This is a genomic window from Pseudomonas parakoreensis (assembly GCF_021602155.1).
Lineage (GTDB): Bacteria > Pseudomonadota > Gammaproteobacteria > Pseudomonadales > Pseudomonadaceae > Aquipseudomonas > Aquipseudomonas parakoreensis.
Genome location: NZ_BQHY01000001.1, coordinates 517,102 through 574,013 on the forward strand (window position 1 = coordinate 517,102; position 56,912 = coordinate 574,013).

Consider the following 56,912-nt stretch of genomic DNA (forward strand, 5'->3'; position numbering starts at 1 on the left):
CGAAGACTTCCGCGAAGGCACCCGCGACCACGATGTCAGCCAGAACATCGACGCCTTGCTTCGCCACATCCAGGGTCCGGCACCGTTCACCCTGCTCGATTTCGGCTGCGGCCCCGGACGTGATTTGCAGACGTTCACCCGCATGGGCCACGTCGCGGTCGGCCTTGATGGCTCAGAGGAATTTGCGCGCATGGCCCGCGAAGACAGCGGTTGCGAGGTCTGGCAGCAGGACTTTCTGAAACTCGATCTGCCGACCGAGCGCTTCGACGGCATCTTCGCCAATGCGGTGCTGTTTCATGTGCCGTTGCAGGAGTTGCCGCGGGTGCTCAAGCAGCTGCATGGCACACTGAAACCGGGCGGGGTGTTGTTCAGTTCCAATCCGCGCGGGGATAACCGTGAGGGCTGGAATGGGCCACGCTACGGCTCATATCACGACCTGGACGCGTGGCGCGGGTTGTTGACGGCGGCGGGGTTTGTCGAGCTTGAACATTACTACCGGCCGGCGGGATTGCCGCGCGAGCAGCAGCCTTGGCTGGCGAGTGTCTGGCGGCGGGTTGGCTAAAGATCAAAAGATCGCAGCCTGCAGCAGCGCCGACATGGGATTTCCTGTAGGCGCTGCCGCAGGCTGCGATCTTTTGCTTTTGCCTTATGCGGTCTCTTTCTTCGGCTCGCGAATCTTGTACCAGGCCACATACAGCGCCGGCAGAAACAGCAGGGTCAGCAACGTCGCAACCACGATCCCGCCAATCATCGCGTAGGCCATCGGCCCCCAGAACACTTCCCGGGCAATCGGAATCATGCCCATGCTCGCCGCCGCAGCCGTCAGCAGGATCGGCCGACGCCGGTGCTCGGTCGCTTCCACCACCGCATCCCACGGCGTATAGCCCTTCTGCTCGAACTCATCGATCTGCGTCACCAGAATCACCGAGTTGCGGATGATGATACCGATCAGTGCAAGGATCCCCAGGATCGCCACGAAGCCCATCGGCGTACCGGTCGGCACCAGCGCCAGCACCACGCCGATCAGACCCAGCGGCGCGACACTTGCCACCAGAAACATCTTCTGCACGCTGTGCAACTGGATCATCAGGAAGGTCGCCATCAAAAACAGCATCAACGGCAGGACCTTGGCGATCGGTCCCTGGGCCTTGCCGCTTTCCTCGACCGTACCGCCCGTGGCGACTTTGTAGCCGACCGGGAGTTTTTCAGCGAACGCATCAATCGACGGCTTGAGCAGTTTCACCAGGTCGGTCGGCTGGATCTCGTCGCGCACCGAGGCCTTGATGGTGATGGTCGGCAGACGGTCACGACGCCACACCAGCGGTTGCTCCAGCTCATACCGCACGGTGGCGAAGGCCAGTAGCGGAATCGACGTGCCGTTGGGTGTGACGATCTGCAGGTTCTGCAGGGTTTCCGGGGTGCCGCGTTCGGAATCCACCGCGCGGCCGACGACATTGATCAGGTAGATATCGTCATCGACCTGGGTCAGTGGCGAGCCGCTGACGATGCTGTTCATCAGCTTTGCCACGTCTTCCGAGGACAGCCCGAGCTGACGCGCCTTGTCTTGGGCGATGTCGATGCGCAGCACTTTGCCCGGCTCGTTCCAGTCGTAAATGATCTCGCCGATGTGCTCGTTCTTGTCCAGTTCGGTCGCCAGATCGATAGCGTGCTTGCGCACCTGATCGATGTCCTTGCCGCTGACCCGGTACTGGATCGGGCGCCCCACCGGCGGGCCCATTTCCAGCGCCTGCACGTAACTGCCGATGCCGACGAAATCCTTGTGCAAGCGTTCACGCAGGCGTTGGCTGAGGGCTTCGCGGGCCTCGAAGTCTTTGCTGACGATCACCAGTTGCGCGTAGTACGGGTTCTGCAATTGCTGGTCGAGCGGCAAGTAGAAACGGATCGCGCCCTGACCGATGTAAGTGCTCCAGCGCACGATGTCCGGGTCGCCCTTGAGCGTGGCTTCGAGCTTGTCCACGGCCTTGCGGGTTTCGTCGATCGAGGCATTTTGCGGCAGGTTCAGATCGACGAGGATTTCCGGGCGATCGGAGGACGGGAAGAACTGGTTCTGTACAAAGCGCATGCAGAACACCGCCAGCACGAAGCACAACACGGTGATGCCGATCGCCCACCAGCGGTTGCGCATCGACCACAGCAATCCGCGGTTGAATGCCCGACCAATGCGTCCCGGCTCGCCCTCGTGAGGTTTCACATTGGTGCTGAGGATGTGCACGCCGATCACCGGTGCGAACAGCACCGCGACGATCCACGACACCAGCATGGCCACCGCGATCACCGCAAATAGGGTGAAGGTGTACTCACCGGCGGAGCTGGCGTTGAGGCCGATCGGCACGAAGCCGGCAACGGTCACCAGCGTACCGGTGAGCATCGGGAACGCTGTCGAGGTGTAGGCAAACGTAGCCGCCTGCTCCTTGGTCTCGCCCATTTCCAGACGCGTGACCATCATCTCCACGGTGATCATCGCGTCGTCCACCAGCAGGCCGAGGGCGATGATCAGCGCACCGAGGGAAATCCGCTGCATGGTGATGCCGCTGTATTCCATGAACACAAACACCATCGCCAGCACCAGCGGAATCGAGCACGCCACCACCAGCCCGGCGCGCACGCCAAGACTGATGAAGCTGACCACCAGGACGATGATCACTGCTTCGAACAGCGCGCTGGTGAAGCCACCAACCGCCTCTTCCACCACCACGGCCTGATCGGACACCGTATGGACGCCGACGCCAACCGGCAGATCAGCGGTGATCTGGTCGATCCGCTGGTGCAACGCCTTGCCGAATTCCTGAACGTTGCCGCCCTTCTGCATGGCAATCGCCAGACCGATTGCCGGCTTGCCGTCGAAACGGAATTCCGGCGTGGCCGGGTCAACATAACCGCGACTGATGTCGGCGATATCGGCCAGACGATAGAAGCGCTCATTGAGTTTGAGATTGACCTCGGCCAGATCCTTCTCCGACGCGAACTGCCCTGAAGTACGCACCGAGATACGCTCAGGCCCGGCCTCGATCACACCCGCCGGAGTCACGGCGTTCTGCGATTGCAGGCTCTGCACCACCTGACGCTGATCGATGCCCAGTGCCGCGAGCTTGCGGGTGGAGAAGTTCAGGTAAATCACTTCGTCCTGCTGGCCGATCATCTCGATCTTGCCCAGACCCGGCACGTTGCGGATCTCGGCGCGGGCCTGTTCCACGTAGTCGCGCAACTGGCGCATGGTCAGGCCGTCGGCGGTAAACGCGTAGACCGAGCCGTAGACGTCACCGAACTCATCGTTGAATCCGGGTCCCTGAATCCCTTGGGGAAACTGTCCGCGAATGTCATCGATCTTCTTGCGCACCTGGTACCAGATTTCCGGAATGTCCTTGGCGCTGGTGGTGTCGCGCAGGTACACGTAGACCGTCGATTCACCGGGGCGCGTGTAGCTTTTCACGTAGTCGAGAGAATCGAGCTCCTCGAGTTTTTTCTCGATGCGGTCGGTGACCTGCTTGAGGGTTTCCTCCTGGGTCGCGCCCGGCCATTTGGTCTGGATGACCATGGTCTTGATGGTGAACGAAGGGTCTTCTTCACGCCCCAGATTGAAGTAAGAGAACACCCCCATCAGCAACGCGACGAACATCAGGTACCAGACGAACGACTGATGCTTGAGGGCCCATTCGGAGAGATTGAAAGAGCCTTTCATTGACTGTCCTCGTCGAGTTTCACGGCTTGTCCGGGTTTGAGACTGTTGACGCCTGCGCTGACCACGCGCTCGCCGGATTTGACGCCGTCGGTCAGTACCACGGTGCCGTCGGTACGGCTGATCACGCTGACGTCACGGGGCGCGACGGTTTTGCTGGAAGTGTCGACCACCCAGATGCGGGCCTTGCCATCGGCTTCCTGCAGGGCGGTGGCGGGCAACTCGATACGTGGCTTGATCGCCGAACTGAGGGTCACGCTGATCGCCGTACCGAGGCGGAACCCCTCCGGGGTGCTGGCCAGGGTCAGCCGTGCGCGGCGGGTGCGCGTGGCGCTTTGAGCCTGTGGTTCGATCTCGCGAATGGTCGCGGTGGTATTGATGCTCGGGTCGAGTTGCCCGGCCACCAGAAACACTACGTCGGCGGGGATCTGATCAACCAGTGTGTCCGGCAGGTCGATCACCGCTTCCTTGATGTCCGGTTGCGCCAGAGTCACCACTTGCTGGCCGGCAGTCACCACCTGGCCGGCTTCGGCATTCCATGCGGTGACCACGGCTTTGTGGTCGGCGCGCAGTTCGGTGTAGCCGAGCTGATCCTTGCTCTGATCGACCGCCGCCCGTGCCTGATCGAGCGAGGCCTGGGTGGTTTTCAGATCGGTGATGGCGATGTCCAGTTGTGCCTGCGCGCCCACCCCACGATCAAACAGCGCCTGCTGACGCCGGGCGTTGGCCTGGGCGTTGATCAGTTGCGCCTGCACCTTGGCCAGATCGCCTTGGGCCGAACGCAACTGGTTCTGTTGATCGGAGGGGTCGAGCGTGGCGAGCAACGTACCCTTTTGCACCTCGGTACCGACATCAACGTTACGGCTGGCAATACGTCCACCGACGCGGAAACCGGTGTTGCTCTCGTAACGCGCCTGAATGCTGCCGGCGAAACGCCCGAGGGTTTCCTCGTTCAGCGCCTGTACCTTGATCGACAGCACGGGTCGTACCGGCTCCGGAGGCGGCTCGCTTTTCGAGCAGGCGGCCAGCAACACACTGATGGATAACAGCCCCAGACGCTTCATGGCTGTGCTCCCGGTTGCAGATCCTTGTAGGTGTTTTCGGCGATCTCGACTTTCATGCCCGGATGCAACAACTGCCCACCCGCGACAATGACTTTTTCCCCGCCTTGGAGACCGTCGCTGATGATCACCTTGCCGATCAGGTAGCGGCTGACAGTGACGTTGTGCAACTGCGCCTCGCCCTTGTCGTCAACCATCCATACGGCCGGCTCGCTGATGTTTTTGGTCAGCGCCGACCATGGCAATTCCACCGCCGACTTGCCGCTGCCCTTGGCCGTGGCGCTGACCACCGAGCCGAGCTGCATGCCCTGCGGCAGGCTGTCGAGGGTGACTTTGACTTGCACCGTGCCGGACTGCGCCGACACCGCCGGGGTGATTTCGCGCACCGTGCCGGTGGTCTTGATCGCGGGATTATCGAGCAGGCTGACGACAATCGAGCGATCGTCAGGGCGTTCGGCCAGCAGCGATTCGTAGACGTTGAACACCGCGTCGCGATCGCCATCGCGGGCCAGTTTGAAAATCGGCGCGGTGGCCTGGACCACTTGGCCGACCTCGGCCTGGCGCTCGGTGATAATCCCCGGGGCATCGGCGATCAGCGCGGTGTAGCTCAATTGATCCTTGGCATTGGCCAGTTGCGCCTGTGCCGCGCTCAAGGCGCTCTGGCTGCTGCGCAAGGCGGCTTGGGCGGAGTCGAATTCGCTCTGGCTGGTGTAACCCTTGGGCAACAGTTTCTGCTGACGCACGAACGCTGCGGCGCTCTGCTTGACCCGTGCCTGCTCGGCGATGACCTGGGCCTGAGCGGAATCGACGTTGGTCTGCAAATCCTTGGGATCGAGTTTGGCCAGCACTTGCCTGGCGCTGACCCGGTCGCCGACATCGACCATGCGCTGGATGATCTTGCCACCGACCCGGAACGACAGTTCGGTCTGCACCCGGGCCTGCACATCGCCGGTCAGGGTCACGGCAGCCGCGTAATCGGCGGGTTTGACCTCTTGCACAAAGACCCGTGGCAGGTACTCCGCCGGGGCTTCTTTCTTGCCGCAAGCGGTCAACAACGTGAGCAGGCTCAGCACGACAACTGTTTTCAATCCGGGACTCGCCATGCAGACTCCTTCCTGTGTACGAACGTGCAAGTGACGATACGACTGTGAGCTTAGAACAGGGTTCAACGTTCGCTCACGGGAATAACGCATTTTCCACATTGATTTCTGTGGCGAGGGAGCTTGCTCCCGCTCGACTGCGCAGCAGGCGCAAACCTTTCGAATCGGGGGTTGGGGCCGCTTTGCAGCCCAGCGGGAGCAAGCTCCCTCGCCACAGGGGTACAGGCACGGCACACTATCGGCTCCGGCAAAGGAAACGCCCATGCTCAAGACCCTCGCGGTGGCCAATTACCGCTCGATCAACAAACTGGTGATTCCGCTGGGCCGGCTGAACCTGATCACCGGCCCCAACGGCAGCGGCAAGTCCAATCTCTACCGCGCCTTGCGCCTGCTGGCGGAGACCGCTCAGGGTGGCGTGGTCAATGCACTGGCCCGCGAGGGCGGGCTGGACTCGACATTCTGGGCCGGGCCGGAAACCATCAGCCGGCGCATGCGCAACGGCGAAGTGGCGATCGAGCCGACCGTGCGTCAGGGCGTCAAACGGCTGCGCCTGGGGTTTGCCGGAGAGGATTTCAGCTACTCCATCAGCCTCGGCCTGCCCGACTCCAACGGCCACTTCATGTTGCCGGGAGACACTCAGCCCAGCCCCTCGCGTTTCAGCCTCGATCCGCAGATCAAGCGCGAATGCATCTGGGCCGGCCCGCTCTATCGACCGGCCAGCCTGCTGGTGGATCGCAACGGTGCGATGATCCGCGCCCGCGAAGCCCGCAGCTGGGACGTGCTGGCGCAACACACGCCGAATTTCGACAGCCTGTTCGACCAGATCGGCAGCCTGCGCAGTTCGCCGGAAGTGTTCCAGATGCGCGAGTTCATCCGCCGCTGGCGCTTCTACGATCACTTTCGCAGCGACGCCGACGCCCCGGTGCGCCAGCCGCAACTGGGCACGCGCACGCCGGTGCTGCACCACGACGGTCGCGATCTGGCAGCCGCGTTGCAGACCATCAATGAAATCGGCGACCCCGAGGCCTTGCAGGTGGCGATCAGCGATGCGTTTCCCGGCGCACGGCTGAACATCGCACCGCTGGCCGGCGGACGCTTTGCCATCGAGTTTTTCCAGGAGGGGTTGCTGCGACCCTTGTCGGCGGCGGAGCTGTCGGACGGGACGTTGCGTTATCTGTTGCTGATTGCCGCATTGCTGACGCCAAGACCACCGTCATTGATGGTGCTCAACGAACCGGAAACCAGTCTGCACCCGGATCTTTTGCCGGCGCTGGCGCGCTTGATCATTCGCGCGTCGGAACAGTGTCAGGTGTGGGTGGTGTCCCATGCACGGCGGTTGATTTCAGCGTTGCAGGAGGATCCGGAATGCAACTGCATCGTGCTCGAAAAAACGCTGGGGCAGACCGGAATTGTCGGGCAGCGGGTGCTGGATGAGCCGGCGTGGAACTGGCCGGATTGAAAGCGAAAAGATCGCAGCCTGCGGCAGCTCCTACAGGTTTCGCGTCGCGCCGTGATAGGGCGACAGGCGCTGTCCATGTAGGAGCTGCCGCAGGCTGCGATCTTTTGCGCCTTAATTAATCAACCCTGCCACTTGCCACCCTCGACAATCACACTCTCAGGCCGGGTGTCATCGCTCAGCTCTTTGCGCACGTATTGGTCGTATAGCTTGAGCAGGTACTTCTCTTCACCCAGCTTCGCCAGTTCGCTGTTCACCCAGTCACGCAGCTCGACATTACCCTTCTTCACCGCCGGGGCAATCGGTGCTTCGGCGCCGAGTTTTTCCTCCAGCACACGGTAGCCCGGGTTCTGTTTGGCCCAGCTGAACAGCACCAGATTGTCCTGCGCGTAGGCATCGCCACGGCCATTGGCCAGGGCTTGCAACGACTCGGAGTTTTTCTCGAACTTCAGCAGTTTCCAGTCCGGGTGGTTCCTGGTCAGCCAGATATCGGCGGTAGTCCCGGTGGTGACGATGGTGGTGCGGCTGGCCAGGTCATCCAGTTTTTTCACCGCACTGCTTTGCGGCACTAATGCCTGCACCGCCACCTTGAGGTTCGGGTTGGTGAATTCCACCGCCTCCTTGCGCTCCGGGGTCACGGTCATGTTGGCGAGGATCAGGTCGACCTTGTCGCTCTGCAGGAACGGAATGCGGCTCGCCGGCTCCACGGCAACAAACTCGACTTTGTTCTCGTCACCGAGCAGATCCTTGGCGAAACGCCGGCCGATGTCGGTGTCGAAACCGACGTAGCGCCCGGCCTCATCGACGAAACCGAACGGTGGCTTGTCGGTGAACACGCCGACGATCAGTTTGTCGCGAGCCTTGATCTTATCCAGGTAACCGGCTGGCGCGGTGCTTTCACTGGCGACTTTAGGCTTGGCCGGTTCTTCGGTTTTGCTGCAACCGGCAAGCAAGGCAAGGCTGAGCAGGGGCAGTAAAAAAGCGGCAGTTTTCATAACAGTTCCAGTTCCTTTGTCGGATTCGTTTTTGGCAGTGTTGCAACGAAGGAGAACTTCTCCAGGAACTGCTGCGCGCGTGCGGTTTGCGGGTTCGTAAAGAAAATCTCGGGCGGGTTCTGTTCAAGGATGCGCCCGGCATCCATGAACACGATGCGGTCGGCCACCGCGCGGGCGAAGGCCATTTCGTGGGTGACGATCAGCAGGGTCATGCCCTCGCGGGCCAGGCCCTGAATCACTTGCAACACTTCCTTGACCATCTCCGGATCAAGGGCGGCGGTGACTTCATCGAAGAGCATGACCCGTGGGTTCATGCACAACGAACGGACGATGGCGATGCGTTGCTGCTGGCCGCCGGAGAGCTGGCGCGGGAAGGCATCGCGCTTGTCCGCCAGGCCCACGCGTTCGAGCAGCGCTTCGGCTTGCTGCTGCGCTTCACGGCGCTGACGCTTTTGCACCTTGAGCGGGCCAAGCAATAAATTGTCGAGCACGCTCATGTGCGGAAACAGGTGATAACTCTGGAACACCATGCCGATCTGTTGGCGCACTTCGCGCCAGTCGGTGGCCTTGTCCAACAGTTCACGACCGACAAATTTCAAGCTGCCGCTGTGCGCTTCTTCCAGACCGTTGAGGCAACGCAGCAACGTACTTTTGCCACAACCGCTGGGGCCGAGAATGACGATCACTTCGCCGCTGCGCACGCGCAGGTCGATGCCCTTGAGCACCTGTTGCTCGCCATAGAATTTGTTGAAACCCTGAAACTCGATCAATGCGCTCATGCTTGCGTCCAGCGTCGCTCCAGCACGCGCGAGGCGGCCGACAGCGGGTAGCAGATAAAAAAGAAAAACAGGAACAGCGCGCCGTAGATCAACACCGATTCGTAGGTGCGCTCGATGATCTGCTGGCCGACCTTGATCACATCGACCACGCCAATCAGCACCGCCAGCGAACTGGTCTTGATGATCCGTGTGTAAACGTTGATGGTCGGCGGCGTCATGCGTTTCAGCGCCTGCGGCAGCAACACGTAGCCGTACAGTTGCGCCGCATTCAGACCAATCGACAGTCCCGCTTCACGCTGCCCGCGCGGCAATGAATGCAATGCACCGCGCGCCACTTCGCCGACTTCGCTGGCACCCCACAGCGACAGCACCAGCACCGCACACCAGAAGCTCGGCAGGCTCAGGCCGAAGAAAATCGGCAGGCCGAAAAACAGCAGGTACAACCAGACCAGCACCGGAATCGCCCGGAACAGTTCCAGATAAACCCGCAGAATCGCGTTCAGCCACGTCACGTTGAGCGTGCGCAGTACGCCGTAGAGCACGCCGCCAACCGTGCTGATGGCGATGCTCAGGAATGAGATCGACAGGGTTTGCCCGGCGCCTTTTGCCAGTTGTGGCAACGACACCCAGAGCAGTTCAAGACCCGAACTGGCCATGCTGAAGCCTCCTTTCCAGGCGGCTGAGCAACAGCGACAGCGGCAAGAACAACAGCACGCAGATCAGCGTCAGCACGGCGAGCATTTCGTAGGTCTTGTAGTAGAGCGCGATGTAGCTCTTGGTGGTGTAGAGGATTTCCGGCACCGCCACCGCCGAGACCACGGTGGTTTCCTTGAGCAGGAAAATGAAATTGGCGAACAGCGACGGCAGGCTGAGAATCCCCGCCTGCGGCAGGATCACGTAGCGCAGCAACTGACCGTGGGACAGGCCGATGGAGCGCCCCGATTCCAGTTGCGCCTGCGGCACCGCATCGATGCCGGCGCGCAATACCTCGGTGAGGTAGGCACCGCCAAGGAAAGTCATGGTAATGATCGCTGCGGTGAATCCGGAAACCTTGATCCCCAGCGCCGGCAAGGCGAAGTAGACGAAGAACAGTTGAATCAGCAGCGGCGTGTTGCGCGCCAGCTCCACATACAGGCCGACGGCGCGCTGCAGGTAAGGCGTACGGAACACCAGAATCGTCGCGTTGAGCAGGGCCACCAGCAGCGACGTGCCGATGGCAATGAACCCGACCTGCAGCGTCACGCCCACAGCCTTGAGAAAAGCCGGCAGGGTACTGAGGATAAAGGCGTAGTCGAAAGTCATGAAGCATCCTGGACGTCGCTCGGTAAGCGACGGTCATGCAGTCCATGGACAGCGGTTAACTGTCCGGCAGGTGCTGACTTTATAGGTATAAAAACAAGAATTTAAATACCGTTAAAGCATATTGATATCACCCAAAAAACTACCCTTCGGGTTTGCCGGGAAGGAATAAGAAGGCTATTTTCCCTTGCGCTGTAGGAAGGATCTTTTTTGCCTGAAAGCCCTCCAAGGACGAACAGCTTTTGGCCAGACTCCCCCGGCCAAACCATTACAAGGAAGACAACATGGACGTAAAAGTGCCGCAGCGACTGGATCCGCAGGACATCGTGAAATTGCTCGTGGCGTTGCGCCGGGCGTTGAAGGCTCAGGCGGCCTGAGTTACCACACATCAAGATCAAAAGATCGCAGCCTGCGGCAGCTCCTACAAAAGATCGCTTTCCCCTGTAGGAGCTGCCGCAGGCTGCGATCTTTTGATTCTGGCTTTAGATCCTGTGGCGATCCCATAAATCGAGCACACACAAAAACGCCGATGACCCTCACTGGCCATCGGCGTTTTTTTCATACCTTGAAGGGGTGGTTCAAGCGGCGGATCAGAACGCCGGCAGTACCGCGCCGTTGTACTTCTTCTCGATGAACGCTTTGACTTCAGGGCTGGTCAGGGCAGCGGCCAGTTTCTTGATGGCGTCGCTGTTCTTGTTGTCCTCACGGGCCACCAGGAAGTTCACGTAAGGCGAATCAGCGCCTTCGATCACCAATGCATCCTTGGTCGGGTTCAGCTTGGCTTCCAGCGCGTAGTTGGTGTTGATCATGTCCAGATCAACTTCCTTCAGCACGCGTGGCAGCAGGGCCGATTCCAGTTCCTTGAACTTAAAGTTGTGCGGGTTCTTGGCGATGTCTTTCGGGGTCGCCAGGGCGTTTTTCGGATCTTTCAGTTCGATCAGGCCCGCCTTCTGCAGCAGGATCAGGGCACGGCCGCTGTTGCTGCCTTCGTTCGGGATGGCGATGGTCGCGCCGTCAGGCAGATCAGCCAGTTTCTTGTACTTGCTCGAGTAGCCACCGAACGGTTCAACGTGCACGCCTTGCACGGTCACCAGGTACTTGGCCTTGTCGTCCTTGTATTTGCCGGCGTTGAAGCTGTCCAGGTAGGGCTTGGTCTGGAAGTAGTTGGCATCCAGACGCTTCTCGCCCACCTGCACGTTCGGCTGCACGTAGTCGGTGAAGACCTTGATTTCCAGATCCACGCCTTCTTTGGCCAGGGTCGGTTTGATCAGCTCGAGGATTTCCGCGTGTGGCACCGGAGTCGCCGCCACCACCAGTTTCTCGCCGGCCTGGGCCAGGGAAGCAGTCAGAGCAGCCGCCAATGCGGTAAACAACAGAACCTTTTTCATGCAGTGTCCTTATCGAGAATCACGGTCGCGAATGGCGACGGCTATTAATACCAGTGCCAGTGAAGTGCTATCTCTGGCGTGAAGCGGACAATACCGGGATTTTTTATTCCCGGACAATAACGTTTATTCACGTTGATATTCCATTTTGTTCATACACGCGAGATAGCCATGCAGGCGCTGCCGCAGGCAGCGATCTTTTTATTTTCAATGGTTTAAAAGTGCTGAAAGCAAGATCAAAAGATCGCAGCCTGCGGCAGCTCCTACACGAGCCCCGCGTTTTTCAGTAACTGCTTTAGCGACTGCTGATCGGCAGCGGTGCCATTTTCCAGGATTTGTTTGATCTGGCTTTCGATCTGCACCAGCGTCTGTGGCAGGTTCAGGTGCTCCGGGAGGATTTCCTCGCCGGTGCTGACCAGCAGCGCGAAGTGAATGACGTTTTCCAGCTCGCGGGTGTTGCCCGGCCAGCTGTGGCGTTCCAGCAGGTGCTGCGCGGCTTCGCTGATCAATGGCACCGGCAGATCCAGACGCTGGCTGTAGATGCCGAGAAAGTATTCGGCCAACGACAGGATGTCGCCGATCCGTTCGCGCAGCGCCGGCAATTCCAGTTGCCCTTCGCTGAGGTAGTGATAAAGCCGTTCGTGAAATTTCCCCGCGTCCACCGCTTGTGCCAGATCGATGCTGGTGGCCGCTACCAGCCGTACATCCACCGGGCTTGGCTGATGGGCGCCGACGCGGGTGACTTCATGATTTTCCAGAGCGGCGAGCAGTTTGATCTGGATCGGCAGCGGCAAGTCGCCAATCTCGTCCAGATACAACGTGCCGCCGTTGGCCGAACCGAACCAGCCGGCACGACTGCTGGCCGAACCGGTGTAACTGCCGGCGGCATAGCCGAACAGCTCGGCATCGGCGTAGGTCGGGCTGATCGCGCCGCAATTGACCGAGACGAACAGACCGCTGCGATCACTGGCGCGGTGGATGTGGCGCGCGAGCAACTCTTTACCGGTGCCGGTCTCGCCACGGATCAATACCGAGATTGTCCGTGGTGCCAGGTGCTCAAGCTCTTCACGCAGTTGCCGCGAACGCGGATCGACGAAGACCAGCGCCTTGGCACGGATGCTCAGGGGACTTTTTTCCGCATCGGGAAAGGTCAGCAACGGCTGACCGAACGCTTCAAAACTCATGGCAGACTCCCGCCCACAACCGCCGGGAGACGGGGGCGATCAAAAAGAAAAAATACCACTCAAGCGCGACGCCGCGCGTGGAGTTCCAGGCGGTTTTGCAGGCGATAGAGGTAAGCGAAACCCTGCTCCCAGCGCTGGTGCCCGGACTTGACGTTGATGTGCCCGGCCCCGGCGAGAATCCCCGCTTCGGCGCCCCAATGGCGCGCCAGCTCCAGCGCGCGTGGCGCGCTGACGGCGGCGTCGTTGTCGGAGGCGACGACCTGACTGGGGAACGGCAGCAGGTCAGTCGGGATCGGTGCAAAATTACGCAGCGCCGGTGCGCAGGACGGGCGCTCGACGTCGGCCGGCGCGACCAGCAACGCCCCGCGCACCTGCCGCAGGTATTGCACGGGCGCGGTAGCCGCCCAATGCGAAACGGTGACGCAGCCGAGGCTGTGGGCAATCAGGATCACCGGCGTGCTGTCGGCAGCAATCGCTTCGGCCAGCGCCGCGACCCAGTCTTCACGGCGCGGTGTCAGCCAGTCGGCCTGCTCCACCCGGGCGCTGTTGGGCAGGCTGTTCTGCCAATGGGTTTGCCAATGATCTTCTGGCGATCCTTGCCAGCCCGGCACAATCAGGTAACGGATTGATTCGTTGCGCATGGGGGAGCTCTCCTGCGTCGTGTCTGTTCCTGATCGAGTATAGGGACGGGATTTATATTCGTTAAGGAATAAGAAGCTATTTATTAAGACCCAAAAGAAATATGGTTGGCTTCGTGTAGGAGCTGCCGAAGGCTGCGATCTTTTGATTTTGATTTTAAGAACAAGAGCAAAAGATCGCAGCCTTCGGCAGCTCCTACAGGGATCGGGTGTGGGTTTAAATCGAGATAAAAAAAGGGCCGCACCCTGCCAAGGAGACGGCCCCGGAAAAACGTAAATCCTGTTACCGCGCCGTGATCACCGACAACTTGGTAATCCCCGCCCGCTCGATCGAAGCCATGGCCCGCGCCACTTCGCCGTAGTTCACCCCGTCGTCGGCCTGCAGTTGCACGCGGACTTCCGGGTCTTTCGCCTTGGCTGACTTGAGGTTGAATTCCAGCAGGTCCGGCTGGATTTCATCCTTGTTGATAAACAGTTTGCCGGCGCCGTCGATGCTTACCACCAGCGGATCTTTCTGCTCGACCGGTGCCACCGCTTCGGTCTTGGGCAAGTTGATCGGGATCGCATTGGTCAGCAGCGGTGCGGTGACGATAAACACCACCAGCAGCACCAGCATCACATCCACCAGCGGCGTCACGTTGATCTCGCTCAGCACCTCATCGCTGTCTTGCGTGGAGAAGGCCATATCAGGACGCCTCCTTCACTTTTGTCGCGTTGCCCGGTGCCGACACCTTGTTTGCAGTCGGGTGGATCAACACGCGGAACGCACTCTTCTGCGCCAGGCTGTAGAAGTCGTGGGCGAAGTCATCCAGATCCGCCGCCGTCAGTTTCAGACGCCGCAAAAAGTAGTTGTAAACCAGCACCGCCGGCACCGCGACCGCGATCCCCACACCGGTGGCGACCAGTGCCGCACCGATCGGACCGGCGACTGTTTCCAGGCTCGCCGAGCCTGCCGCGCTGATGCCCTTGAGCGCTTCCATGATTCCCCACACCGTGCCGAACAGGCCAATGAACGGCGAGGTACTGCCAATACTCGCGACCACCGCCAGACCGGTTTCCAGCGAACGCCGTTCGCGCACGATCTGCTGGCGCAAGGCACGTTCGAGGCGATCCTGATGGTTGATCGCCTGGCTCAGGTCATTGGCCTGCGGCGCCTCACCCACCTGAATCGCCGCGTAACCGGCCTGTGCCACCCGGGCCGCAGCGCCGGGTTGGGTTTCGCTCAATTCGGCGGCGGAGTCGAGACTCGACGCCGCCCAGAAGCGTTTATGAAACTTGCGATCCTGCACCTTCAGACGACCGAACTGCACAGCCTTGAGCAGCGCCAGTCCCCAGGTGGCAACGGAAAAAACCACCAGCAGCCAGATCACCGCACTTTCGATGGATTCCAGTGGAGAGGCCAGTAACGTCATGATGTGTTCCCTCGTGTAAACATTTAGCGCGAATAGGTTTCGGTTTAATGAATCTTGAAATCGATGGGCACGCTGACCCAGCCGTCCTGGGCGACATCACCCTGCCTGGCCGGGACGAAGCTCCACTGTTTGACGGCGTTGAGCGCTGCATCGTCGAGCTGCTGCCGGCCACTGCTTTTCTGAATCTGGATCTCGCCCGGCTTACCATTGGCCAACACATGCACCCTTAACATCACCGTGCCTTCCCAGCCGCGACGCTGGGCCAGCGATGGATACTCCGGCGCCGGGTTCTTCAAATACGCGGCGTTGGCCGAGGCCGGCGTTACCGGAGCCGGAGCCGCGGGTGCAGGTGGCGCTGGCGCAGCGACCGGGGCGGCCGGTTGCGGCGGCGCCGGTGGTTGCTCCACGGCTTTGGGTGCTGGCTTCGGCACCGGTTTAACCACCGGTTTCGGCTTGGGTTTGGGGATCGGTTTAGGCGGTGGCGGCTTCACCGCCAACTCGTCTTCAACCGGTGGCGGAGGTTCGACCACCGGCGCGGGCGGCGGCGGTTCAACCACGGGCGGCGCGGGTGGTGCCGGCCGCGAAAACTCGATGGTCATCGGCGGAACTTCCGGCGGCACGATCGGCAACGCTGGTGTCGGATGCTGATTGATCCAGTAGATCACCGCACCATGCACCAGCAGCGCCAGCACGCCGAGCAGGATCGCTTCACGACGGCTCAGAATGCCCTTGGGCGCGCGCTGCAAACGCAACTGCCCCAACGGCACACGATGGGGCCGGCCGAGATCGACCAATTCGCCACTTGGTGTCTGACGCCACAGCAATTCCTGTGCGCTGGCGGCGGTCTGGACATTGCCCATTGATTTACTCCCTGCGGTCTCTATGCGTTCTTTCGCTTGGCCGATCCGTCGTTTGTTGAATCCCCCACGGCGTGATCGATGGGTCAATCATTGGGCCAGCGGCTTATCTCCGAAAGTAATCTTTCATGTTATGGATAGACATTTATGGAATATGAAAAACGGTCATTTCCGCCAAAGCCACGGGCTGCAAGGCTTCCAGCGATTCGCCGAAATCGACATGCTTTCCCGGCATAAAAAGTATTCATCCAAGGCATCGGGTTATCGATGACCCGGGATTAAGTGACAACTAATACCAACGTGATAGTTGAAAAACTTTTCAAAAGGCAAACAAAAAGGCCGATGCACTTTTAATGCATCGACCTTCGATTTACGGAATTTTTTATTGCTTCACAAACTCCCCGGCCAGACCGACTACATCACCATCAAAGTTAGTACGCGAACCCACCGCACGAACTTTCGAATAGTTGTGATCCGGCGAGAACAGCGTCCAGGACTGATAGCCAGTCCCATCATTCAGCGCCGCGAACGTGATGATCGTCGGCTGCCCGGTACTGTTCTGGAAATGGTAATGCCCGTAGGCGATGTCGTAGTTCACGCCGTTCTGGCTGAACTTGCCGCTGAAGGTGCCGTTGGAATCGTTACCATCGGTGATCGTCAGTTTGGCGCCAGCGTTAGCGTTTACATAATTGCCATTAATGCTCGACATAACGTGATTTCCTTTATCGTTGGATAAGTGTCTTCCGATGAGAGCAAGTTTCCTCCTGGAAACTCACGACACACAGGATGGTTGTCCATTGACTTATTGTCCACGGCACTTATCAACGATATTGCTATATGCACTATTCATGTCGTTCATAACTTATTTCGATTCCGAAGAACCTTAATAACTAACGGCTGACTTGGGTTTGTTGCACACCGATGGCTGGTACCAGAACTGCCGTCTCTGAACGCGGCGTTCCCGCCGGAACCCAGTCATAACTCACAGGCAGCGCGCGATAGACCCAGTTGCTGATTGCATCACTGCCCGGCGCCTTGCCCAGATACGGGCTGACATATTCCCAGACGTTTTCACCGCTGGCCGTGACCTGGAAAAACCGCCCGTTCATGCCTTCGTCGATCAGCGTATTGCCATTGGGCAAGCGTCGCGCGCTGCTGATGAATGAACTGTAGAAGGCCCAACCCGGCTGCTTCGAATTCGCTGCGCTGTATTGCCAGACGAGTTCATTTTTCTGCGGGTCGATTTCCAGCACCCGCGAGCCGGAAATCAGCCCGAGGGTAACGTTTGGATAGCCCGCCGAACCCTGGTTATCGAACACCAGCAGATTACCGGCACCGGGGAGCCCGGCGGGGATGATGTGCGCGTCGTGTTGACCGACAAACTGATCCACCGGACGCGGTAATTTCTGCGCGGTTTTCGGGTTGATCAGCGGCAGGTTCGGGCCGAGGCGCCACACCACTTTGCCGCTGTGCTTATCGATGATCGCAATGAAGTTGGCATTGCGCGAATCGAGCAACAGGTTGTCCGGATTGAAGCGTTTGTCGCCGGCATCGAACCACTTGTTCGGCCCGACCACGCTGAGGTTGTTGATGTGCAAGTAATCCGGATTTTCGCTGGCGTGCACCAGTTTCAATTGCTCCGGGGTGAAGCCGAATTCGTTCAGGTGCTCCGAGGCCAGCCACTGCCATTTCACCGCACCGTCAGGACTGACTTCATAGATCGCATCGTCGATCACCTCAGGCACTTTGAAGCCTTTGACCTTATGCACCTTGTTCGCCAGCACCACCGTGTTGCCGTTGCTCAACCGGCGCTGATCGTGGTGTTGCTGTGCTGCGCCGCCAGGGGCCTTGTCGCCCCACTGCCAAACGACTTTGCCGCTCCAGTCCAGTTCGCCGACGCTCTGATTGCCCAGACCGTTACCGGCGGAGCCGAGCTTGCCCGGATCCTTGTCACTCAGTTGCAACAGCACATGCCCGCGCGCGCCGCCGACCAGTTGCGGGTCGATGATCGCCGACGGGAAACCCGCCTGTGGCCAGGTTTTCACCTCATTGCCGTTCATGTCGATCAAGTGGGTCTGCTTGTCGGCGCCACTGAAGATCACGTACTGGTTGAACGCTTTGTTCGGGTCATAGCGGGTGACGCCGGTCGGGTACACGCTGGGGGCGGCGAACACTCCGGTGCTTGAGACTGCGCCGGATAACAACAGGACTAAAGCGGTTTTGCCTGGCAACATGATGCAGCTCCTTGAATGACGGATCAGAAGTCGTAGCGACCGGTTACGCCGAGGGTGCGCGGCGTACCGAGCAGGCCTTCATAACCGCCGTTGCCCCCGGTCCACAGCGTCGTGTAATAGGTCTTGTCGAAGGCGTTCTTCAGCCACAGCGAAACGTCCCACTGGCCCTGATTGAAATCGCCACGCAGACCGGTGGACAGGTTGACCACGGCGTAGCTCGGGATCTGCCCGTAATCGGAATCCTCGACCGTGCCCACCGCTTTGGAGCGGAACGCGTAACTGCCGGTGACGTAAGGTTGCAGACCGTTGGCCAGATTCCATTCGTATTTGCCGTTGGCGTTGCCGATCCATTTCGACGCGCCAACCACCTGGTGGCCGCTGAGGTCGCAAGAGGCCGGTGCGCCGGGTGCCTGGCTGACTTCCGGCGGGCACGGTGCATCTTTGTACGAGAGATAGCTGACGTCGTTGTACGAGCCGTTGAAGTTCAGGGTCAGGCCGCGCAACGGGATCACCGTGCTTTCGAATTCGACGCCGCGTGAGCGCACCGAACCGGCGTTGGTCAGGTATTGCACGCGGTTGACGTCGTCGTAAGCGTTGGTCTGGTAGGCGTTGACCTGGGTCCAGAACACGTTGGCGTTGAGCTGCAAACGCCGGTCCCACAGCGTGCTTTTGAAGCCGAGTTCGGCGTTGGTGGCCCGTTCGGTGCCGATCAGCAGCGAGTCGGCGCCAGCGGTTGGCGCCGACCCCACCGCGAGGTTCACGCCACCGGATTTTTCCCCGTGGGACAGCGTGGCGTAACCGAGCAGGTCATCGGTGATGCGATAGCTGAGGTTGAGCAGTCCGGACGGGCTGGAGCTGTACTGATTCAGATCGCCGGAGTCGTAGGCACCCGTGCGTCCGCGTCGTGCGGTGGCCGCTGCGCCGGTAACCGTGGCGCCACCGACCGGCGCATCGCGGGTGACCCAGGCGTTCTTCTCTTCGTAGGTGCCACGCACCCCGGCAGTGAAGTCCAGGCGCTCGGTCAGGTGCCAGGTGCCTTGGGCGAACAGGGCGAAACTGTCGGTCTTGATGTGGCCGTTGCCGACACTGCCAACGTTGGCCAGCGCGCCGCGTGGCGTGCCGTTCCAGATATCGGCCTGCGGGCCGTAATAGGCGAAGGACTTATTGTCGAGATCCGAGCCGAAGTAGTACGCGCCGACCACGTAATCGAAGAACTCGCCCTTGGGCGAGGCGAGGCGAAATTCCTGCGAGTACTGTTTATCTTCGACAGAAACCCCGGCGTTGTAAGTCGCGGCGACGTTGAGACCGTCGTCGTTGGCCGGGGTGAAATTCCAGAAGCGATACGAGCTGATCGAGGTCAGGGTGAAATCGCTCGGCAGCGTCCAGTTGGCCTCCACCGACGTGCCGCCCTGATGCACGGTGACGTGCTGATCGTTGTCCAGATTGACCTTGCGGTGCGAGCCGTTGACCAGCGTCGCGCCGGCGGCATTCGCCCGCGACTGGTAGAGGTTGACGCCGTTGATGGTCGGCCCGGTGTTGTACAGCACGCGGGTGCCGGCGCTGGAATCCTCTTCGTTGTAGTCGCCGATCCAGCGCAGGTTGAAGTCTTCGTGGGGCTTGAACAGCAACTGCGCACGGAAGCCATCACGCGAGCCACCGTTCAGGTCATGACCGTTGTATTCGTTCTTGATGTCGCCGTCGCTGCGGGTGCGATAGGCCGAAAAACGTCCGGCCAGTTCATCGTTGAGCGGCCCGGAAATGGTGCCCTTGGTCTGGAAATAACCGTCTTCGCCAACCGAGGTTTCGATGCTGCGTTCCGGGGTAAAGGTCGGCGCACGGGTACTGATGTTGATCACCCCGGCGGTGGTGTTCTTGCCGAACAGCGTGCCCTGCGGCCCGCGCAGCACTTCGAGCTGTTCGATGTCCATCAGGTCGAACACCGCCATCCCCGGACGGCCCAGATAGACGTTGTCGATGTACAGACCGACGCTGCCTTCCAGACCGTCGCTGGCCGGGTTGTTGCCCAGGCCACGGATCGACACGCTGGACTGGCGCGCGTGCATGTAGGCGACGTTGACGCTGGGCACCAGTTGCTGCAAATCCTGAATCCGGTAGACCCGTTGCGTCTCCAGCGTCTGACCGCTGACCACGCTCATCGGCGTCGGCACGTCTTGCGAACTTTCTTCGCGACGGCGGGTGGTGACGGTCACGGTTTCCAGCTGCGAGCTGTTGGCCGCAGGCTTGCCGGCGGGAGCCGGCGGTGGGGTGTCGGCGTCGGCGGCGTAGCTCTGAGTCCAGCTGGCACTCCCCGCCAGCAACAGGGCCAGAGGCAGGCGTTTGAGCCGTCGTGGCGTTAAGGGTGACGCAAGGTTCAACGGACTCATGGCGCGGCTCCTGGTCAAAAAACACACAGACATCTTCAACGCTGCATATTCTTTTAAGTTATTTATTTATGGATTTACAAATATTTACTGCATAAGAGATTGCCTTTATAAGGAGTCGACCTAATGCATATCCAATGCATTTCCCGGATATTTTTTATGTGAAAAATGCATATCGACTTGCGCCAACTTCGACACTTCATCGCCCTCGCCGAACAACGCAGTTTCGTCGCCGGCGCGCAGGCGGTGAACCTGTCGCAGTCGGCGTTCAGCCGCAGCATCCAGGCGCTGGAGCACAGCGTCGGCTGTCAGTTGGTCGATCGCGGGCGCAAGGAATTACCGCCGACCAAGCAGGGTCAGGTGCTGCTCGAACATGCGCGGCGACTGGTCAGCGGCGCGCAGCAGATGGCCAACGAGATCAGTCAGTTCAATGGGCTGGAGGCGGGCGAATTGCGCTTCGGTTGCGACCCGGCGCCGGCAGCCGGATTGATCCCGCGCGCGATCGGCGCGTTCATCGGGCGCTACCCGAAAGCGCGGGTGCAATTTCAGGTCGATGACTGGCAGAGCCTGAGCAAACGCCTGCTCAGCGAAGAGTTCGAGTTCTTCGTCGCCGACACTCGCCACTTCGAAGCCGATCCGGATTACCTGACGTACCGTTTGCGGCCGCGCAAATGGCATTTCTGCTGCCGCGCCGGGCATCCATTAGCGGCATTCGAACGGGTTTCGGCCGAGCAATTGATGAGTTATCCACTGGCGGTGAGCCTTCGTCCGCCGAACCTGCGCAAGGTCATCGTCGACCTCAGCGGCCGACCGGATTTCACCCCCAATGTCGAATGCGAAAACAGCTCAAGCCTGCTCGGCGTGGTGCTGCGTTCGGATGCCATCGGCATCGTTGGCGCGTATTCCGACGCACTGCATCAGGTCAAGGGCGAACTGGTGTGTTTGCGGATCGAGGGTTTGGCCGATGACCTGGAGGAGCTGTACACCCGTTATGGGATTGTCAGTCGGGCGGGGTATCGGTTGTCGCCGCTGGCCGAAGCGATGATTGAGCAGATCAAGGCGATTGATGCGGTGGATGAGGAGGTTTGTTCACTCGAAAATTTAGCTGTCTGAGCTACCGCTATCGCTGGCAAGCCAGCTCCCACAAGTTCCGGGTGTTCACACCATTTTGGCTTGGCGCAAATCCTGTGGGAGCTGGCTTGCCAGCGATGGTGCCGAAACAGTCACCGATGCATCCACTGCATAAAACCCATTCCCCAAATGCACTTGCCGAACACCCCCGCCGAAAGCGACAACCCTCGCCTGTCTTTCTGACCGGTGAATCCCATGTCCAACCCGCAAAACCCCGTGCGCAACGTGCTGTACATCATGTGCGATCAACTGCGCCGCGATTACCTGTCCTGCTACGGCCATCCGCATCTGCATACACCGAACATCGATCGTCTGGCCGCCGCCGGCGTGCGCTTCAGCCGTGCTTACACCCAGGGCACGATCTGCGGGCCGTCGCGGATGTCGGCCTACACCGGGCGCTACGTCAGCAGCCATCAGGTCGCATGGAACGCCGTGCCGTTGCCGCTGGAAGAACTGACCATCGGTGATTATCTGCGCCCGCACGGCATTCGCACTGCGCTGGTCGGCAAAACCCACGCCACGGCCAATATCGATGCCCTGCAGCGTCTGGCGATAAACCCGGACAGCGCGCAAGCCGAAGTGCTCAACGAGGTCGGTTTCGAGCCGTACTTTCGCCACGACGGGATCTTCCCCGATGACCCGCTGTTCGACGACAAACGCGAATCCGCGCCCTACACCCATTACCTGCGCGAGCACGGTTTCGACGGGCGCAACCCCTGGCACGACTGGGCCAACGCTGCCGAAGGCGAGAACGGAGAAATCCTCAGCGGCTGGCACATGCGTCATGCGCATTTGCCAGCGCGAATTCCCGAGCAGTTCTCAGAGACTGTCTACACTACAAATCGAGCCATCGACTTCATCACCGAGCAAGGTGAGAAATCCTGGTGTTTACACCTCTCCTACATCAAACCGCACTGGCCCTATATCGTACCGGCACCATACCACGCCTTGTACAGTACGAAATCGATTCTCGAAGCGGTCCGCGCGACGCCCTCCGAAGCCAGCAAACACCCCGTATACACGGCGTTTCGCCAGCATGAGGAAAGTCTCAACTTCTCCCGTGATTCAGTACGATTGAATGTAATCCCCACCTACATGGGCCTGATCAAGCAAGTGGATGACCAGCTCGGTCGGCTGTTCGATTTTCTGCAGAGCAACGGTCGTTGGGATGACACGCTGATCGTGTTCACCAGCGATCACGGCGACTTTTTGGGCGACCACTGGCTGGGCGAGAAGGAGTTTTTGCTCGAACAAGCGGTGGGCGTGCCGTTGATCGTGCGCGACCCGCGTGCGGCGGCGGATATCACTCGCGGCACGGTGGACGAGCGACTCGCGGAAACCATTGATGCATTGCCGACGTTTCTCCAGGCCCTGGGTTTGCCGGGCGCCGAGCATCGGCTGGAGGGCCGCTCGCTGATCCCGCTGTTGCACGGCGAAAAACCTGATTGGCGCCGCTACGCCATCAGCGAATACGACTACGCCTTTCAGGCTCCGGCACGCGAGCGACTTGGCCAACCGATCGACCGTTGCCGCATGACCATGGTGCGCAGCGAGCGCTGGAAATACCTGGCGTACGACGGCTTCCGGCCGCAGTTGTTTGACCTGCTGAATGATCCGCAGGAGTTGCACGATTTGGGTGACGATCCGGCGTACGCGGCGGTGCGCGAGGAGCACGCGGGGCACCTGTTTGAATGGGTGCGCGGGTTGAAGCGGCGGACCACGATCAGTCATCAGGAGATTGATCTGCGTGGGCAGCGGTTTCGCTATGGCGAGCCGGAGAGCGAGAAGGTGGTGCAAATCGGTGTGTGGTAGTTAAAAGCATCGCTGGCAAGCCAGCTCCCACAGGTTTTGCGTTGTTCACATCCTTTGTGTCCGACACCAATCTCTGTGGGAGCTGGCTTGCCAGCGATGGAGCCTTATCAAACGCCGACGATATCCGCGCCTTTAATGGTCTGACTACGCTGCCCCGAAGCCCCAACCGGCACTTCCCCCTTGAGCGTCACCCGTCGCACGATGCGATCCTGGGTACCGTAATCATCAATCGCATAATGCTGCGTCGACCGGTTGTCCCAGATCGCCACATCACCAGCCTTCCAGCGCCAGCGCACGGTGTTTTCCTGACGAATCACATGGCTCTGCAACAAGCCGAACAGGTGCGCCGAATCGGCTTGCGAATAACCCTTGATGCGCTTGACGAAGTGCCCCAGCAGCAAGCTCTTCTCGCCGCTGATCGGGTGGACTCGCACTACCGGATGCTCGGTCTCGTAGACGGTCGAGGTGAAGATTTTGCGATAGCGCTCGAGCTTCTCCGCCGACACGTCTGGCTTGGCCCCGGCGTAGTCGTATTCGTTGCTGTGCACGGCGACCAGTTTGTCCGCCAGCTCGCGCAGCTCGCTCGGCAGTTCGTTGTAGGCGGTCGCGGTGTTGGCCCACAAGGTGTCGCCACCGAAGGCCGGGGCCACCACCGAGCGCAGGATCGAGGCTTTGGGGTAGGCGTCGACGAAGGTCACGTCGGTGTGCCAGGAGTTGGCGCGCTGGCCCTCGGCGCCGTCCAGTTCCAGCAGATAACGCGTGCCCTCACGCACCGGCACGGTCGGATGCGCCACGGGCTCGCCGAGCAGATGGGCGAAGGCTTCCTGGCGCTGATCGTCGAGCTGGGTCTGCTCGCGGAAGAACACCACCTTGTACTGGATCAGCGCCTGCTGAATGGCTTCGACGGTAGCGGCGTCCAATTCACCGGACAGGTGCACGCCCCGAATCTCGGCGCCGATACGGCCGGCCACCGGATGGATTTCCAGCGCGTGGACAGCGGGTTTTACAGCGAGTGCGGCATTGCTCATGGGTAGACCCTCATCGACTGCTTGCGGTTGGGCGACAGCGAAACATGGCTCTATCTATATTCCATTTACATCTAATAGATATTCACATGCTTCGTTGACGGAATAAGAGCTTGCATTTAAAACCTCAAGTAACCCTCGTCGCAAATGCCTTCGAGCTATTTTTAGGATGCCGGGAAAGCATATGGATCTTCGCCAGTTGCGCTACTTCATCGCCCTCAACGAACACCGCAGTTTTGTCCGTGCGGCGGACGCAATGGGCATCACTCAACCGGCGTTCAGCCGCAGCATCCAAGGGCTAGAGCAAGAGTTCGGCTGCGTGCTGGTGGATCGCGGCAACAAGGATCTGCGCCCCACCCCCGAAGGCCAGGTGGTGCTGCAACACGCCCTGACCCTGGTGCAGGGCGCAGCGTTGCTCAGCGCCGAAGTGACGCAAATGACCAAGCTTGATGCCGGAGAGCTGCACTTTGGTTGCGGCCCGGCGCCAGCGGTGAAACTGGTGCCGGATGCGGTGGCGCAATTCATCAACGCGCACCCGAAAGTACGCACCTGTTTTCAGGTGGATAACTGGGAAAAACTCAGCCGCGCGCTGAGCCGTGAAGAGATCGAATTCTTCATCGCCGACATCCGCCATTTCGAGGCCGATCCAAACTTCCAGACCCAGGCCCTGACGCCCAAACGCGGGGTGTTTTTCTGCCGGCCCGGGCACCCGCTGCTGGCCCAGGAAAGCCTGTCGACCAACGACATGTTCGACTACCCGCTGGCGACCACGCTGATCCCGCCAGGGATTCGCAAACTGCTGGCGAACCTCAGCGGCCGGATCGATTTTTCGCCGACCATCGAGACCGAGCATTTCCCGGCGCTGGTGAAAGTGGTGCTGCAATCCAATGCGATTGGCGTCGGCACGGAAGAGGCGTTCGTCGAAGACATTGCCCAAGGTTCACTGGCGCTGCTGCACTGGCGCAACCTGCCGCAGAATCTGGAGAGCATGAATGCGCGCTGCGGGATTGTCAGTCGTACCGGGTTTCGCCTGTCGCCCGCAGCAAGAGCGATGATCGAGACGTTGGTGGCGGTGGATAAACAGGAAATCAGCGTCGCGGTTTGAAGATCAAAAGATCGCAGCCTTCGGCAGCTCCTACATGGGAATGCGTTCTCCTGCAGGCGTTGCCGAAGGCTGCGATCTTGTGATTTTAAAGCTTGGCCGCCGCCAGTTCAGGCGCCACCCAATCGCTGACCTTGAACGGTTTGCGGATCAGTTTCTGCTGCGCCGCCAGATCCACCGAGTCCTGTAATTTGCCGAGGAACACCGGGTCCAGCGTTGACGGGAACACTTCGCTGAGTTTCTGATCCTGCAGGTCCTGGGTCAGGATCAGCGGTGGATAACTCGCCAGCCCCGACACCAGTTGCACGTAGGCATCCTTGTTGTTGTCCTGGGTCAGCCAATCCACGGCTTGTTGCTGCGCCTTGAGCAGCTTCGCCACGACCTGCGGATGCTCGTCGACAAACTTGCCGGTGCCCACCAGCACTGACTGCACACTGCCGGCCCCGCCCAGATCCTTGGTGTTCAGCGGCAATTCCGCCAGCCCCTTGGCTTGCAGAGCCGTCAGCCCGGAACTGCCCCACGATGCGTCGATCTGTTTAGCCGCCAATGCCGCGACCGCTGCGTTGAAGTCGAGGTTGATCACCTTCAGATCCTTTTCGCTCAGGCCCTGACTGGCCAGCGCCGCATCAAACGACAACTGCGTGGCGGTGCCACGAAAGATCGCCACGCGCTTGCCCTTGAGATCCTGCAAAGTCTTGATCCCCGAACCCGGCACCACGCCCAGATATTGCTTCACCCCGCGCGCACTGGCGCTGAGCAAGCGTGTGTCGAGGCCGTTGGACTTGCCGATGATCGCCGCCAGGTCGCCCAGATACGCCAGATCGACCTGACCGTTGGCAAACGCCTCGTTGATCACCGGTCCGGCGCCCTTAAAGAAGCTCCATTGAATCTTGATGCCCTGATCGGCGAAAGCTTTTTCGAAGATCTGCCGATCACGCAGCACATCCACCACACCGCCGCCGCTGTGCTGGGTGCCGGCGCTCAGGTCAGGCACAGCGATCCGGATTTCCTTGAGCTCGTCGGCCTGCGCGGTAAACGCCAGCAGGCCCGCCAGTGCCGGAATGGCAAACAGACTGAAAACTCGTTTGAAGGGAAGGTTCATGGATGTAGCTCCTTGATCACGACAGGCGTTGAGGAGCCGAAAGTAGGCCGAAGCGTGACCTTCGCTTAAATACTATAAATGCACATTTTTATAGCTATTAACGCTAAGCAAGCAACAGCACGGGCTTCAGCGGCGTATGCATTAACAGCATCGAAAATATTCTTCGAATGCATTGGATGCGCGATGTTCTGGAAGCCTTAAATGGCGCTGCTTATCTCCAAATTCAATATTTTTGATTTCGCTTATAACAATTTATTTATAGCTAATACCACTGGAGATCGCAGCCTTCGGCAGCTCCTACAGGAGCGAATTCACGGACGCGTCCCCCTGCAGGAGCTGCCGAAGGCTGCGATCTTTTGATCTTGCTCCCGATCCAACCCGACAACGGAGGTCACCCATGGCCCGTGATTCCCTGCTCAGCCTGCCGCTGCCCGCGCCGCCCCTGAAACGTCATCGGACGTGGCCAAGCCTCAACCAACGCCTGTTGCCCTGGCTGCTGCCAGTCAGCCTGTTCGCTCTGTGGTGGCTGGCCGCGCGCAATCAATGGATGAGCGAACAGATTCTGCCGGCGCCATCGCTGGTGTGGAACAGCGCCATCGAGCTGTCCCAGGGCGAGCTGTGGAGTCATTTGTGGATCAGCCTGCAACGCCTGCTCCGGGGCTTGCTGGCCGGCATCTGCGCGGGTGCGGTGCTGGGGGCCGCACTGGGTTTCAGCCGGCGCCTCGAACGGTTGGTGTTTCCGACCTTCGCCGGTCTGGCACAGGTGCCAACGCTGGCGTGGATTCCGCTGTTCATGGTGTTTTTCGGCATCGGCGAAGTGTTGAAACTGGTGGTGCTGATCAAGGCCATCGTGGTGCCGGTGACCCTGCACACCTTGGTCGGCGTTCGAGATGCGCAACCGAAACTGCGCGAAGCCGCCGCCGTGTTGCGCCTGCCGTCGTACTTGCTGATCCGGCGTCTGGTGCTGCCCGCCGCACTGCCAGCGTTCATGGCCGGCGTACGCCTGGCCCTGGCCGCTGGCTGGACGTCCTTGCTGGCGGTGGAGCTGTTGGCGTCCAGCGAAGGCATCGGTTACCTGATGGTCTGGGCACGGCAACTGTTCATGCTCGACATCGTGTTCGTGTGCATCGTGGTTATCGGTGTGCTCGGCGTGGCGATGGATCGCGGCATCGGTTTTCTCGACCGCAAACTGGTGCACTGGCCGCACCCGGCCACCGCAGAAATCCGCGGTGGCCCGCGCTATGAAGGCTGGCAGCGGCTGCAACCGTGGCTGTTGCCGCTGAGCCTGATCGGTTTGTGGCAAGTGGCGAGCGATCAGCAATGGGTCGATGCGAACATCCTGGTCAGCCCGTTCGCGGTGCTGGAAACAACAAAAAACGGTTTGCTCGACGGCACGCTGATCAGCGGCATGGCCTTGAGTCTCGGTCGTACCCTTGGCGGCTTGCTGCTGGGCGGCGGACTCGGTTTCGCCCTCGGCTTGCTGCTGGGGCTTTCACGCACCAGCGAACGACTGCTCGGCCCGACCCTCGCCGCCCTGCGGCAGATTGCGATTTTCGCCTGGGTGCCGATGCTCACCGCGTGGTTCGGTTTGGGTGAATTGGCGAAGTGGGTGTTCGTCGCCCTCGCCGCGTTCTTTCCGTTGTTCATCGCCACTCAGCGTAGCGTCGCCAGTCTCTCGCCACACCTGAATGAAGTCGCGCAGGTACTGCGCCTGAGCCTCGGCCAGCGCCTGCGCCGTCTGGTGCTGCCGGGCGCGGCGCCGGGGATTTTTGCCGGGCTGCGCCTGAGTCTGATCTACGCCTGGCTCGGCACCATCGGCGCCGAATACTTCATGCCGTCCAACGGCGGCATCGGCAGCCAGATGATCGGCGCCCAACAACTGCTGCGCATGGACCTGATCATGGCCGGAATGCTGCTGGTCGGCCTCACCGGCGCCCTGCTCAACCTCATCGGCCAACGCCTGGAAATTCGCGCCACTCGCTGGAGACACGCATGAACGCACCGATTGTCAGCTTCACCCACGTAGGCAAATCCTTCGACGTCGACGGTTTCGAACTGGAGGCGATTCGTGAATTCAACCTCGACATCGCCGAGGGCGAATTCGTCGCCATCGTCGGGTCCAGCGGTTGCGGCAAATCCACCTTGCTGCGCTTGCTGGTGGGTCTGGATACGCAGTTTCGCGGGCAGATCAGCGTCGATGGCAAAGCCGTCAGCGGCATCGGTAGCGAGCGCGGCATCGTATTTCAGGAGCATCGACTGTTCCCTTGGCTGACGGTGGCCGACAACATCGGTCTCGGTCTGGTCAACGAACCACTGAGCGCCGCCGAAAAGCAGCAGCGCATCAACGATTTCATTGAGCTGGTCGGCCTGCGCGATTTCACCCGGGCCTATCCGCACCAGCTCTCCGGCGGCATGGCGCAGCGCGTGGCGATTGCTCGCGGACTGGTCGCCAGCCCACGGATTCTGCTGCTCGACGAACCCTTCGGCGCACTCGATGCGCTGACCCGCCAGCAGATGCAGGACGAACTGCTGGCGATCCGCGACCGGGCAAAAATCACCACGATTCTGGTCACCCACGACGTCGAGGAAGCGATCTTCCTCGCCGACCGCGTGGTGGTAATGGAGCCGCGTCCGGGACGGATCAAGCAGGTGGTCGACATCGCCTTGCCGCATCCACGTCAGCGCAGCAGTTTCGACTTCCATCAGTTGCGTGAAGAACTGCTGCACGAACTGACCAGTGACGACCATTACCAACCGAGCCTGCCGGTGCAGATCCGCGATCTGCCGCTGTCGTTCATTGCCTATTGAGAGGAGCTGTATCGATGCCGCAACGCCCCAACTTTCTGGTGATTCTGGCCGACGATCTCGGCTTTTCCGATATCGGCGCCTTCGGTGGCGAAATCGCCACGCCGAACCTCGACGCGCTGGCCAACAATGGCCTGCGCCTGACCGATTTCCACACCGCGCCGACCTGCTCGCCAACGCGTTCGATGCTGCTGACCGGCACCGACCACCACATCGCCGGCATCGGCACCATGGCCGAAGCGTTGACCCCGGAGTTGATCGGCAAACCGGGTTATGAGGGCTACTTGAATGACCGCGTGGTCGCCCTGCCCGAGCTGCTGCGCGAGGCCGGTTATCAGACCCTGATGAGCGGCAAATGGCACCTCGGCCTGACGGCTGAGCTGGCGCCGCAGGCCCGTGGTTTCGAGCGTTCGTTTTCGCTGCTGCCGGGGGCGGCCAACCATTACGGTTTTGAACCGACCTACGACGAACACACCCCGGGCCTGCTGAAATCGACGCCAGCGCTGTACATCGAAGACGACACCTTTATCGATGAGCTGCCCAAGGATTTCTACTCGTCGGACGCCTTTGGCGACAAGCTGCTGCAGTATCTCAAGGAGCGCGATCAGAGCCGGCCATTCTTCGCTTATCTGCCCTTCTCCGCACCGCACTGGCCGTTGCAGGCACCGGCCGAGGTAGTCGAAAAATACCGTGGCCGCTATGACGCCGGTCCCGAAGTCCTGCGTCTGGAACGCCTGGAAAAACTCAAGGCGCTGGGCCTAATCGAGCCGGATGTCGAGCCGCATCCGCTGATTCAACTGAATGCACAATGGGCTGCGCTGAGCGCTGAGCAACGACAGATTTCCGCGCGAGCCATGGAGGTTTACGCGGCGATGGTCGAGCGCATGGACTGGAACATTGGCCGGGTGGTCGATTACCTGCGCCAGCAGGGCCAACTCGATAACACCTTCATCCTGTTCATGTCCGATAACGGCGCCGAGGGTGCGCTACTGGAAGCGTTCCCCAAGTTCGGCCCGGAACTGCTGACGTACCTCAACCAGCATTACGACAACAGCCTCGACAACATCGGACGTGCCAATTCCTACGTCTGGTACGGACCGAGCTGGGCGCAGGTGGCGACCGCGCCGTCACGGCTGTTCAAGGCGTTCACCACCGAAGGCGGGATTCGCGTACCGGCGCTGCTGCACTATCCGCAATTGCCAATCAAAGGGCAGATCAGCCACGGTTTCGGTACGGTGATGGACATCACCCCGACGATTCTCGATCTGGCCGGTGTGCGCCATCCGGGCAAGCAATGGCACGGCAAACCGGTGGCGCCGCTGCGCGGCAAATCATGGCTGGGCTTTTTGTCTGGCGAGACGGCGCAGGTGCATGACGAGCACACCGTCACCGGCTGGGAATTGTTTGGCCGCCGGGCGATTCGCCAAGGGTCGTGGAAGGCGGTGTGGATCCCCGGGCCGGTGGGGCCGGCGACCTGGCAGCTGTATGACTTGAGCAGTGATCCGGGGGAAATTCATGATCTGGCGTCGAGTCAGCCGGACAAGCTCAACACCTTGATCGGGCATTGGCAGAAATATGTGGAGGAGACCGGGGTGATTCTGAGTGCTTCGCCGTTTCAGCCGGACTGAAACGGCCAGAACCACCGCTATCGCTGGCAAGCCAGCTCCCCCAAGGCTCAATGTCGTTCACAAATCCTTTGAATGACACTGAAACCTGTGGGAGCTGGCTTGCCAGCGATGAGGCCCTCAAACTCAGCTATCAAGCCCGGGCAGTGCGCACCTCTTCCTGCACCACCTCATCCCTGCGAACAAACCGGTTAGCCCGCCCAAACGTGCCGAAATCATTGAACCGCACGCCCATCTCACGCATCACCTTGTGCGCCACCGGCACAGTCATCTGCCGGATGTAAAACGGTTCCTTCACCACGAAATGATGAATGCCGTGGCTGCTGCCGAAGTTGAAGCAGAACGCCTGCAGCGGCCACAGCCACCACGGATTGAGCACTTGGCATTGCTGCAGCACGTTGCCCGCCTCGATGTCGCCGTAGTAATGCATGTTCGAGCTGATGAAGTGCAGGCAAAAGGTGCGCAGCACGTTCGGGCCGATGATCACCACTGCCGCGATGTCGATCACCTGCATCACTGACAACGTGGTCGCCGACCATTCGATCGGCGAACCCACGAGGTAAGCCACGCCATTTGCCGCGTGGAAGCCGAGAAACACGTACCACGCGCCCCAGTGCAGCAGCGCCAGTGGCGCATAGACTTTCAGGGTGCGTTTGATGATGTTGATTTTGTGGGCCCAGGTCTTGGCCCGCAGCATGCGGATGAACGCCGACATGACGTTGTCGCCGACCATCAGCAATCGCGCAAAACCCCATGGTTCGCCGTTGGTGATTGCGCGCTCTTCCATGTCGGTTTCAGTGCCGGACACCTTATGGTGATTGAGGTGCAGATGGCGACGGATCCACGGATTGATCGTGCTCGGCCGCGCCAGCCACACCAGGCCCATCATCAGGTTGTGCGGCACGCGCTGCTTGCGGAAATACATGCTGTGGATCAGGTCGTGCTCCAGCTCGTGGGTCAGGGAGGCGAAAAACGCGTTGAGCAACAGACACACCCACCACGCCATGTGGCCAGTGACGTACAGCGTCGCCGAACCGATCATCCCGACCAGGGCAAAAGCCAGAATCCCCGCACCGAGAGCGTCCTGATGCTGCAGGATCGGGTAGCGCTCACGCAGTTCGACGCCTTTGGCCAGCACCACTTCGCGAATATGCGCTGATCGCTGGGCAGCATTGTGTCGCTGGGGACTTGCAGAAGTACGGTCCATGCTTCCATCCTCTGTTTATTGATGTTCGCATCCTGCCCTGCGAACGCTTTATTGATGGTAGCCGTGAACGCCAACCTGTTGACCGGAAGCGCCAATCAGCATGAAGGAACCGACCTCACTCGCCAGCTGGACCCGTGCCTTGCGCAAGCAACTCGATGCGCTGGGGCTGGACAGTATCGGCCTGTGCCAACAGGCCGGGCTCGACCCACAGTTGATGGACGACCCGAACGCGCGTTATCCGTTGTCCGGCACCACGCGCCTGTGGCAACTGGCGGTGCAGTTCAGCGGGGATCCGGCGATCGGTCTGCGAGTGTCGCGGTTCGTCAGCCCGACCACGTTCCATGCGCTCGGTTACGCGCTGGTGGCCAGCGGCAGCCTGCGTGAGGTGTTCGAGCGCATCGTGCGTTATCACCCGGTGGTCAGCGATGCGCTGGAGCTGGAGCTGAGCCGCAGCGACGACCGTTACCTGTTTCGTCTGAAGATTCCGTCAGGCAATCCGGCGCCGGCTTTCGAAGCCATCGACGCGTTTGCCGCGATCTATGTGCGCACCTGCCGCAATCGCCTCGGTCGCGACTACGCACCGCTGGCGGTCTACCTGCGCCGCCCGGAACCCTCCGATGCACATCAATGGCACAAAGTGTTCCGCGCCCCGGTGCATTTTTCCTGCGCCGAGGATCGCCTGGAGTTCTCCCTTACCGACTTCGACAGCCACCTCGACGACGCCAACCCGGAACTGGCCGAACACAACGAAGCGGTGCTCAAGCGCACCCTGGCCCAGCTCCAACCGCTGACCTGGGAGCGCAAGGTGCGCGACGCCATCGAAGAGCAACTGCCTGAAGGCGAACCTAGCGCCGAACGCATCGCCCAGGCCTTGCACCTGAGCCTGCGCAGCCTGCAACGGCACTTGGCGGATGAGGGCTGTCGCTTCGACACGCTGCTCAACGAGAGCCGCGAAAACCTTGCGCTGCTGCACCTGCGCGATCCGCAATGTTCGTTGAGTGAAGTCAGTTACCTGCTGGGATTTGCCGACACCAGCAGCTTCAGCCGCGCGTTCAAGCGCTGGACGGGAATGACGCCGGGGCAGTTTCGCGATCAGTTGCGCTGATTGATCCGGAATGTGTGCTGAACCTACTGGCCTCTTCGCGGGCAAGCCCGCTCCCACAGTGTCCGTGTCGTACTCAAAGCTCATGTACGCCCGATATCCTGTGGGAGCGGGCTTGCCCGCGAAGGCGCCCGTCAGACAACCTCAAAACCCAGCTCGAACACCGTACCTGCAGCATCACTGCTCACCCGCACCCGCCCGCCATGCAACTGCATGATCGACTGCACAATCGCCAGCCCCAGCCCACCCGAATCTCCAGGCTGCGCCCGAGAAGGGTCGACGCGATAGAAGCGGTCGAACAGTTTGCCCAGATGTTCTGGCGCAATCACCGGGCCGTGGTTGTGTACCTGCAACCAACACACACCCGCCTCATCACGGCGGCGCAGGCTGATCGGCGTGCCTTCATCGGCGTGGCGCACCGCGTTGGCCAGCAGATTACCCAGGGCGCGTTGCAGCAGTTGCTGGTCGGCCAACAGTTCGCCGTGCAGCTGGTTTTCCAGGCGCAACTGACGATCATCGGCCAAGGCTTCGAAGTAGTCGCACAGCTCGCTGCCGAGGCTGTGCAGATCCAGGGTTTGCAAGTCGAGCGCGCGCTCCGCCTGTTCGGCGCGGGCGAGGAACATCAGGTTTTCGGCCATGCGCTTGAGGCGTTCGAATTCTTCCATGTTCGAGGCCAGCAGCTCCTGATACTCCGCCGTGCTGCGCGGATGGTTCAGCGCCTGACCGTTGCTGGCGAGCAAGGTGTGCAAAGGCGTGCGGATCTCATGGGCCAGATCGGCCGAAAACTGCGACAGCCGCTGCACGCTGTGGTCCAGCCGCGCGAGCATGCCGTTGAGCGCCTGCACCGGTTCGAGCAGTTCGGCGGGGGTGCCGCTGGCGGGCAGACGCTGGTCGAGGCTGCGCAGATCAATGCCGCGCACCGCCGCGCTTAACTGGCGCAACGGTTGCAGGCCACGGCGCAGCAGCACCAGCCCCAGCGCGAACGCCAGCAACGCACCGAGCCCGACGGCCAAGTACAGGCGCAAGCGATAACTGGCGAGCATCTGTTCCCGTTCAGTGAGCACCTTGCCGGCGATCACCGTCAGCGGCTCGCCGTTCGGCCCTTGAGCGTCACCGGACAACAGCGCCAGCTCGGCGCCGTCCGGCGCCTGCCAGGTCAGCACATCGCGACGCTGCGGCGTTTGCTCGCGTGCGATTGCGTTCAATGGCGGCAACTCACGCTGGCGCGGATTGATCGCGATCACGTTCGAGCCATCGGCGCGCCGCACCAGCAACAGGCTGTCGAGGTTACCGAGCATGTTCTGATAGAGACGTGGCCGCGCCTGTAAAGCGCCGAGGCTATCGCTGTCGGCGAGCAAGGCGCGCACTTGCTCCAGGCGGCCAAGCAACGCCAGATCATCCCGGTAGGCGATCTCCGAGTCGAGCGAGCGGTAGAGAAACACACCGATCGCACTCAACACCAACGCGCAGACCACGGCGAACGCCAGCGCCAGACGCCAGGCGATCGACCTAGACCGCATCGTCGGGCGCCTCCAGCTGATAGCCGACGCCGCGCACGGTGTGAATCAGTTTCGGCATGAACGGGTCATCGACCTTGGCCCGCAGGCGGCGCACCGCGACTTCGACCATGTTGGTGTCGCTGTCGAAATTGAGGTTCCACACCTGCGAGGCGATCAGCGTGCGCGACAGCACTTCGCCCTGGCGACTGGCGAGCAGTTGCAGCAGGGCGAATTCCTTGTTGGTCAGGGCAATGCGCTGGCCGCCGCGACTGACTCGACGCCGCAGCACGTCGATTTCCAGATCGGCGATGCTGTAGGACTCGGCCTCGCGCAATGGCCCGCGGCGCAGCAGCGTACGCACCCGCGCGAGCAACTCGGCGAAGGCGAAGGGTTTGAGCAGATAGTCGTCGGCGCCGAGTTCGAGGCCGCGTACGCGGTCTTCGATGGCATCCTTGGCGGTCAGGAACAACACCGGCGTGGCGCCGCGCTGGCGGATCAGTTGCAGCAATTGCCAGCCATTGAGGCCCGGCAGCATCACGTCGAGGATGATCAGGTCGTAGGCCTGCTGCTCGATGAAATAGCGCCCATCGAGGCCATTGAGCGCCACGTCCACGGCAAACCCCGATTCGCCCAGGCCCTTGGCCAGGAAATTCGCGGTTTTGGCTTCATCTTCTACGACCAGCAAACGCATGGCACACCTCGATTGATCAGGCACACAGGCTAGGCGCCTTCGACGGCGTTGCCCATTACAAACTTGTAATCCGACTGACGGAGTTCTGACGAAGACCGCCGATTAAGGTGACGACCTTAGCTTTTGGAGCCTGTCCATGACCGTCAAATACCTTGCAGCCAGCCTCGCCCTCGGCCTCAGCGCCAGCGCTTTCGCCGCCCCTGAACTGCCGCGTCACGCTGACATCGACCTGAAAACCGCACGCCTGCTGGCCGACAACGCACTGAGCAATTGCACCGCGACGGTATCGGTGCTCGACCGTGGCGGCAACGTGCTGGTGACCCTGCGCGGCGACGGCATCGGCCCGCACAATACCGCGGCCAGCCAGCGCAAGGCTTACACCGCGCTGTCGACGAAAACCCCGACCCGGCTGTTCGCCGAGCGCGCCCGCAGCAACCCGGAAACCGCCAACCTCAACACCCTCGACGAGCTGTTGTTGCTCGGCGGCGGGATTCCGTTGTTCGCCGGCAATGAGTTGGTCGGCGCCATGGGCGTGGCCGGTTCCGGCGGCGGCGAGCAGGACGAAAACTGTGCCATCAAGGCCGCCGAAAAGGCCGGCCTGACCCTTACCCGTTCCCAATAAGGAGACTGACCATGACCACCCTGCGCATGACCTTCGCCGCACTCGGCCTGAGTGCCTTCTCCGGCCTGGCGCTGGCCGCCGGCAATCCACTGAGCGTGCACGTGCTCAACCTGGAAAACGGCCTGCCCTCGCCGGGCGTCAATGTGACGCTGGAAAAACACGTCGGCCAGAACTGGCAGCCACTGGCCCAGGGCACCACCAACGAGCAGGGACGCATCGCCGAACTGTTCCCGGCCAAACAGCCTTTCGAAGCGGGCGAATACCGGGTGGTGTTCAAGACCGGCGAGTATTTCGAGAAGAACAAGCGCGAGACGTTTTTCCCGGAGATCCCGGTGATTTTCCAGGTGAAGCAGACTGACCAGCACTACCACATCCCGTTGCTGCTCAGCCCTTACGGTTTCTCGACCTATCGCGGCTCGTAAGCCACACTCCTGCAGGTTCTGTGGTTTGCCTCAAAGATCATGGATAGTTGAGAACCCTGTGGGAGCTGGCTTGCCAGCGATGGCATCAGTTCAGCAAGCATGCATGTCGACTGATGCACCGCAATCGCTGGCAAGCCAGCTCCCACAGTGGAATGGTGTGAGTTTTCAGACAGTGGCGACGGCGCGCAATCGCTCGGCATCGAGAATCTCGATCTCGCCATACCCCAACCCGATAATCCCCTGCCCCTGTAAATCTTTGAGGATCTGATTGGTAGTCTGGCGTGACAGCGAGAGCATCGACGCCAGCTGTTCCTGAGGCAATTGCAGGACCCGGCGTGGCGCATCGATTTCACCGTAGCCCTCGGCGATCATCAGCAATCGATGCGCCAGGCGAGCCGGGGCCGGCAGCAGGCTCAACTGTTCGAGGTTGATAAAGGTCAAGCGCAGTTTGTGGCTCATCAGCAATGCCAGATGGCGCCAGTACACCGGTTGTTCATCGAGGATTTTCAGCAGCGTGGCCTGCGGGATATTCAGCAGCGTGCACGGCCCGACTGCATACGCATCGTGAGTGCGTGGCTGACCGTCGAACAGGCAGATTTCGCCGAACCAGTGCGGTGCCTCCACCAGGCTCAGCAACGCCTCCTTGCCCTGCTCGCTCACCGCGCCGATGCGAATCGCGCCGTCGAGAACCGCGTACAACCCGCAGGGCGGATCACCGCGCTGGAACAAGCGCTGCCCCGCCGTCAGCCGCCGCTCCCGGGCCGCCGCCAGCAGACTATCCTGAAAGGATGTCGGCAGATGACTGAACCATTGCCCGGTCATCAGCCGTGAACGCTTATCCATCATGATCACTCCCAACTGTCGCCTGCCTGACAGAGCGAACACCGAACCCGAGGCATGCTGCACGCACCCTACAGGAGGAACAACAATGAAAAGCCTCGTCGACCATCTCAGTCAATACGCCGCCTACCACCGCGACCCGCGCAACATCGCCAGCCACTTTATCGGCATTCCGCTGATCGTGGTGGCGGTGGCCGTTTTATTGTCGCGACCAGCGTGGTCACTGGGCGGCTTGTGGATCTCTCCGACGGTGCTCTTGGCGCTGGCCTCGGCATGGTTTTATCTGCGCCTGGAAGTGAAACTCGGCGTGTTGATGACGGTGCTGATGGGCCTGTCGGTCTGGGCCGGACATGCATTGGCGCAGCAGAGCACGATGGTCTGGCTCAGCAGCGGGCTGGCGATGTTTGTGATTGGCTGGGTGATCCAGTTTGTCGGGCACCACTACGAGGGGCGTAAACCGGCGTTTGTCGATGATGTCAGCGGGTTGATTGTCGGGCCGCTGTTTGTCGTGGCCGAAGTGGCGTTCATGCTGGGAATGCGCCACGAGTTGAAAGCTCAGATCGAGGCGCGGGCGGGGGTGGTGCGGGTCAATCCGAATCGCAATGCGGCGGCTTAGGCCGCTTTAAAAGATCGCAGCCTGCGGCAGCTCCTACAGGAGAAACGCATTCCAATGTAGGAGCTGCCGCAGGCTGCGATCTTTTGACTTTAGAGGCTGGCGACTTTCTGCCAGACCTTCGGCTTGAAGAACAGGGTTTCACCCTTGGCCAGACCGATCAGGCTGTCGTGATCCTTCACCACTTCGGCCTCGATCAGGTCCGTTTGCCCTTCCACCTTCAACGTCACCCGTGTGGTCGCGCCCAGCGGCCGGATATCGCGCACTTCAGCGGCGTGGTGATCTTCCAGCTCATGTTTGGACAACGACACTTCGTGCGGACGGAACAGCACGTGGTTGTCGTCGCTGAGCAACAAGCGGTTGGAGTCGCCGAGGAAGTGATAAACGAAGTCGCTGGCCGGGTTTTCGTAGACGTCACCCGGTGAGCCGATCTGTTCGATCACGCCTTTGTTCATCACCACGATGCGATCGGCGACTTCCATCGCTTCTTCCTGGTCGTGGGTCACGAATACCGACGTCAGGTTGATGTCTTCGTGCAGGCGCGCCAGCCAGCGACGCAGCTCTTTACGCACCTTGGCGTCGAGGGCGCCGAACGGTTCGTCGAGCAGCAGCACTTTCGGCTCCACCGCCAGAGCACGAGCCAGGGCGATACGCTGACGCTGGCCGCCGGACAGTTGCTCCGGGTAGCGATCGGCCAACCAGTCCAGCTGCACCATGTTCAGCAGTTCGTGGACCTTGGTCGCGATCTGGCTTTCGCTCGGGCGCTGGTTTTTCGGTTTCATGCGCAGGCCGAACGCGACGTTGTCGAACACCGTCATGTGCCGGAACAGCGCGTAGTGCTGGAACACGAAACCGACGTTGCGATCACGCACGTCGTGGCCGGAGACGTCTTCGCCGTGAAAGACGATGTTGCCCTGATCCGGAGTTTCCAGGCCGGCGATGATCCGCAGCAGCGTGGTCTTGCCGCAGCCGGACGGGCCGAGCAGCGCCACCAGTTCACCGCTCTGAATGTCCAGGCTGATGTTGTCCAGCGCCTTGAACGCATTGAAATTCTTGCTGACGTTACGCACTTCGATCGACATGAATTATTCCTCCGCGGCGCTGGCGCGCAGGCGGTTGATACGGTTTTCGCTCCACTGCTTGAGCAGCAGGATGAAGAGCGCCAGGATCAGCAACAGGCTCGCCACGGCGAACGCGGCCACGTGGTTGTATTCGTTGTAGAGGATCTCGACGTGCAGCGGCAAGGTGTTGGTCACCCCGCGAATGTGCCCGGAGACCACCGACACCGCACCGAACTCACCCATGGCCCGCGCGGTACACAACACCACGCCATAGATCAGGCCCCATTTGATGTTGGGCACGGTGACGTGCCAGAACATCTGCCAGCCGTTGGCGCCAAGCAGCCGCGCGGCCTCCTCTTCCTGCGTGCCTTGTTCCTGCATCAGCGGGATCAGTTCACGGGCCACGAACGGCACGGTGACGAAGATCGTCGCCAGCACGATGCCCGGCAGGGCGAAGACGATCTGGATGTCGTGATCCTGCAGCCACGGCCCGAACAGGCCCTGCGCACCGAACATCAGCACGTAGACCAGACCTGCGATCACCGGCGACACCGAGAACGGCAGGTCGATCAGCGTCACCAGCATGCTCTTGCCGCGGAACGAGTATTTGCTCACGCACCACGCGGCGCTGACGCCAAACACCAGGTTCAGCGGTACCGAAATCAGCACGGCGATCACCGTGAGTTTCAGCGCCGACAAGGCGTCCGGTTCAAAGATCGCGGTGAAGAATGCGCCGAGGCCGTTCTTCAGACCTTGCGAGACCACGATGAACAGCGGCAGTACCAGAAACAGGAAAAAGATCAGCCAGCCAAGGCCGATCAGGATTCTGCGCGAAGTGGCACTGCCACGCCGCGCAGCGTTGGCCGAGGACGCGGCCGCAATAGACGATTGGGACATGGTTCGCGCCTCCTTATGGGGTTTCGATGCGCCGCTGCAACAGGTTGATCAGCAGCAACAGGACGAAGGAAACCACCAGCATCAGCACGCCGATGGACGTGGCACCGGTGTAATCGTACTGGTCGAGTTTGACCATGATCAGCAGCGGCAGGATCTCGGTTTTCATTGGCATGTTGCCGGCGATGAAAATCACCGAACCGTACTCGCCGACACCCCGGGCAAAGGCCAGGGCAAATCCGGTCAGCCACGCTGGCAACAGCGCTGGCAGGAGGATATGGCGGAACACCTGCAACGGTTTCGCACCGAGGCACGCGGCAGCTTCTTCGACTTCACGGGGAATGTCAGCCAGTACCGGCTGCACCGTGCGCACCACGAACGGCAGGGTCACGAAAGTCAGCGCCAGGGTGATGCCCAACGGGGTGTAGGCGATCTTGAAACCGAGGTCGGCGGCAAACTGGCCAACCAGCCCGGTCGGGGTGTACAGCGCGGTCAGGGCAATACCGGCCACCGCCGTCGGCAGGGCGAACGGCAGGTCGATCATCGCGTCGATGACCTTGCGCCCCGGGAAGGTGTAGCGCACCAGCACCCAGGCCAGCAGCGTGCCGATGATGCCGTTGATGATCGCGGCACACAGCGCGGTGCCGAAGCTCAGCTTCAGAGCAGCCAGCACGCGCGGTGCGGAGATGATCGTCCAGAACTGATCCCAGGTGAGTTGGGCGGCGTGGACGAACATCGCCGCCAGCGGGATAAGCACAATCAGGCTGAGGTACACCAAGGTGTAACCCAGCGTCAGCCCGAAGCCGGGTATGACGGGGGATATACGACGCGACATAAAAGTCCCTGGTTGAAAACGCATCAATGTGGCAGCGAGCCCTGTGGTGAGGGGATTTATCCCCGACCGACTGCGAAGCAGTCGCAAAACCAGAGTTCGCGGTAGATTTGATTCACCGCAAAGGTCGGCGTTGGGGCTGCTGCGCAACCCATCGGGGATGAATCCCCTCACCACAAAGGCTCACTCCCACATCTCAAGTGCCTGAACTTCAGGCTCATTGTGGGTCAGATTACTGCGCCTGGTAGATCTGGTCGAACACGCCACCGTCGTTGAAGAATTTCGGCTGTGCGGATTTCCAGCCGCCGAAGTCCTTGTCGATGGTCACCAGCTCCAGTTTCGGGAACTGCTGGGCGTACTTCGCCGCCACGTCCTTGTCACGCGGACGGTAGAAGTTCTTCGCGGCGATCTCCTGACCGGCCGGGCTGTACAGGTGCTTCAAATAAGCTTCAGCGATCTGCTCGTTGCCTTTTTTCTCGGCGTTCTTGTCGACCACCGCCACCGGTGGCTCGGCAAGGATCGACAGCGACGGCACGACGATGTCGAACTTGTCAGCGCCGCCGTCTTCTTTCAATGCCAGGAACGCCTCGTTTTCCCAGGCCAGCAACACGTCACCCTGACCGTTGTTGACGAAGGTGATGGTCGAGCCACGAGCGCCGGTGTCCAGTACCGGAACGTGCTTGAACAGGGTCTGCACGTACTCTTTGGCTTTTTCTTCGCTGCCGCCGTTGGCTTTCAGGCCGTAGGCCCACGCGGCGAGGAAGTTCCAGCGCGCACCGCCGGAGGTTTTCGGGTTCGGGGTGATCACCGAAACGTCGTTCTTGATCAGGTCGCCCCAGTCCTTGATGCCTTTCGGGTTGCCCTTGCGCACCAGGAACACGATGGTCGAGGTGTACGGGGTGCTGGCATCCGGCAGACGCTTCTGCCAGTCGGCAGGCAGAGTCTTGCCAAGCTTTGCGATTTCGTCGATGTCGCCGGCCAGCGCCAGGGTCACCACGTCGGCGCGCAAACCGTCGATCACCGCACGGCCCTGCTTGCCAGATCCGCCATGGGATTGCTGGATTTTCACGGTGTCGCCGGCGTGATCTTTCTGCCAGAACTTGATGAATTCGGCGTTGTAGTCTTGATACAGCTCGCGCGTCGGGTCGTACGACACATTGAGCAGTTCGTAATCCTTGGCAACTGCAGAACCGGCAAACACGGCGCTGGCCAGGGCGGCCAAAGCGTAACGGCGAATCGACGACATGGTGAAAGCTCCTGGAATTCTTGGTGGTGGCTTTTTCTTATGTATTTCGGAAATCGGGGTGCCGGTTCAAAGGTCGCAGCCTGCGGCAGCTCCTACACAGCCCCCTGTAGGAGCTGCCGCAGGCTGCGATCTTTTGATCTTCAAATCAGCTCGGTTTGTTACCCGGCTGCTGCAGACGGAATTTCTCTTTGCGTTCGATCTGCACAACCTGGGCGTTGTGCACAGTGATCTCCACCGCGCCGAAACGCAGATCGCGCAGGGCGCTCTGGATTTCCCGCAAGATGGTGCTTTCGTCCTGACCGTCAACGCTGCGAAGGGATGCGCTCATGGTGCTGCTCCTTTGAATGGGATATGCCTGGCAGTGGGCGGCACTGCGTTCGGCGTGGGAGCAATATAAGAGAGCTGCGGATATTCTTAAAAAGACTATTTAAGAATGTTTATATAACTGGAAAACATTATCTGACGGGCCGAGGGTTTGCGCGGTGTTCACTGAGTTTGAAGACTGTATGAAACCCTGTGGCGAGGGGATTCATCCCCGATGGACTGCGTAGCAGTCCCTGTTTTTCAGGGCCGCTGCGCGACCCATCGGGGATAAATCCCCTCGCCACAGGTTTGGTGTCAGCCAGAGCAGGACTGTTAACCGATAACAGGGGCTTTGGCCCAATCAATCTCCCCCGCCGGCACCGGCCGCCCAAACCAGTAGCCCTGTCCCAGATCACAGGCCTGCTCCAGCAGAAACGCCGCCTGCTCGGCCTGTTCGATCCCTTCGGCATGCACCTGCATGCCCATGCTCCGGGCCAGCGCGATGATCACCCGAACGATCGCGGCGTCGTCCTCGTCCCACGGCAACCCGGCGACAAAACCCTGATCGATCTTGAGCTTCTGCACCGGCAGGCGCTTGAGCCGCAACAGGGATGAGTAGCCGGTACCGAAATCGTCAATGGCCAGGCGAATCCCCAGTTCACGCAAATGATGCATCTGCTCCAGCGCCACTTCCGGATCATCCATCACCGCGCTCTCGGTGACTTCCAGTTCCAGAAAGGCCGGATCCAGACCAGTCTCGTGCAGCACCTGCGCCACCTGCTGGTACAGCTCACGCCGGGCGAACAACCGCGACGACACGTTCACCGCGACGAACGACAGCACGACCCCGGCCTGCTGCCAATGGCACATCTGCGAACACGCCTGGCGCATCACCCAGGCGTCGATTTCAGCAATCATCCCGGTGCGCTCGGCAATCGGAATGAATTCCGCCGGCGACACCAGCCCGCGCTGCGGATGCTGCCAGCGCACCAGCGCTTCGACACCAATCAGGCGACTGCTGCGCAAATCGTGAACAGGCTGGTAGTAGACCCGCAGTTCCTGTTGTTCCAGCGCGCGGCGCAGCTCGAAAGCGAGCTCGACCCGTTGCTGCGCGTGGGCGGTCAGCTCTTCGGTGTACAACGCGTAACCGTTGCGGCCGCTGCTCTTGGCCTTGAACAGCGCGGCGTCGGCATTACGCAACAACTGATCGGCACTCAACGCGTCGCTTGGGAACAGGCTGATGCCGATACTGGCGTTGATGAACAGCTCGTGCCGGTCGATGCGGAATGGCTCCTTGAGCGCATCAAGAATGCGTTGCGCCAGTGCTGCCGCCTGAACCAGTTGTGGACAACTCTCCGCCAGCACCGCGAACTCATCACCGCCAAGCCGCGCCAGAGTAATCCCGGGGCCGAACAGTTCCTGCAGGCGTGCCGCCACGGCCTTGAGCAGGCGATCACCGACGTTATGGCCGAGGCTGTCGTTGATCATCTTGAAGTGGTCCAGATCGATCATCAGCAACGCGCAGCCGCGCTTGTGGATCTGCGCCGACGCCAGTGCCTGCTCGGCGCGGTCGCTGAACAACAGGCGATTGGGCAAGTCGGTCAGCGGGTCGTGGTGGGCGAGGTGCTTGAGTTCGTGTTCAGAGTCCTTGATCGCACTGATGTCGGAAAACACCGCCACGTAGTGGCTGAGACGGCCCTGATCATCGTGAATCACGCGGATGGTCTGCCACTGTGGATAAATCTCGCCGCTCTTGCGCCGGTTCCAGATCTCCCCGCTCCATTCGCCCTCGCTCTCCAGCGTGGCGAACATCGCCTGATAAAAGCCCGGCGGATGATGACCGGACTTGAACAGGCTCGGCTGGTGGCCGAGAACTTCCTCGTACTGGTAGCCGGTGATTTCCATGAACGCACGGTTGACGTGCACGATCAGACCCTCGCGGTTGGTCACCAGCACGCCCTCGCGGGTGCAGTCGAATACCGCGGCGGCCTGGCGCAGGCGTTCACGGTCGGCCTGCCGCTCGCGTAACCGCGCACCGATGCCGAGAAATTCGCACAATCTGGCCCGCGCGAGGAAGATCAGCCCCGCGCTGACGGCAGCCCAGACGTAACCGTTGATCAGTTGCCATCGCTGCAGATCGACAGACTCATCAAAGAAACTGTTCAATAAGTAACCAGTGCCCTGCAGCCAGATAACAGCAAGCAACAGGTAAAGCAGCGCTGCACGCAGGGCATCGCGGTAAGTGGCAGGCATTCGGCTGTCCATGTCCCTACAAAAAAGGTTGGAATTATAGGTCAAGAAACATCCAGCGACGCTTATCTGAAAGGGCGACTGGTTTTATCTGTGTGCTTGGTGATAATGCAACGGCTGTTTTTATCTTTATCGAGGGCCCTATAGCCTATGTGGTACGAAGGTTTTCTTGGCTTGTCGGCCTGGTCTCTGGTCGCGGTCACCCTGCTGATGACCCACGTGACAATTGTCGCCGTCACGGTCTATCTGCACCGTTACTCGGCCCATCGCTCGCTTGAGCTGAATGCCGGCCTGAAACACTTTTTCCGCTTCTGGCTGTGGCTGACCACGGCGCAGAACACCCGCGAGTGGACTGCCATCCACCGCAAACACCACGCCAAGTGCGAAACCGAAGATGACCCGCACAGCCCGGTGATCAAGGGTCTGTCCACCGTGCTGCGCAAAGGCGCCGAGCTTTATCGCGCCGAAGCCGAGAATCCGGAGACCCTGCGCATCTACGGCAAGAACTGCCCGGAAGACTGGATCGAGCGCAATCTCTACAGCCGCTATCCGCTGCTGGGTGTGGCGATCATGGGCATCATCGACCTGTTGCTGTTCGGCACCATCGGCATCACCATCTGGGCGATCCAGATGATGTGGATCCCGGTCTGGGCCGCCGGCGTGGTCAACGGTCTGGGCCATGCCATCGGCTACCGCAACTTCGAATGCCGCGACGCGGCGACCAATCTGGTGCCGTGGGGCATCCTGATCGGTGGTGAAGAGCTGCACAACAACCATCACACCTACCCCAACTCGGCCAAGCTGTCGGTGAAGAAGTGGGAATTCGACCTCGGCTGGGCGTGGATCAAAGTCTTCAGCTTCTTCAGACTGGCCAAGGTCCAGCGTGTGGCGCCGATTGCCCACCGCGTCGAAGGCAAGGGCCATCTGGACATGGACACCGCCATGGCGATCCTCAACAACCGCTTCCAGATCATGGCCCAATACCGCAAATTGGTGATCGGCCCACTGGTCAAGCAGGAGCTGGACAAGGTCGATCATTCGGTACGCCATCAATTCCATCGGGCCAAACGCCTGCTGTCGCGGGAAACCAGCCTGCTGGAAGACCGTCATCACTTGCGCATCCAGAACATGCTCGAGCACAGCCAGGCGCTGAAGGTCATTTACGAAAAACGCCTGGCCCTGCAGCAGATCTGGGTCAAGACCAGCGCCAATGGCCACGACATGCTCGCCGCCATCAAGGAATGGGTGCACGAGGCCGAGGCCAGCGGCATCCAGTCCCTGCGTGAGTTCGCCGACCAGCTGAAAACCTACTCGCTGCGCCCCGCCGCAGCCTGACCGCCATGAACGAATCCCCTGTGGCGAGGGGATTCATCCCCGATCGGTAGCGCAGCTACCGCAAATTTGTCGACGCGTTCTCATTGCTGAAACGCGTCATCTCTACCGCCCGGCGGGAGCAAGCCTCCTCGCCACAAAAGCGCGGAACTTAGCACCGAAAGCCCTATCTCAAAGACACTTCGCCATCCCGGCGGGCTGTACTGTGGCCGTTGTCGAAATCGCGGCACGCCCTTTGAGAAATGTGCCGATGGTCAACAACAATCAACAAGACTCATCCCTTGCGCAGTGGCCCGAGGCCGCGCAAACCCTGATGGCGCTGATGCACGCACAAGGCGAAGTCGCCCGGCTGAGCGAGCGCGAACAACTGTTCAGTTCCTTGCTGGTGAGCGTCAACGCGGTGCTCTGGGCGTTCAATTGGGAAACCCGTCAGGTGCTTTACGTCAGCCCTGCCTACGAGCGAATTTTCGGTCGCTCCGCAGGGCTATTGCTGGCTGACTACAACCAATGGCGCGACAGCATCTACCCCGACGATCTCGACTATGCCGAGCGCAGCCTGGCCGAAGTGCTGCACAAAGGCGCGGTGGAAGACCGCGAATACCGGATCATCGCCGCTGACGGCCAGGTTCGCTGGCTCAGCGACAAGTGCTTCATCAACCGTCAGGACGAGCCCGGGCAACCGGTGATCATCGTCGGCATCGCCGAAGACATCACCGACAAAAAACGCATGGAAACCGAACTGCATCGCCTGGCCACCACCGACGTACTGACCCAAAGCAGCAACCGTCGCCACTTCTTCGAATGCGCCAACCGCGAGTTCGACGACGCGCGCCTGCAAGGTTCGCCACTGGCCTTCCTGCTGCTGGACATTGATGACTTCAAGCAGATCAACGACAGCTACGGCCACCCGGAAGGCGACAACGTGCTGCAACGCATCGCCGAATGCGGGCGCACCTCGTTACGTCGCGGCGATCTGTTCGGACGTATCGGCGGAGAAGAATTCGCTGCCGTGTTCCCCGGTTGTGCACCGGACATGGCGATGCAAGTGGCCGAGCGGCTGCAGCAGGAGATTCAGCGGATGGTCTTCAATGTCGACGGCCAGACCTTCGGCATCACCGTCAGCCAGGGACTGACCAGCCTCAGGAACGATGACAAAAGCCTCGACAGCCTGTTCGCCCGGGCGGACGCAGCGATGTACGAGGCCAAACGGCAGGGCAAGAACCGGATTATCTCAAGCTGAATCCACCCTCCGATTTACCTCCCCTGTAGGAGCTGCGGCACGCTGCGATCTTTCGATTTTTGCTTTGAAAGACAAGATCAAAAGATCGCAGCGTGCCGCAGCTCCTACAGGGGGATGCTCGTGAATCCGGTTACTTGCGCATCCGCATCAATTCCGGCAACCCGATCTTAAGCAGCCGCGCCGTGCGACTCTTTGCCAGCTCCTCAACGCCCTCATGCTCGGTCAGGCGGGCCATTTGCGCCGCCATGTTCATCACCAGCGCCTCACGGGAATACACCCCGCCTCCGAGCTGGTAGACGGACGCAATCAACTCGCGCAGCTCCAGCGGCAGGCGCCAGCGCGTGCGCAACGCCGAACCGTAAGCCGCGCCAAATTCCGCCAGCGCGTCACCGACTTCCTCCCACTCATCCAACTCGCCGCCGGCCTGCTTCCACTCCTGTAAACAGCGCAACAGCGCCAGATCGCCAAGGCGATGCAGCATGCCGGCGCAATAGCAGCGCTCCTGATCCAGGTCGAGCAGGCGCGCCAGGGTGCGGGCGTATTCGGCGGTATGCAACGACAAGCCCCAATAGCGCTCGGCGTAATCCGCCAGGCACGGGTCGCTGAGTTTGGCGCTGCGCTTGAGCGCCAGGCCGAGAATCAGGTTCATGCTCTGCCCGGTGCCGAGGCGATGCAGCGCCTGCCCCAGGGTCTGTACCGCCGCGCCATGATGCTGCGCCGCGCTGTTGGCGGCGGCGATCAGCACGGCGGTAATCTGCGGATCGGTACGGATCTCTTCTTCCAGCAGTTTCAGGTCGAGGCCATTGGGATTGAGGCTGCGTTTGACCGCCACCTGCACATCGGTCATCAATGGCGCGCCGTCGGCCTGCTCGCGGCGCCGCTCGAGGAACACCGACAAGGTCATGCCCGGCGCCAGCGTCGGCACTTCGCAGAACACCTCTTCACCCGCATTCAACAGTAAACCCTGCAGCCGCTCGGTCAGGCTTTCCATGTTCAGCGGTTTGGTCAGGTAGGCCGTCGGGGCCAACGGGATGGCTTCGCGCACACTGGCACTGTCGTTGCGATTGCTCATCAAAATGAATGGCAGCGGCGGATTGCGTTTGCGCTGACGCACGCTGCGCAGCACGCTCAAACCGTCGATGCCCGGCAACTCCCAATCGACAATCGCCAGGTCATAGGGCACGTCGGTAAGTAACGACAGCGCTTGCTGGCCGTCGGCACACAAGTCCAGCCGCGCATCGCAGCGCACGTTGAGCAACACATGTTTGAGCAGGTCACGGGACCACGGATCGGCCTCGGCAATCAGCACTCGGGGTACGGCGGGTAAATCAACGGCGGTCATGCGCGCTCTCCCTTGCAATGCCTGAACCTTAGCCAATGCTGGCCCTTTGATACAGCGCAAAAGGGTTTCCGAGGCATAAAAAAACCCGCCGAAGCGGGTTTTTTCTCGATCCGATCACACAGTGCCCGGCATTACAGCTCCGAGAAGCACTCTTCGATGATCGCCAGGCCTTTGTCCAGTTGCTCGTCCGGCGCAGTCAGTGGAACCAGAACACGCAGCACGTTGCCGTAGGTGCCGCAAGACAGCAGGATCAGACCCTTGTCACGTGCCTTGGCCACCACCGATGCCACTGCGGCAGCGTTCGGCTTGTGGCTGTCGCCGTTTTCGAACAGCTCGACCGCGATCATCGCGCCCAGCGCACGCACTTCGCCGATCACTGCCGGGTATTTGGCCTGAATGGCCTTCAAGCCGGTGACCAGACGCTCGCCGACAGCCTTGCAGCGGTCCAGCAGGTGTTCTTCTTCGAACACTTCCATCACGGCCAGGGCCGCAGCGCAAGCGATCGGGCTACCGGCGTAGGTGCCGCCCAGGCCGCCTGGAGCGATGGCGTCCATGTATTCGGCCTTGCCGCAGACACCGGCCAGCGGGAAGCCGCCAGCGATGGATTTGGCGAAGGTGGTCAGGTCGGCCGCAACGCCCATCTGTTCCATGGCGAAGAAGGTGCCGGTACGGCCAGCGCCGGTCTGCACTTCGTCAGCGATCAGCAGGATGCCGTGCTGGTCGCACAGGGCACGCAGACGCTTCATGAACTCTTTCGGCGCGACGTAGAAACCACCTTCACCCTGCACCGGCTCGATGATGATCGCGGCGATGTCTTTCGGCTCGGCGTCGTTCTTGAAGATGCGTTCGATGGACGCGATCGAGTCGTCGATGCTCACACCGTGCAGTTCGTTCGGGTACAGCGCGCGGAAGATACCGCCTGGCATCAGGCCCATGCCGGCCGAGTACGGCACGACCTTACCGGTCAGGCCCAGGGTCATCATGGTGCGACCGTGGTAGGCACCGGTGAAGGCGATCACGCCGGCACGGCCAGTGGCGGCACGGGCGATCTTCACGGCGTTTTCCACGGCTTCGGAACCGGTGGTCACCAGCAGGGTTTTCTTGGCGAAATCACCAGGCACCTTGGCGTTGATCTTTTCGCACAGCTCAACGTACGGCTCATAGGCCAGTACCTGGAAGCAGGTGTGGGTCAGCTTGTTCAGTTGTTCGGTCACGGCGGCGATGATTTTCGGGTGCACGTGGCCGGTGTTCAGTACCGCGATACCGCCGGCGAAGTCGATGAACTCACGACCTTCAACGTCAGTCACGGTAGCGTTCTTCGCCGATTCGGCGAAGATCGGGTGAATCTGGCCAACACCACGTGGAACAGCTGCGGTACGACGGGCCATCAGTTCAGCGTTAGTCTTGCTCATTACAGTCCTCATTCACCGCTCATCGGGCGGCGTGGTTCAAGGATAAAGCGGGAGGAATCGGCGGTGGCAGCATGCGATGATCGACTGCCACGGCGTTCCTGGCCGCAGAGAAAATTCCGGTTTGAAACGACGCAAAGGGACAGCGCTCTCGTGCCCTTTGCGTTTGCAGCGATCCCTTTCCCGGCTTAGATGCCCAGGCAGAGGTATTTGATTTCCAGGTAATCCTCGATGCCGTACTTGGAGCCTTCACGGCCCAGGCCCGACGCCTTGATGCCGCCGAACGGCGCGACTTCGTTGGAGATCAGCCCGGTGTTGACGCCGACCATGCCGTATTCCAGGGCTTCAGCCACACGGAACACACGGCCCAGGTCGCGGGCGTAGAAGTAGGAGGCCAGACCGAACTCGGTGTCGTTCGACATCGCGATCACTTCGGCTTCGTCTTTGAAGCGGAACAGCGGCGCCAGCGGGCCGAAGGTTTCTTCCTTGGCCACAGCCGCGTCTTTCGGCACGTTGGTCAGAATGGTCGGCTCGAAGAAGTTGCCTTCCATCGGCTTGCCACCGGCCAACACGGTGGCGCCTTTGGCCACGGCATCAGCAATGTGCTCTTGCACCTTGGCCACGGCTTTCTCGTCGATCAGCGGACCCGTGGTGGTGCCTTCTTCCAGACCGTTGCCGATCTTCAGCTTGGCCACCGCGACTTTCAGCTTCTCGGCGAACGCGTCGTAGACCGAATCCTGAATGTACAGGCGGTTGGCGCAGACGCAGGTCTGACCGTTGTTGCGGTATTTGGAGATGATCGCGCCTTCGACGGCCTTATCCAGGTCCGCGTCGTCGAACACGATGAACGGCGCGTTGCCGCCCAGTTCCAGCGAAACTTTCTTGATGTCCTTGGCGCATTCCGACATCAGCTGACGGCCGATTTCGGTCGAACCGGTAAAGGACAGCTTGCGCACGATCGGGTTGCTGGTCAGCTCGCTGCCGATATCGCCGGCGCTGCCGGAGACCACGCTGAACACGCCTTTAGGGATGCCGGCGCGCTGCGCTAGTTCAGCCAGAGCGAAGGCGGAGAATGGAGTTTGCGAAGCCGGCTTGAGCACCATGGTGCAACCGGCGGCCAGCGCTGGGCCGGCCTTACGGGTGATCATCGCCGCCGGGAAGTTCCACGGGGTGATCGCGGCGGTCACGCCAATTGGTTGCTTGATCACGATCAGGCGCTTGTCCGGCTGGTGGCCCGGAATCACATCACCGTAAATGCGCTTGGCTTCTTCGGCGAACCACTCGATGAACGACGCGGCGTAAACGATTTCGCCCTTGGCTTCGGCCAGCGGCTTGCCCTGCTCAAGAGTCATCAAGCGCGCGAGGTCGTCCTGGTTCTCGATCATCAGTTCGAACCAGCGACGCAGCTTGCCGGCACGCTCTTTGGCGGTCAGTGCACGCCAGGCCGGCAGCGCCTTGTCGGCGGCTTCGATGGCACGGCGGGTTTCCGCAGCGCCCATCTTCGGCACGGTGCCGAGAATTTCGCCGGTGGCCGGGTTGTTGACCTTGATCGTCTGACCGTTGTCCGCATCGACCCAAGCGCCATCAATGAAGGCTTGCTGGCGGAACAACTGGGTATCTTTAAGCTGCATGTCGGCTTTCCTTAACAGCACCGCGGCCTGCGCGGAGCAAAATTATGATTGTAGAAAGGCGCCTCGCAAGGCTGCCGTCAGGGAAATCATCTACCGGGTGAGGCGCATTGATCGTGCGTTATTCACCGCACCTGCGCTTCCACACCCCGTCAAAGAGCGTTTGAAATCTCAAACGGATCGTAGGAGCAAAGGGGTTAAAGGACAATAGGTCGTTCGAAAAAAAGAACAAAAACCCTGCGTTTGCTGGATTTTTCAGATCAACGCGCAAAAAGCCCGGCCGCAGCCAAACCATAGATCAGCCGGGAAAAAGCGCCAAGCGAGGGTTTTGCAGGACGTTACAGCTTTAAGGAATGCAGCGTTTCACACCGACACGCGCACTGACAAAACCCGCCAAAACCCGGCATGGACGCCCCGAGCCGACCTAGGTATGATGTCGCCCGCTGCACCAGTAGCTCAGCTGGATAGAGTACTGCCCTCCGAAGGCAGGGGTCGTGGGTTCGAATCCCGCCTGGTGCGCCATGAATTGAAACGAGAAAGCCCCGGACTGTGATGGTCCGGGGCTTTTTTGTGGACGCTGACTTTCATGTGACTGCGGTCACTCCGTCGTCCAGTCAAACTCGTCGTAATCGTCGTCTTCCTCTTCTTCCCCAGCCTCCTCAAAAACCTCGTCTTCTTCCACGACGTCGTCTTCCGACTGGTTCAGCAGGAACTCCTTGCGCGCCTCGGTAATCGCGCGCCGCATCTCCTCGCCCTTCTGCGGGCAGTTGAGGAGTTGGGCGATGCGGTCGATTTTTGCTGCCACTTTGCTCTCCAGCGCTTCAGCCATGGCTCGATAGTGCGCGTTTTTGCCGGGCAATGCCAAATGGCTGGGTGAACAAGCGGTCAGTTCTGGCGAATGCGCTCAAGTCGCAGGTCGAGGTTCACCCCGGGGTAGCGTTTGTGCAGATTGTTGTACAGCGCATCCGCAGCTTGCGACTGGCCGGCCTCGCGCAGGCGCAGGACTTCGCGCAGTTGCTCATCCAGGCCGTTGGCCGGCGCGACGGCGCGTTTGCTGAGTCTGGCTTCGTCGGCGCTGATCGCGTCGCTTTGCATCGGCTCGGCCATTTCCATCATCGGTGCCGGTGCGGACATGGCCGCAGCGGGCGGAGCGGCCAGTGACTGCGCTTCCAGCGCTTCCAGCGCTTGCTTGCGCGCCAATGGCGCGGCCGGTTTGGCGGCCGGGGTGAAGTCGAATTGCGCTGGCGGCTCGGGCGCACGTTGCACCAGCGAGAGCATCAGTGCCACACCGACCAGGCTGGCGAATGCGACCTGCCAGCGCGGTTTCTGGCAGGCCTGCAGCCAGCGTTGCCACAGGCTTGGCTTAGGCGCCGGAGCGGCGCGGCGTGCAGCGGCGAGAATCAGCGCATCGAGCTGTTCTGACGGCTCGCTGGTGTGTTGCTCGCGATAATGTTTGAGCAGTTGCTCTTCCGGCGTCTGGCGGGCGTCAGTCATGTCAGTACCTCCTCGGCCAGCAGCCGACGCAGTTTTTGCTGGGCGTAGCGCAAGCGGCTCTTGACGGTTTCCAGCGATGTTTCGGTGAGGCTGGCGATTTGCGCCAGGTCGAGGTCACCGTGGGCGCGCAGCAGAAACACTTCGCGCTGCTCGGCGGGCAGGGTTTGCAGGGCGCTTTCCAGGCGCTGGCTGTCGCGGCTGAGGTTCAGCCGTTGTTCGGGATCGTGGGTCTCGTCGCCGACCGCGTGCAGCTGTTCGTCGTAACTGTCGTGCAGCGGCTGATATGCACCGTGTTTACGCCAGTGATCAATCAGCCGATTGCGCGAAATCTGGAACAGCCACGTACGAAACGTCGCCCGTCCTTGTGGCTGACTGGTGCTGCGGATCAGGCTCAGCCAAGTGTCCTGAAACACCTCGTCAGCCAGTTCCGGTTTGCCGCTCAACCCGAGCAGAAAGCGATACAGACTTTGCCGATGACGGGCGTACAAAATCTCGAACGCCGCGCCGTCGCCTTCGCGATAACGCGCCAGCAGCGTTTCATCGCTGCTGGCGGTCGGGCCGTCTGGCGTAGCAAACAGCTGACTGATGAAGCCTTTGAATCGGCTCACTATTCGATCCGTCGCTCAATGGGCAGCGTATTCGATGCGGTTGAGCTGCGCAGGCTTTGCGCCAGTTCCACCAGTTGCACGAACTCGTTGCGCAAACCGAAGCGGTCGTCGCCGCGAGCGCCACGGGCCAGCGCTTCGGTGTCTTTCAGGCTGAAGTCGCCGGTGTAGCGAGCATCCTTGAGCTGCTGGGAAAACGCCGCCACCGCCGCTGCGAAACGCAGATCGTCACTGGCCGGTGCGACTTGATCGGTAATCGGCCGCTCGATCAGCAGACTTTTCCCACCTTCGGGCTGTTGATAACGCACACGCAGCATCGCCAATTCCCCGCTGTTCGTAGCCACTGGCGCCTGCGATTTACCGTAACGCAGCGGTTCCAGCCAGCCCTGCTCACCTGCCGGGACAATTTCATACAGCGCGGTCACTGTGTGTCCTGCGCCGACTTCACCGGCATCGACTTTGTCGTTGCTGAAATCCTCACGCTTCAGAGCGCGGTTTTCGTAGCCGAGCAGGCGATATTCACTGACCTGCGCCGGGTTGAATTCCACCTGCAATTTGACGTTTTTCGCCACCACGGCAAGGGTCGAACCGAGTTGATCCACCAGCACTTTGCGCGCCTCGCGCAGGTTGTCGATGTAGGCGTAGTTGCCGTCGCCAGCGTCGGCCAGTTGTTCCATCAAGTGTTCATTGTAGTTATCCACACCGAAACCCAAAGTGGTCAGGGAGATTCCGGTCTTGCGTTTATCCACAGCCATTTGCTTGAGGCTGTCGAAGTCGCTGATGCCGACGTTGAAGTCACCGTCAGTGGCCAGCAGGATGCGGTTGATGCCTTTGGGAATGAACGCCTGTTGTGCCATTTGATAGGCCAGTTCGATGCCCGACGCACCTGCAGTTGAGCCGCCAGCGGTCAATTGCTCGATGGCTGTGCGAATTTTGGCTTTTTCCCGGCCAGACGTTGGCTCCAGCACCACCCGGGATTCGCCGGCATACACCACCAGCGACACCCGATCCTGCTCGCGCAACTGCTCGACCAGCAGTTTCAATGTGCTTTTGACCAACGGCAGCCCTTCACGGCGATCCATCGAACCGGACACATCCACCAGAAACACCAGATTGGCCGGGGCCAGTTCCGCCACGGCCCGGTCGGAGGCCTTGATGCCGATCCGCAGCAGACGGGTGTGCGGATTCCACGGGGTGACGGCCAGTTCGGTGGTCACGCCGAAGGGCGAGCCATCGCTGGGCAGCGCATCGTTGTAGGGAAAGTAATTGACCATCTCTTCCAGCCGCACGGCGCCTTCCGGAGGCAGGCGTCCCTGATTGAGCAACCGCCGGACGTTGGCGTAGGCGCCGGTATCGACGTCTGCGCTGAAGGTTGAGACCGGAGATTCGGCCACGCTGTGGACCGGATTATCGGCCAGCGCCTGATACTGCTCGCGCTGCTCGTCGCGATAGCCTTGTGGATAACTGTCCGGGGCCGGCATCGCGGCAAAACTGGCGATCGGCGCCGCACGCGCGCTGCGCTTGGCCATGGTGTCATCGGCCCTGAGCACTTCATGCTCAATTGAAGCTTGCGGCTGGGCGGGCGCCGGGACGGCAGCCGACTCCGGATCGGAAGACACGCCGCAACCGGCGACGGCCAACAACACACCGACCGCAACAGGTCGCAGGAAAGGCAGAGAACGGGACATGGGGGCTGACCTCGGGATGAAAGTGATCCATTCATCCACTGAGACGGGCAGCCCCTTCAGATCGGGTTAAACCCCGCCAAAAAATTTTTTTAGCGGTGATAACGCCGTACCACGCTGCTGTTACGCAGTACGTGGCCTTTGATCTTGTCCATCAGCTCGGCGCGGGTCAGGCCGGCGGGCAAGGCGTCCGGGGCCAGATCCAGGGCGTAGATCTGAATGATGTAGTGGTGTGCACTGTCGCCAACCGGTGGGCATGGCCCGATGTAATGGGTCGTGCCTTTGCTGTTGGTGCCGCCTACGCCTTCGAGACTGGATTTGGCGCCGACACCGGCCGGGATCTGCCGGGTGGTGGCCTTGATGCCGTAATGAATCCAGTGATCGACGCCAGCCCCTTTCTGGCCGTCCGGGTCGTGCATGACGATCGCATAGCTCTGGGTGCCCGCAGGCCCTGCGTTCCAGGCCAGTGCCGGCGACTGGTTCTTGCCACCGCAACCGGTGGCATCGCTCGCGGCGGCGGAGGTGAACAGGCGGTTGTCCGAGACACCGGGTATATCGAGGGTAAAGCGCTCGGCCGCCTGCGCCGAAAACTGCACGCAAAGGGCGACGGCGACGGCCGCCAGCCAAGGGTTGAGAGAGGTCAATCGGGTCATTCCGGGAGTACCTTGTGCAGTTGGGCCTTCGTCGGCCTGCAAACTATAGCCGTACCGTTCGTACCTTGGCAGTGGCAATTGGCTGAACCTCGCCCTGCGGCGCAAACTCGTAAGAGAAATGCCTGCCAGGAGCACGAACATGAGCCTGCACCGTGTCGCCCGTTTCGCCGATGTTCCCGAAGACCGTGGCCTGCAAGTCGAAATCGGTGAGCGCAAGATTGTCCTGCTCCACGCCAATGGCCAACTGCGCGCGTTTCAGGGTGAATGCCCACACGCCGGCGCGCCGCTGGCGGACGGCGCCTTGTGCAACGGACGACTGATCTGCCCGTGGCACAAGGCCGCGTTTCGCGTCGAAGACGGCGCGTTGTGCGAGCCGCCTGCCTTCGACAGTCTCAAGCGTTATCCGCTGGAGTTACGTGGCGATGAGGTCTGGGTCGATGACCAACCGCTGCCGGATGGGCACACGCCGCCGGCCGATGATTCGCGCACCTTCGTGATAGTCGGCGCAGGTGCAGCGGGCACGGCATGTGCGGCGGCACTGCGGGAGAAAGGTTTCGGTGGCCGGATCATCATGCTCGACCGCGAAGCGGATGCCGGCTACGACCGCACGGTGCTGAGCAAATTTGTCCTCGCCGGCGAAATGTCGACGCAGGAAACTCCGCCGCTGCGCGATGAAGAGTTTTATCAAAGTCAGCGCATCGAACGCCGACAAGGCGAAATCACTGCCCTCGACGCCTCAGCGAAAACCCTGCATTTGCACGATGGCCAATCCCTGCGCTACGACGCCGCGGTGCTCGCCACCGGCGGCGAGCCCAATCCGCTGCAACTGCCCGGCGCTGATCTGCCGCAGGTGTTCGTCCTG

General features: G+C 60.8%; 51 protein-coding genes and 1 tRNA gene (2 of these 52 only partly in view). 16 read left to right on the forward strand and 36 right to left on the reverse strand.

Annotated elements, in window-relative coordinates; all coding sequences use genetic code 11:
• Positions 1-562 carry the 3' portion of a class I SAM-dependent methyltransferase gene (locus L6D63_RS02230; RefSeq protein ID WP_131670862.1) on the forward strand. 68 nt of this gene lie to the left of the window's left edge, so the window shows 562 of its 630 coding nt (coding positions 69-630); the start codon falls outside the window, past its left edge; the stop codon is at positions 560-562.
• Between the two features lie 84 nt (positions 563-646).
• Here L6D63_RS02230 and L6D63_RS02235 read toward each other — a convergent pair whose 3' ends face one another.
• The 3 genes from L6D63_RS02235 to L6D63_RS02245 are packed head-to-tail and all read right to left on the reverse strand — an operon-like array spanning position 647 to position 5,861.
• Entirely contained in the window at positions 647-3,700 is a 3,054-nt protein-coding gene (locus tag L6D63_RS02235) for an efflux RND transporter permease subunit (protein ID WP_131670861.1), read from the reverse strand.
• Positions 3,697-4,761, reverse strand: a complete 1,065-nt coding sequence (locus L6D63_RS02240) for an efflux RND transporter periplasmic adaptor subunit (protein ID WP_121183076.1) — start codon at positions 4,759-4,761, stop codon at positions 3,697-3,699. The genes L6D63_RS02235 and L6D63_RS02240 overlap by 4 nt, the downstream gene beginning before the upstream one ends.
• Positions 4,758-5,861, reverse strand: coding sequence for an efflux RND transporter periplasmic adaptor subunit (locus L6D63_RS02245; protein ID WP_047290789.1), 1,104 nt, complete (start codon positions 5,859-5,861; stop codon positions 4,758-4,760). Before L6D63_RS02245 ends, L6D63_RS02240 begins: the two co-directional genes overlap by 4 nt.
• Before the next feature lie 259 nt (positions 5,862-6,120).
• On the opposite strand from L6D63_RS02245, the gene L6D63_RS02250 reads away from it, so the two are divergent.
• Positions 6,121-7,317: an AAA family ATPase gene (locus tag L6D63_RS02250; RefSeq protein WP_121183074.1), complete on the forward strand. Its 1,197-nt coding sequence runs from the start codon at positions 6,121-6,123 to the stop codon at positions 7,315-7,317.
• 119 nt (positions 7,318-7,436) lie between these two features.
• On the opposite strand, the gene L6D63_RS02255 is transcribed toward L6D63_RS02250, so the two are convergent.
• From L6D63_RS02255 to L6D63_RS02315, 13 genes are all read right to left on the reverse strand, one after another.
• Positions 7,437-8,309 (reverse strand): transporter substrate-binding domain-containing protein, encoded by an 873-nt coding sequence (locus tag L6D63_RS02255; protein ID WP_047290787.1) that lies wholly within the window; start codon positions 8,307-8,309, stop codon positions 7,437-7,439.
• Positions 8,306-9,088: an amino acid ABC transporter ATP-binding protein gene (locus L6D63_RS02260; RefSeq protein WP_131670860.1), complete on the reverse strand. Its 783-nt coding sequence runs from the start codon at positions 9,086-9,088 to the stop codon at positions 8,306-8,308. The genes L6D63_RS02255 and L6D63_RS02260 overlap by 4 nt, the downstream gene beginning before the upstream one ends.
• Entirely contained in the window at positions 9,085-9,744 is a 660-nt protein-coding gene (locus tag L6D63_RS02265; protein ID WP_047290785.1) for an amino acid ABC transporter permease, read from the reverse strand. The genes L6D63_RS02260 and L6D63_RS02265 overlap by 4 nt, the downstream gene beginning before the upstream one ends.
• Positions 9,725-10,390, reverse strand: a complete 666-nt coding sequence (locus L6D63_RS02270) for an amino acid ABC transporter permease (protein ID WP_041071136.1) — start codon at positions 10,388-10,390, stop codon at positions 9,725-9,727. The genes L6D63_RS02265 and L6D63_RS02270 overlap by 20 nt, the downstream gene beginning before the upstream one ends.
• Before the next feature lie 587 nt (positions 10,391-10,977).
• Entirely contained in the window at positions 10,978-11,775 is a 798-nt protein-coding gene (locus L6D63_RS02275) for a MetQ/NlpA family ABC transporter substrate-binding protein (protein ID WP_041071133.1), read from the reverse strand.
• 260 nt (positions 11,776-12,035) lie between these two features.
• A complete protein-coding gene (locus L6D63_RS02280) occupies positions 12,036-12,956 on the reverse strand; it encodes a sigma 54-interacting transcriptional regulator (RefSeq protein WP_121183069.1) in 921 nt (306 codons plus the stop codon).
• 59 nt (positions 12,957-13,015) lie between these two features.
• On the reverse strand, positions 13,016-13,597 hold the full coding sequence (locus L6D63_RS02285; protein WP_131670859.1) for an alpha/beta hydrolase: 582 nt from the start codon (positions 13,595-13,597) through the stop codon (positions 13,016-13,018).
• Between the two features lie 280 nt (positions 13,598-13,877).
• Positions 13,878-14,279 (reverse strand): ExbD/TolR family protein, encoded by a 402-nt coding sequence (locus L6D63_RS02290; protein ID WP_003220570.1) that lies wholly within the window; start codon positions 14,277-14,279, stop codon positions 13,878-13,880.
• Between the two features lies 1 nt (position 14,280).
• Positions 14,281-15,006, reverse strand: coding sequence for a MotA/TolQ/ExbB proton channel family protein (locus tag L6D63_RS02295; RefSeq protein ID WP_095667838.1), 726 nt, complete (start codon positions 15,004-15,006; stop codon positions 14,281-14,283).
• Positions 15,007-15,050: 44 nt separating this feature from the next.
• A complete protein-coding gene (locus L6D63_RS02300; protein ID WP_121183064.1) occupies positions 15,051-15,866 on the reverse strand; it encodes an energy transducer TonB in 816 nt (271 codons plus the stop codon).
• A gap of 379 nt (positions 15,867-16,245) precedes the next feature.
• Complete coding sequence (locus L6D63_RS02305) at positions 16,246-16,572, reverse strand: hypothetical protein (RefSeq protein ID WP_007952780.1); 327 nt, start codon at positions 16,570-16,572, stop codon at positions 16,246-16,248.
• Positions 16,573-16,753: 181 nt separating this feature from the next.
• Positions 16,754-18,097 carry an aryl-sulfate sulfotransferase gene (locus L6D63_RS02310; protein ID WP_121183062.1) on the reverse strand — a complete coding sequence of 448 codons (1,344 nt, stop codon included), beginning with the start codon at positions 18,095-18,097 and terminating at the stop codon, positions 16,754-16,756.
• 23 nt (positions 18,098-18,120) lie between these two features.
• The gene (locus tag L6D63_RS02315) at positions 18,121-20,481 is read right to left on the reverse strand and encodes a TonB-dependent receptor (protein WP_121183060.1); all 2,361 of its coding nucleotides are present in this window, start codon (positions 20,479-20,481) and stop codon (positions 18,121-18,123) included.
• A gap of 165 nt (positions 20,482-20,646) precedes the next feature.
• Here L6D63_RS02315 and L6D63_RS02320 point away from each other — a divergent pair, with 165 nt between their 5' ends.
• Positions 20,647-21,591, forward strand: coding sequence for a LysR family transcriptional regulator (locus L6D63_RS02320; protein WP_131670858.1), 945 nt, complete (start codon positions 20,647-20,649; stop codon positions 21,589-21,591).
• A gap of 213 nt (positions 21,592-21,804) precedes the next feature.
• Positions 21,805-23,421: an alkaline phosphatase family protein gene (locus tag L6D63_RS02325; RefSeq protein WP_131670857.1), complete on the forward strand. Its 1,617-nt coding sequence runs from the start codon at positions 21,805-21,807 to the stop codon at positions 23,419-23,421.
• Between the two features lie 107 nt (positions 23,422-23,528).
• Here L6D63_RS02325 and L6D63_RS02330 read toward each other — a convergent pair whose 3' ends face one another.
• Positions 23,529-24,449: a TauD/TfdA dioxygenase family protein gene (locus L6D63_RS02330; RefSeq protein WP_095667842.1), complete on the reverse strand. Its 921-nt coding sequence runs from the start codon at positions 24,447-24,449 to the stop codon at positions 23,529-23,531.
• Positions 24,450-24,630: 181 nt separating this feature from the next.
• Here L6D63_RS02330 and L6D63_RS02335 point away from each other — a divergent pair, with 181 nt between their 5' ends.
• Positions 24,631-25,551: a LysR family transcriptional regulator gene (locus tag L6D63_RS02335; RefSeq protein WP_236170263.1), complete on the forward strand. Its 921-nt coding sequence runs from the start codon at positions 24,631-24,633 to the stop codon at positions 25,549-25,551.
• A gap of 85 nt (positions 25,552-25,636) precedes the next feature.
• Here L6D63_RS02335 and L6D63_RS02340 read toward each other — a convergent pair whose 3' ends face one another.
• Positions 25,637-26,650, reverse strand: coding sequence for an ABC transporter substrate-binding protein (locus L6D63_RS02340; RefSeq protein ID WP_047290776.1), 1,014 nt, complete (start codon positions 26,648-26,650; stop codon positions 25,637-25,639).
• 397 nt (positions 26,651-27,047) lie between these two features.
• Here L6D63_RS02340 and L6D63_RS02345 point away from each other — a divergent pair, with 397 nt between their 5' ends.
• From L6D63_RS02345 to L6D63_RS02355, 3 genes are read left to right on the forward strand one after another with little or no spacing between them, the layout of a single operon-like run.
• Entirely contained in the window at positions 27,048-28,646 is a 1,599-nt protein-coding gene (locus tag L6D63_RS02345) for an ABC transporter permease (RefSeq protein ID WP_131670856.1), read from the forward strand.
• Positions 28,643-29,458: an ABC transporter ATP-binding protein gene (locus tag L6D63_RS02350; protein ID WP_047290774.1), complete on the forward strand. Its 816-nt coding sequence runs from the start codon at positions 28,643-28,645 to the stop codon at positions 29,456-29,458. Before L6D63_RS02345 ends, L6D63_RS02350 begins: the two co-directional genes overlap by 4 nt.
• 14 nt (positions 29,459-29,472) lie before the next feature.
• On the forward strand, positions 29,473-31,083 hold the full coding sequence (locus tag L6D63_RS02355; RefSeq protein WP_047290773.1) for an arylsulfatase: 1,611 nt from the start codon (positions 29,473-29,475) through the stop codon (positions 31,081-31,083).
• A gap of 130 nt (positions 31,084-31,213) precedes the next feature.
• Here L6D63_RS02355 and L6D63_RS02360 read toward each other — a convergent pair whose 3' ends face one another.
• Positions 31,214-32,287: a fatty acid desaturase gene (locus L6D63_RS02360; RefSeq protein WP_131670855.1), complete on the reverse strand. Its 1,074-nt coding sequence runs from the start codon at positions 32,285-32,287 to the stop codon at positions 31,214-31,216.
• Between the two features lie 100 nt (positions 32,288-32,387).
• Here L6D63_RS02360 and L6D63_RS02365 point away from each other — a divergent pair, with 100 nt between their 5' ends.
• Entirely contained in the window at positions 32,388-33,392 is a 1,005-nt protein-coding gene (locus L6D63_RS02365; RefSeq protein ID WP_047290771.1) for an AraC family transcriptional regulator, read from the forward strand.
• 131 nt (positions 33,393-33,523) lie between these two features.
• Here L6D63_RS02365 and L6D63_RS02370 read toward each other — a convergent pair whose 3' ends face one another.
• A complete protein-coding gene (locus tag L6D63_RS02370; protein WP_131670854.1) occupies positions 33,524-34,909 on the reverse strand; it encodes a heavy metal sensor histidine kinase in 1,386 nt (461 codons plus the stop codon).
• Positions 34,899-35,579 (reverse strand): heavy metal response regulator transcription factor, encoded by a 681-nt coding sequence (locus L6D63_RS02375; protein WP_131670853.1) that lies wholly within the window; start codon positions 35,577-35,579, stop codon positions 34,899-34,901. The genes L6D63_RS02370 and L6D63_RS02375 overlap by 11 nt, the downstream gene beginning before the upstream one ends.
• Positions 35,580-35,715: 136 nt before the next feature.
• On the opposite strand from L6D63_RS02375, the gene L6D63_RS02380 reads away from it, so the two are divergent.
• Together L6D63_RS02380 and uraH are read left to right on the forward strand one after the other, a co-directional pair.
• Entirely contained in the window at positions 35,716-36,201 is a 486-nt protein-coding gene (locus tag L6D63_RS02380; RefSeq protein WP_095667847.1) for a GlcG/HbpS family heme-binding protein, read from the forward strand.
• Between the two features lie 11 nt (positions 36,202-36,212).
• Entirely contained in the window at positions 36,213-36,623 is a 411-nt protein-coding gene (gene uraH / locus L6D63_RS02385) for a hydroxyisourate hydrolase (protein ID WP_047290767.1), read from the forward strand.
• 165 nt (positions 36,624-36,788) lie between these two features.
• Here uraH and L6D63_RS02390 read toward each other — a convergent pair whose 3' ends face one another.
• Complete coding sequence (locus L6D63_RS02390) at positions 36,789-37,466, reverse strand: Crp/Fnr family transcriptional regulator (protein ID WP_095667849.1); 678 nt, start codon at positions 37,464-37,466, stop codon at positions 36,789-36,791.
• A gap of 85 nt (positions 37,467-37,551) precedes the next feature.
• Between L6D63_RS02390 and L6D63_RS02395 the strand changes: the two genes are divergently transcribed.
• Positions 37,552-38,079, forward strand: a complete 528-nt coding sequence (locus tag L6D63_RS02395; RefSeq protein ID WP_131670852.1) for an Mpo1 family 2-hydroxy fatty acid dioxygenase — start codon at positions 37,552-37,554, stop codon at positions 38,077-38,079.
• Positions 38,080-38,168: 89 nt separating this feature from the next.
• On the opposite strand, the gene L6D63_RS02400 is transcribed toward L6D63_RS02395, so the two are convergent.
• From L6D63_RS02400 to dibA, 6 genes are all read right to left on the reverse strand, one after another.
• Entirely contained in the window at positions 38,169-39,158 is a 990-nt protein-coding gene (locus L6D63_RS02400) for a sulfate/molybdate ABC transporter ATP-binding protein (RefSeq protein WP_047290764.1), read from the reverse strand.
• 3 nt (positions 39,159-39,161) lie between these two features.
• Positions 39,162-40,034, reverse strand: coding sequence for a sulfate ABC transporter permease subunit CysW (cysW, locus tag L6D63_RS02405; RefSeq protein ID WP_007952817.1), 873 nt, complete (start codon positions 40,032-40,034; stop codon positions 39,162-39,164).
• A 13-nt stretch (positions 40,035-40,047) separates the two neighbouring features.
• Positions 40,048-40,866 carry a sulfate ABC transporter permease subunit CysT gene (gene cysT / locus L6D63_RS02410; protein ID WP_007952818.1) on the reverse strand — a complete coding sequence of 273 codons (819 nt, stop codon included), beginning with the start codon at positions 40,864-40,866 and terminating at the stop codon, positions 40,048-40,050.
• 229 nt (positions 40,867-41,095) lie between these two features.
• The gene (locus L6D63_RS02415; protein WP_047290763.1) at positions 41,096-42,109 is read right to left on the reverse strand and encodes a sulfate ABC transporter substrate-binding protein; all 1,014 of its coding nucleotides are present in this window, start codon (positions 42,107-42,109) and stop codon (positions 41,096-41,098) included.
• 145 nt (positions 42,110-42,254) lie between these two features.
• Positions 42,255-42,437, reverse strand: a complete 183-nt coding sequence (gene oscA, locus L6D63_RS02420) for a sulfur starvation response protein OscA (protein ID WP_039772974.1) — start codon at positions 42,435-42,437, stop codon at positions 42,255-42,257.
• Between the two features lie 308 nt (positions 42,438-42,745).
• Positions 42,746-44,665 (reverse strand): phosphodiesterase DibA, encoded by a 1,920-nt coding sequence (gene dibA, locus L6D63_RS02425; protein ID WP_131670851.1) that lies wholly within the window; start codon positions 44,663-44,665, stop codon positions 42,746-42,748.
• A gap of 147 nt (positions 44,666-44,812) precedes the next feature.
• Here dibA and desA point away from each other — a divergent pair, with 147 nt between their 5' ends.
• Complete coding sequence (gene desA / locus L6D63_RS02430; protein WP_131670850.1) at positions 44,813-45,997, forward strand: delta-9 fatty acid desaturase DesA; 1,185 nt, start codon at positions 44,813-44,815, stop codon at positions 45,995-45,997.
• 247 nt (positions 45,998-46,244) lie between these two features.
• Entirely contained in the window at positions 46,245-47,234 is a 990-nt protein-coding gene (locus L6D63_RS02435) for a GGDEF domain-containing protein (protein WP_131670849.1), read from the forward strand.
• A gap of 130 nt (positions 47,235-47,364) precedes the next feature.
• Here L6D63_RS02435 and L6D63_RS02440 read toward each other — a convergent pair whose 3' ends face one another.
• The 3 genes from L6D63_RS02440 to gabD form a co-directional block, all read right to left on the reverse strand.
• Positions 47,365-48,576, reverse strand: a complete 1,212-nt coding sequence (locus L6D63_RS02440; protein WP_047290759.1) for a response regulator — start codon at positions 48,574-48,576, stop codon at positions 47,365-47,367.
• Positions 48,577-48,707: 131 nt separating this feature from the next.
• Positions 48,708-49,988, reverse strand: coding sequence for a 4-aminobutyrate--2-oxoglutarate transaminase (gene gabT / locus L6D63_RS02445; RefSeq protein ID WP_095667851.1), 1,281 nt, complete (start codon positions 49,986-49,988; stop codon positions 48,708-48,710).
• A gap of 185 nt (positions 49,989-50,173) precedes the next feature.
• Positions 50,174-51,616, reverse strand: a complete 1,443-nt coding sequence (gene gabD / locus L6D63_RS02450; RefSeq protein WP_007963502.1) for an NADP-dependent succinate-semialdehyde dehydrogenase — start codon at positions 51,614-51,616, stop codon at positions 50,174-50,176.
• 442 nt (positions 51,617-52,058) lie between these two features.
• On the opposite strand from gabD, the gene L6D63_RS02455 reads away from it, so the two are divergent.
• Positions 52,059-52,135 (forward strand) — tRNA-Arg (locus L6D63_RS02455).
• A 76-nt stretch (positions 52,136-52,211) separates the two neighbouring features.
• Here L6D63_RS02455 and L6D63_RS02460 read toward each other — a convergent pair.
• The 5 genes from L6D63_RS02460 to L6D63_RS02480 form a co-directional block, all read right to left on the reverse strand.
• The gene (locus L6D63_RS02460) at positions 52,212-52,442 is read right to left on the reverse strand and encodes a hypothetical protein (RefSeq protein WP_196302410.1); all 231 of its coding nucleotides are present in this window, start codon (positions 52,440-52,442) and stop codon (positions 52,212-52,214) included.
• A gap of 56 nt (positions 52,443-52,498) precedes the next feature.
• The gene (locus L6D63_RS02465) at positions 52,499-53,107 is read right to left on the reverse strand and encodes a hypothetical protein (RefSeq protein ID WP_095667852.1); all 609 of its coding nucleotides are present in this window, start codon (positions 53,105-53,107) and stop codon (positions 52,499-52,501) included.
• Entirely contained in the window at positions 53,104-53,685 is a 582-nt protein-coding gene (locus L6D63_RS02470) for an RNA polymerase sigma factor (RefSeq protein WP_236170266.1), read from the reverse strand. Before L6D63_RS02470 ends, L6D63_RS02465 begins: the two co-directional genes overlap by 4 nt.
• Positions 53,686-53,714: 29 nt before the next feature.
• Positions 53,715-55,400: a vWA domain-containing protein gene (locus L6D63_RS02475; protein ID WP_131670847.1), complete on the reverse strand. Its 1,686-nt coding sequence runs from the start codon at positions 55,398-55,400 to the stop codon at positions 53,715-53,717.
• A gap of 89 nt (positions 55,401-55,489) precedes the next feature.
• Positions 55,490-56,050: a YbhB/YbcL family Raf kinase inhibitor-like protein gene (locus tag L6D63_RS02480; protein ID WP_047290754.1), complete on the reverse strand. Its 561-nt coding sequence runs from the start codon at positions 56,048-56,050 to the stop codon at positions 55,490-55,492.
• Between the two features lie 139 nt (positions 56,051-56,189).
• On the opposite strand from L6D63_RS02480, the gene L6D63_RS02485 reads away from it, so the two are divergent.
• Positions 56,190-56,912 carry the 5' portion of an FAD-dependent oxidoreductase gene (locus tag L6D63_RS02485; protein WP_131670846.1) on the forward strand. It continues 801 nt past the right edge of the window, so only the first 723 of its 1,524 coding nucleotides appear in the window; the start codon lies at positions 56,190-56,192; its stop codon lies off the right edge, out of view.

Coding starts and splice junctions, on each gene's coding strand:
- L6D63_RS02395 (WP_131670852.1), top strand. CDS start 37,552: ATGAAAAGCCTCGTCGACCATCTCAGTCAATACGCCGCCTACCACCGC.
- cysW (WP_007952817.1), bottom strand. CDS start 40,034: ATGTCCCAATCGTCTATTGCGGCCGCGTCCTCGGCCAACGCTGCGCGG.
- L6D63_RS02305 (WP_007952780.1), bottom strand. CDS start 16,572: ATGTCGAGCATTAATGGCAATTATGTAAACGCTAACGCTGGCGCCAAA.
- L6D63_RS02285 (WP_131670859.1), bottom strand. CDS start 13,597: ATGCGCAACGAATCAATCCGTTACCTGATTGTGCCGGGCTGGCAAGGA.
- L6D63_RS02320 (WP_131670858.1), top strand. CDS start 20,647: ATGCATATCGACTTGCGCCAACTTCGACACTTCATCGCCCTCGCCGAA.
- L6D63_RS02335 (WP_236170263.1), top strand. CDS start 24,631: ATGGATCTTCGCCAGTTGCGCTACTTCATCGCCCTCAACGAACACCGC.
- L6D63_RS02355 (WP_047290773.1), top strand. CDS start 29,473: ATGCCGCAACGCCCCAACTTTCTGGTGATTCTGGCCGACGATCTCGGC.
- L6D63_RS02380 (WP_095667847.1), top strand. CDS start 35,716: ATGACCGTCAAATACCTTGCAGCCAGCCTCGCCCTCGGCCTCAGCGCC.
- L6D63_RS02255 (WP_047290787.1), bottom strand. CDS start 8,309: ATGAAAACTGCCGCTTTTTTACTGCCCCTGCTCAGCCTTGCCTTGCTT.
- L6D63_RS02330 (WP_095667842.1), bottom strand. CDS start 24,449: ATGAGCAATGCCGCACTCGCTGTAAAACCCGCTGTCCACGCGCTGGAA.
- L6D63_RS02290 (WP_003220570.1), bottom strand. CDS start 14,279: ATGGCCTTCTCCACGCAAGACAGCGATGAGGTGCTGAGCGAGATCAAC.
- L6D63_RS02345 (WP_131670856.1), top strand. CDS start 27,048: ATGGCCCGTGATTCCCTGCTCAGCCTGCCGCTGCCCGCGCCGCCCCTG.
- L6D63_RS02250 (WP_121183074.1), top strand. CDS start 6,121: ATGCTCAAGACCCTCGCGGTGGCCAATTACCGCTCGATCAACAAACTG.
- L6D63_RS02240 (WP_121183076.1), bottom strand. CDS start 4,761: ATGAAGCGTCTGGGGCTGTTATCCATCAGTGTGTTGCTGGCCGCCTGC.
- L6D63_RS02350 (WP_047290774.1), top strand. CDS start 28,643: ATGAACGCACCGATTGTCAGCTTCACCCACGTAGGCAAATCCTTCGAC.
- L6D63_RS02260 (WP_131670860.1), bottom strand. CDS start 9,088: ATGAGCGCATTGATCGAGTTTCAGGGTTTCAACAAATTCTATGGCGAG.
- L6D63_RS02310 (WP_121183062.1), bottom strand. CDS start 18,097: ATGTTGCCAGGCAAAACCGCTTTAGTCCTGTTGTTATCCGGCGCAGTC.
- L6D63_RS02300 (WP_121183064.1), bottom strand. CDS start 15,866: ATGGGCAATGTCCAGACCGCCGCCAGCGCACAGGAATTGCTGTGGCGT.
- dibA (WP_131670851.1), bottom strand. CDS start 44,665: ATGCCTGCCACTTACCGCGATGCCCTGCGTGCAGCGCTGCTTTACCTG.
- L6D63_RS02370 (WP_131670854.1), bottom strand. CDS start 34,909: ATGCGGTCTAGGTCGATCGCCTGGCGTCTGGCGCTGGCGTTCGCCGTG.
- L6D63_RS02265 (WP_047290785.1), bottom strand. CDS start 9,744: ATGGCCAGTTCGGGTCTTGAACTGCTCTGGGTGTCGTTGCCACAACTG.
- L6D63_RS02340 (WP_047290776.1), bottom strand. CDS start 26,650: ATGAACCTTCCCTTCAAACGAGTTTTCAGTCTGTTTGCCATTCCGGCA.
- L6D63_RS02245 (WP_047290789.1), bottom strand. CDS start 5,861: ATGGCGAGTCCCGGATTGAAAACAGTTGTCGTGCTGAGCCTGCTCACG.
- uraH (WP_047290767.1), top strand. CDS start 36,213: ATGACCACCCTGCGCATGACCTTCGCCGCACTCGGCCTGAGTGCCTTC.
- L6D63_RS02460 (WP_196302410.1), bottom strand. CDS start 52,442: ATGGCTGAAGCGCTGGAGAGCAAAGTGGCAGCAAAAATCGACCGCATC.
- L6D63_RS02435 (WP_131670849.1), top strand. CDS start 46,245: ATGGTCAACAACAATCAACAAGACTCATCCCTTGCGCAGTGGCCCGAG.
- L6D63_RS02415 (WP_047290763.1), bottom strand. CDS start 42,109: ATGTCGTCGATTCGCCGTTACGCTTTGGCCGCCCTGGCCAGCGCCGTG.
- gabD (WP_007963502.1), bottom strand. CDS start 51,616: ATGCAGCTTAAAGATACCCAGTTGTTCCGCCAGCAAGCCTTCATTGAT.
- L6D63_RS02295 (WP_095667838.1), bottom strand. CDS start 15,006: ATGACGTTACTGGCCTCTCCACTGGAATCCATCGAAAGTGCGGTGATC.
- L6D63_RS02365 (WP_047290771.1), top strand. CDS start 32,388: ATGAAGGAACCGACCTCACTCGCCAGCTGGACCCGTGCCTTGCGCAAG.
- L6D63_RS02465 (WP_095667852.1), bottom strand. CDS start 53,107: ATGACTGACGCCCGCCAGACGCCGGAAGAGCAACTGCTCAAACATTAT.
- L6D63_RS02360 (WP_131670855.1), bottom strand. CDS start 32,287: ATGGACCGTACTTCTGCAAGTCCCCAGCGACACAATGCTGCCCAGCGA.
- gabT (WP_095667851.1), bottom strand. CDS start 49,988: ATGAGCAAGACTAACGCTGAACTGATGGCCCGTCGTACCGCAGCTGTT.
- oscA (WP_039772974.1), bottom strand. CDS start 42,437: ATGAGCGCATCCCTTCGCAGCGTTGACGGTCAGGACGAAAGCACCATC.
- L6D63_RS02275 (WP_041071133.1), bottom strand. CDS start 11,775: ATGAAAAAGGTTCTGTTGTTTACCGCATTGGCGGCTGCTCTGACTGCT.
- desA (WP_131670850.1), top strand. CDS start 44,813: ATGTGGTACGAAGGTTTTCTTGGCTTGTCGGCCTGGTCTCTGGTCGCG.
- L6D63_RS02440 (WP_047290759.1), bottom strand. CDS start 48,576: ATGACCGCCGTTGATTTACCCGCCGTACCCCGAGTGCTGATTGCCGAG.
- L6D63_RS02390 (WP_095667849.1), bottom strand. CDS start 37,466: ATGGATAAGCGTTCACGGCTGATGACCGGGCAATGGTTCAGTCATCTG.
- L6D63_RS02325 (WP_131670857.1), top strand. CDS start 21,805: ATGTCCAACCCGCAAAACCCCGTGCGCAACGTGCTGTACATCATGTGC.
- L6D63_RS02315 (WP_121183060.1), bottom strand. CDS start 20,481: ATGAGTCCGTTGAACCTTGCGTCACCCTTAACGCCACGACGGCTCAAA.
- L6D63_RS02235 (WP_131670861.1), bottom strand. CDS start 3,700: ATGAAAGGCTCTTTCAATCTCTCCGAATGGGCCCTCAAGCATCAGTCG.
- L6D63_RS02480 (WP_047290754.1), bottom strand. CDS start 56,050: ATGACCCGATTGACCTCTCTCAACCCTTGGCTGGCGGCCGTCGCCGTC.
- L6D63_RS02475 (WP_131670847.1), bottom strand. CDS start 55,400: ATGTCCCGTTCTCTGCCTTTCCTGCGACCTGTTGCGGTCGGTGTGTTG.
- L6D63_RS02270 (WP_041071136.1), bottom strand. CDS start 10,390: ATGACTTTCGACTACGCCTTTATCCTCAGTACCCTGCCGGCTTTTCTC.
- cysT (WP_007952818.1), bottom strand. CDS start 40,866: ATGTCGCGTCGTATATCCCCCGTCATACCCGGCTTCGGGCTGACGCTG.
- L6D63_RS02280 (WP_121183069.1), bottom strand. CDS start 12,956: ATGAGTTTTGAAGCGTTCGGTCAGCCGTTGCTGACCTTTCCCGATGCG.
- L6D63_RS02400 (WP_047290764.1), bottom strand. CDS start 39,158: ATGTCGATCGAAGTGCGTAACGTCAGCAAGAATTTCAATGCGTTCAAG.
- L6D63_RS02375 (WP_131670853.1), bottom strand. CDS start 35,579: ATGCGTTTGCTGGTCGTAGAAGATGAAGCCAAAACCGCGAATTTCCTG.